51 protein-coding genes and 1 tRNA gene (1 of these 52 running past the window's edge) are annotated in these 56,881 nt (G+C 62.4%); 30 read left to right on the top strand and 22 right to left on the bottom strand.

Annotated elements, in window-relative coordinates; all coding sequences use genetic code 11:
• Together E4T66_RS19185 and E4T66_RS19180 are read left to right on the top strand one after the other, a co-directional pair.
• Positions 1-418 carry the 3' portion of a DEAD/DEAH box helicase gene (locus tag E4T66_RS19185; protein ID WP_136851324.1) on the top strand. It extends 896 nt beyond the left edge of the window, so 418 of the gene's 1,314 nt are visible here — the last part of the coding sequence; its start codon lies beyond the left edge, outside the window; the stop codon is at positions 416-418.
• Positions 419-451: 33 nt separating this feature from the next.
• Positions 452-727 carry an RNA recognition motif domain-containing protein gene (locus E4T66_RS19180; protein WP_136851322.1) on the top strand — a complete coding sequence of 92 codons (276 nt, stop codon included), beginning with the start codon at positions 452-454 and terminating at the stop codon, positions 725-727.
• 64 nt (positions 728-791) lie between these two features.
• On the opposite strand, the gene rpiA is transcribed toward E4T66_RS19180, so the two are convergent.
• Entirely contained in the window at positions 792-1,454 is a 663-nt protein-coding gene (rpiA, locus tag E4T66_RS19175) for a ribose-5-phosphate isomerase RpiA (RefSeq protein WP_136851320.1), read from the bottom strand.
• A 95-nt stretch (positions 1,455-1,549) separates the two neighbouring features.
• The gene (locus E4T66_RS19170; RefSeq protein WP_136851318.1) at positions 1,550-2,245 is read right to left on the bottom strand and encodes a YggS family pyridoxal phosphate-dependent enzyme; all 696 of its coding nucleotides are present in this window, start codon (positions 2,243-2,245) and stop codon (positions 1,550-1,552) included.
• A gap of 76 nt (positions 2,246-2,321) precedes the next feature.
• Between E4T66_RS19170 and E4T66_RS19165 the strand changes: the two genes are divergently transcribed.
• Genes E4T66_RS19165 through E4T66_RS19155 form a run of 3 tightly spaced genes read left to right on the top strand, consistent with a single transcriptional unit; the run spans position 2,322 to position 5,654 of the window.
• Positions 2,322-3,365: a type IV pilus twitching motility protein PilT gene (locus E4T66_RS19165; protein ID WP_136851316.1), complete on the top strand. Its 1,044-nt coding sequence runs from the start codon at positions 2,322-2,324 to the stop codon at positions 3,363-3,365.
• 33 nt (positions 3,366-3,398) lie between these two features.
• Positions 3,399-4,565: a PilT/PilU family type 4a pilus ATPase gene (locus E4T66_RS19160; RefSeq protein ID WP_136851314.1), complete on the top strand. Its 1,167-nt coding sequence runs from the start codon at positions 3,399-3,401 to the stop codon at positions 4,563-4,565.
• Between the two features lie 24 nt (positions 4,566-4,589).
• Entirely contained in the window at positions 4,590-5,654 is a 1,065-nt protein-coding gene (locus tag E4T66_RS19155; protein WP_136851312.1) for a PilT/PilU family type 4a pilus ATPase, read from the top strand.
• Positions 5,655-5,823: 169 nt separating this feature from the next.
• Here the strand turns inward: E4T66_RS19155 and E4T66_RS19150 are convergent, their stop codons facing one another.
• On the bottom strand, positions 5,824-7,293 hold the full coding sequence (locus E4T66_RS19150; RefSeq protein ID WP_136851310.1) for an SLC13 family permease: 1,470 nt from the start codon (positions 7,291-7,293) through the stop codon (positions 5,824-5,826).
• A gap of 143 nt (positions 7,294-7,436) precedes the next feature.
• Here E4T66_RS19150 and rplM point away from each other — a divergent pair, with 143 nt between their 5' ends.
• From rplM to E4T66_RS19110, 8 genes are all read left to right on the top strand, one after another.
• Positions 7,437-7,865: a 50S ribosomal protein L13 gene (gene rplM, locus E4T66_RS19145; protein ID WP_136851308.1), complete on the top strand. Its 429-nt coding sequence runs from the start codon at positions 7,437-7,439 to the stop codon at positions 7,863-7,865.
• 14 nt (positions 7,866-7,879) lie between these two features.
• Positions 7,880-8,278, top strand: coding sequence for a 30S ribosomal protein S9 (rpsI, locus tag E4T66_RS19140; protein WP_136851306.1), 399 nt, complete (start codon positions 7,880-7,882; stop codon positions 8,276-8,278).
• Between the two features lie 81 nt (positions 8,279-8,359).
• Positions 8,360-8,433, top strand: a tRNA-Gln gene (locus E4T66_RS19135).
• 423 nt (positions 8,434-8,856) lie between these two features.
• Positions 8,857-9,228, top strand: coding sequence for a hypothetical protein (locus E4T66_RS19130; RefSeq protein WP_211243035.1), 372 nt, complete (start codon positions 8,857-8,859; stop codon positions 9,226-9,228).
• A 149-nt stretch (positions 9,229-9,377) separates the two neighbouring features.
• Positions 9,378-11,198, top strand: a complete 1,821-nt coding sequence (locus E4T66_RS19125; RefSeq protein WP_136851301.1) for a long-chain-acyl-CoA synthetase — start codon at positions 9,378-9,380, stop codon at positions 11,196-11,198.
• 28 nt (positions 11,199-11,226) lie between these two features.
• Positions 11,227-11,787 (top strand): SRPBCC family protein, encoded by a 561-nt coding sequence (locus E4T66_RS19120; RefSeq protein WP_248679804.1) that lies wholly within the window; start codon positions 11,227-11,229, stop codon positions 11,785-11,787.
• Between the two features lie 65 nt (positions 11,788-11,852).
• Entirely contained in the window at positions 11,853-13,148 is a 1,296-nt protein-coding gene (locus tag E4T66_RS19115; RefSeq protein ID WP_136851535.1) for an acyl-CoA dehydrogenase family protein, read from the top strand.
• An 11-nt stretch (positions 13,149-13,159) separates the two neighbouring features.
• The gene (locus tag E4T66_RS19110; protein ID WP_136851297.1) at positions 13,160-14,368 is read left to right on the top strand and encodes an acyl-CoA dehydrogenase family protein; all 1,209 of its coding nucleotides are present in this window, start codon (positions 13,160-13,162) and stop codon (positions 14,366-14,368) included.
• 60 nt (positions 14,369-14,428) lie between these two features.
• On the opposite strand, the gene E4T66_RS19105 is transcribed toward E4T66_RS19110, so the two are convergent.
• Positions 14,429-15,268: a metal-dependent hydrolase gene (locus E4T66_RS19105; RefSeq protein ID WP_136851295.1), complete on the bottom strand. Its 840-nt coding sequence runs from the start codon at positions 15,266-15,268 to the stop codon at positions 14,429-14,431.
• A gap of 174 nt (positions 15,269-15,442) precedes the next feature.
• On the opposite strand from E4T66_RS19105, the gene E4T66_RS19100 reads away from it, so the two are divergent.
• Complete coding sequence (locus tag E4T66_RS19100; RefSeq protein ID WP_136851293.1) at positions 15,443-16,318, top strand: MerR family transcriptional regulator; 876 nt, start codon at positions 15,443-15,445, stop codon at positions 16,316-16,318.
• Positions 16,319-16,457: 139 nt separating this feature from the next.
• Here the strand turns inward: E4T66_RS19100 and E4T66_RS19095 are convergent, their stop codons facing one another.
• From E4T66_RS19095 to E4T66_RS19060, 7 genes are all read right to left on the bottom strand, one after another.
• Complete coding sequence (locus tag E4T66_RS19095) at positions 16,458-19,037, bottom strand: efflux RND transporter permease subunit (RefSeq protein WP_136851291.1); 2,580 nt, start codon at positions 19,035-19,037, stop codon at positions 16,458-16,460.
• A 25-nt stretch (positions 19,038-19,062) separates the two neighbouring features.
• Positions 19,063-20,172 carry a WD40/YVTN/BNR-like repeat-containing protein gene (locus E4T66_RS19090; RefSeq protein WP_136851289.1) on the bottom strand — a complete coding sequence of 370 codons (1,110 nt, stop codon included), beginning with the start codon at positions 20,170-20,172 and terminating at the stop codon, positions 19,063-19,065.
• A 30-nt stretch (positions 20,173-20,202) separates the two neighbouring features.
• The gene (locus E4T66_RS19085) at positions 20,203-21,753 is read right to left on the bottom strand and encodes a DUF1329 domain-containing protein (RefSeq protein ID WP_248679802.1); all 1,551 of its coding nucleotides are present in this window, start codon (positions 21,751-21,753) and stop codon (positions 20,203-20,205) included.
• A 77-nt stretch (positions 21,754-21,830) separates the two neighbouring features.
• A complete protein-coding gene (locus E4T66_RS19075; RefSeq protein ID WP_169577723.1) occupies positions 21,831-24,017 on the bottom strand; it encodes a DUF1302 domain-containing protein in 2,187 nt (728 codons plus the stop codon).
• A 152-nt stretch (positions 24,018-24,169) separates the two neighbouring features.
• On the bottom strand, positions 24,170-25,198 hold the full coding sequence (locus E4T66_RS19070) for a hypothetical protein (RefSeq protein ID WP_136851285.1): 1,029 nt from the start codon (positions 25,196-25,198) through the stop codon (positions 24,170-24,172).
• Positions 25,199-25,209: 11 nt separating this feature from the next.
• On the bottom strand, positions 25,210-25,422 hold the full coding sequence (locus E4T66_RS19065; RefSeq protein WP_136851283.1) for a hypothetical protein: 213 nt from the start codon (positions 25,420-25,422) through the stop codon (positions 25,210-25,212).
• Positions 25,423-25,567: 145 nt separating this feature from the next.
• Positions 25,568-26,581 carry an AraC family transcriptional regulator gene (locus E4T66_RS19060; protein WP_136851281.1) on the bottom strand — a complete coding sequence of 338 codons (1,014 nt, stop codon included), beginning with the start codon at positions 26,579-26,581 and terminating at the stop codon, positions 25,568-25,570.
• 268 nt (positions 26,582-26,849) lie between these two features.
• Between E4T66_RS19060 and E4T66_RS19055 the strand changes: the two genes are divergently transcribed.
• Together E4T66_RS19055 and E4T66_RS19050 are read left to right on the top strand one after the other, a co-directional pair.
• A complete protein-coding gene (locus tag E4T66_RS19055) occupies positions 26,850-28,085 on the top strand; it encodes a DUF445 domain-containing protein (protein ID WP_136851279.1) in 1,236 nt (411 codons plus the stop codon).
• A 39-nt stretch (positions 28,086-28,124) separates the two neighbouring features.
• The gene (locus E4T66_RS19050) at positions 28,125-28,544 is read left to right on the top strand and encodes a DUF4282 domain-containing protein (protein WP_136851276.1); all 420 of its coding nucleotides are present in this window, start codon (positions 28,125-28,127) and stop codon (positions 28,542-28,544) included.
• A 6-nt stretch (positions 28,545-28,550) separates the two neighbouring features.
• On the opposite strand, the gene E4T66_RS19045 is transcribed toward E4T66_RS19050, so the two are convergent.
• Together E4T66_RS19045 and E4T66_RS19040 are read right to left on the bottom strand one after the other, a co-directional pair.
• Positions 28,551-29,042: a gamma-glutamylcyclotransferase family protein gene (locus E4T66_RS19045; protein WP_136851274.1), complete on the bottom strand. Its 492-nt coding sequence runs from the start codon at positions 29,040-29,042 to the stop codon at positions 28,551-28,553.
• Positions 29,029-29,631, bottom strand: coding sequence for a 2-hydroxychromene-2-carboxylate isomerase (locus tag E4T66_RS19040; protein ID WP_136851273.1), 603 nt, complete (start codon positions 29,629-29,631; stop codon positions 29,029-29,031). The genes E4T66_RS19045 and E4T66_RS19040 overlap by 14 nt, the downstream gene beginning before the upstream one ends.
• Before the next feature lie 190 nt (positions 29,632-29,821).
• Between E4T66_RS19040 and E4T66_RS19035 the strand changes: the two genes are divergently transcribed.
• Positions 29,822-31,639 (top strand): acyl-CoA dehydrogenase C-terminal domain-containing protein, encoded by a 1,818-nt coding sequence (locus E4T66_RS19035; protein ID WP_136851270.1) that lies wholly within the window; start codon positions 29,822-29,824, stop codon positions 31,637-31,639.
• Between the two features lie 81 nt (positions 31,640-31,720).
• Here E4T66_RS19035 and E4T66_RS19030 read toward each other — a convergent pair whose 3' ends face one another.
• The 5 genes from E4T66_RS19030 to E4T66_RS19010 form a co-directional block, all read right to left on the bottom strand.
• Positions 31,721-34,792: a PKD domain-containing protein gene (locus tag E4T66_RS19030; RefSeq protein WP_136851268.1), complete on the bottom strand. Its 3,072-nt coding sequence runs from the start codon at positions 34,790-34,792 to the stop codon at positions 31,721-31,723.
• 196 nt (positions 34,793-34,988) lie between these two features.
• Positions 34,989-35,648: a Slp family lipoprotein gene (locus E4T66_RS19025; RefSeq protein WP_136851266.1), complete on the bottom strand. Its 660-nt coding sequence runs from the start codon at positions 35,646-35,648 to the stop codon at positions 34,989-34,991.
• A gap of 169 nt (positions 35,649-35,817) precedes the next feature.
• Positions 35,818-37,539 (bottom strand): serine hydrolase domain-containing protein, encoded by a 1,722-nt coding sequence (locus tag E4T66_RS19020; protein WP_136851264.1) that lies wholly within the window; start codon positions 37,537-37,539, stop codon positions 35,818-35,820.
• Positions 37,540-37,680: 141 nt separating this feature from the next.
• Positions 37,681-38,313: a glutathione S-transferase family protein gene (locus E4T66_RS19015; RefSeq protein WP_136851262.1), complete on the bottom strand. Its 633-nt coding sequence runs from the start codon at positions 38,311-38,313 to the stop codon at positions 37,681-37,683.
• Between the two features lie 90 nt (positions 38,314-38,403).
• A complete protein-coding gene (locus tag E4T66_RS19010; RefSeq protein WP_136851260.1) occupies positions 38,404-40,449 on the bottom strand; it encodes an NADPH-dependent 2,4-dienoyl-CoA reductase in 2,046 nt (681 codons plus the stop codon).
• A gap of 155 nt (positions 40,450-40,604) precedes the next feature.
• Here E4T66_RS19010 and E4T66_RS19005 point away from each other — a divergent pair, with 155 nt between their 5' ends.
• Positions 40,605-41,408, top strand: a complete 804-nt coding sequence (locus E4T66_RS19005; RefSeq protein ID WP_136851258.1) for a crotonase/enoyl-CoA hydratase family protein — start codon at positions 40,605-40,607, stop codon at positions 41,406-41,408.
• 8 nt (positions 41,409-41,416) lie between these two features.
• Here E4T66_RS19005 and E4T66_RS19000 read toward each other — a convergent pair whose 3' ends face one another.
• On the bottom strand, positions 41,417-41,953 hold the full coding sequence (locus E4T66_RS19000) for a thioesterase family protein (RefSeq protein ID WP_136851256.1): 537 nt from the start codon (positions 41,951-41,953) through the stop codon (positions 41,417-41,419).
• A gap of 167 nt (positions 41,954-42,120) precedes the next feature.
• Here E4T66_RS19000 and E4T66_RS18995 point away from each other — a divergent pair, with 167 nt between their 5' ends.
• Together E4T66_RS18995 and E4T66_RS18990 are read left to right on the top strand one after the other, a co-directional pair.
• Entirely contained in the window at positions 42,121-42,993 is an 873-nt protein-coding gene (locus tag E4T66_RS18995; RefSeq protein ID WP_136851253.1) for an alpha/beta fold hydrolase, read from the top strand.
• A gap of 231 nt (positions 42,994-43,224) precedes the next feature.
• The gene (locus E4T66_RS18990) at positions 43,225-43,473 is read left to right on the top strand and encodes a hypothetical protein (protein WP_136851251.1); all 249 of its coding nucleotides are present in this window, start codon (positions 43,225-43,227) and stop codon (positions 43,471-43,473) included.
• A gap of 103 nt (positions 43,474-43,576) precedes the next feature.
• Here the strand turns inward: E4T66_RS18990 and E4T66_RS18985 are convergent, their stop codons facing one another.
• A complete protein-coding gene (locus E4T66_RS18985; RefSeq protein WP_169577722.1) occupies positions 43,577-44,761 on the bottom strand; it encodes an EAL domain-containing protein in 1,185 nt (394 codons plus the stop codon).
• Between the two features lie 167 nt (positions 44,762-44,928).
• Between E4T66_RS18985 and E4T66_RS18980 the strand changes: the two genes are divergently transcribed.
• From E4T66_RS18980 to E4T66_RS18970, 3 genes are all read left to right on the top strand, one after another.
• Positions 44,929-45,399 carry an SRPBCC family protein gene (locus E4T66_RS18980; RefSeq protein ID WP_136851247.1) on the top strand — a complete coding sequence of 157 codons (471 nt, stop codon included), beginning with the start codon at positions 44,929-44,931 and terminating at the stop codon, positions 45,397-45,399.
• Between the two features lie 40 nt (positions 45,400-45,439).
• Positions 45,440-45,721 carry an acyl-CoA-binding protein gene (locus E4T66_RS18975; RefSeq protein WP_136851244.1) on the top strand — a complete coding sequence of 94 codons (282 nt, stop codon included), beginning with the start codon at positions 45,440-45,442 and terminating at the stop codon, positions 45,719-45,721.
• A gap of 320 nt (positions 45,722-46,041) precedes the next feature.
• Positions 46,042-48,123 carry a S46 family peptidase gene (locus E4T66_RS18970; protein ID WP_136851242.1) on the top strand — a complete coding sequence of 694 codons (2,082 nt, stop codon included), beginning with the start codon at positions 46,042-46,044 and terminating at the stop codon, positions 48,121-48,123.
• Between the two features lie 76 nt (positions 48,124-48,199).
• Here the strand turns inward: E4T66_RS18970 and E4T66_RS18965 are convergent, their stop codons facing one another.
• Both E4T66_RS18965 and E4T66_RS18960 read right to left on the bottom strand, forming a co-directional pair.
• A complete protein-coding gene (locus tag E4T66_RS18965; protein ID WP_136851240.1) occupies positions 48,200-49,177 on the bottom strand; it encodes an SMP-30/gluconolactonase/LRE family protein in 978 nt (325 codons plus the stop codon).
• Positions 49,174-50,367 carry an acetyl-CoA C-acyltransferase gene (locus E4T66_RS18960; protein WP_441347706.1) on the bottom strand — a complete coding sequence of 398 codons (1,194 nt, stop codon included), beginning with the start codon at positions 50,365-50,367 and terminating at the stop codon, positions 49,174-49,176. The genes E4T66_RS18965 and E4T66_RS18960 overlap by 4 nt, the downstream gene beginning before the upstream one ends.
• A gap of 148 nt (positions 50,368-50,515) precedes the next feature.
• Here E4T66_RS18960 and E4T66_RS18955 point away from each other — a divergent pair, with 148 nt between their 5' ends.
• The 7 genes from E4T66_RS18955 (at position 50,516) to thpR (ending at position 56,826) form a co-directional block, all read left to right on the top strand.
• A complete protein-coding gene (locus E4T66_RS18955; protein WP_136851236.1) occupies positions 50,516-52,048 on the top strand; it encodes a DUF4331 domain-containing protein in 1,533 nt (510 codons plus the stop codon).
• A gap of 3 nt (positions 52,049-52,051) precedes the next feature.
• Positions 52,052-52,303, top strand: coding sequence for a hypothetical protein (locus E4T66_RS18950; protein WP_136851234.1), 252 nt, complete (start codon positions 52,052-52,054; stop codon positions 52,301-52,303).
• 51 nt (positions 52,304-52,354) lie between these two features.
• A complete protein-coding gene (locus E4T66_RS18945) occupies positions 52,355-53,473 on the top strand; it encodes a tetratricopeptide repeat protein (protein ID WP_136851232.1) in 1,119 nt (372 codons plus the stop codon).
• Complete coding sequence (locus tag E4T66_RS18940) at positions 53,473-54,606, top strand: HupE/UreJ family protein (RefSeq protein ID WP_136851230.1); 1,134 nt, start codon at positions 53,473-53,475, stop codon at positions 54,604-54,606. Before E4T66_RS18945 ends, E4T66_RS18940 begins: the two co-directional genes overlap by 1 nt.
• Positions 54,607-54,678: 72 nt before the next feature.
• The gene (locus E4T66_RS18935) at positions 54,679-55,731 is read left to right on the top strand and encodes a Glu/Leu/Phe/Val dehydrogenase dimerization domain-containing protein (RefSeq protein WP_136851227.1); all 1,053 of its coding nucleotides are present in this window, start codon (positions 54,679-54,681) and stop codon (positions 55,729-55,731) included.
• Complete coding sequence (locus tag E4T66_RS18930; RefSeq protein WP_136851225.1) at positions 55,728-56,231, top strand: CinA family protein; 504 nt, start codon at positions 55,728-55,730, stop codon at positions 56,229-56,231. Before E4T66_RS18935 ends, E4T66_RS18930 begins: the two co-directional genes overlap by 4 nt.
• Before the next feature lie 10 nt (positions 56,232-56,241).
• A complete protein-coding gene (gene thpR / locus E4T66_RS18925) occupies positions 56,242-56,826 on the top strand; it encodes an RNA 2',3'-cyclic phosphodiesterase (protein ID WP_136851223.1) in 585 nt (194 codons plus the stop codon).
• Positions 56,827-56,881 lie beyond the last annotated feature (55 nt).

The following is a 56,881-nucleotide window of genomic DNA, read 5'->3' as shown; positions in this document are numbered from 1 at the left end:
GCTGGTAGCGACCGATATCGCCGCGCGCGGGCTGGATATCGACCAGCTGCCCCATGTGGTGAATTTTGAATTGCCGTCGGTGCCGGAAGACTATGTTCATCGGATCGGCCGCACCGGACGTGCGGGCGATCAGGGCGAAGCCGTTTCGCTGGTCAGCCCGGATGAGTACGACGAATGGCGCGCGATTGAGAAACTGCTGAAGCGCACCATTCAAGCCTATGAAGTGGAGGGCTTTCGTCCCAGCCCTGCAGGTTCGGCAGCGTCGGAGCACGGTGCGCCGTCGCCGCGAAACAATGCCGAGCGTGCGCCGCAGAAGCGGCGTGGACGGCGGTCCGGCCCCAGCAAGGCTGCGCCGACATCGAACCCGGATCGCAAGCAGACGCGGCCCGGTGGGCGTTCCCAGCGGCCCGCCCGATAACACTATGAAAGACGATCGACCAGGAGCCAGATCATGAAGCGCATATTCGCCGGAAACCTGCCCGAAGACACCACCGAGCGCGAGCTCACCGAGATCTTTACCGGTTTCGGTCGCGTGTTTTCAATCAAGCTGATGCAGGATGTGTTCAGCGGCAAGTGCCGCGGTTTCGGCTTTGTGGAGATGGAGGGACATGAAGCGCGCGCGGCCATTGCCGGACTCAACGGCAAGGAGCTGCGTGGAAAGCCGATGAAGGTCAACGAGGAACAGCCGCGCGACAACAAGCGTGGCGGCGGTAGCCGTCGGCGCTAAGGCGCTCGCATTTGTGATTCAAGGCCCGCCGGGATGTTGATCCCGGCGGGCTTTCTTGTATGGGCTACGCGGCTGTCTGGATGCGAGTTCCGGATGCGGCGCCGACGATCAGCACGTCAGCCGGCCGTTGTGCGAACAGGCCGACGCAGACGACCCCGGCCAGTCCGTTGATGCGGCTTTCCAGCTCGACTGCATTGAGAATTTCCAGGCCGTGGACGTCGAGGATCACATTGCCGTTGTCAGTGGTGAAACCGGCGCGCAGTTCCGGGCGGCCGCCGAGCTTGACCAGTTCACGTGCAACGTACGAGCGCGCCATCGGGATGACCTCGATCGGCAGCGGGAATTTGCCGAGTACCCCAACCAGCTTGGATTCGTCGACGATGCAGACAAACTTGCGACTGGCTGCAGCGACGATTTTTTCGCGCGTCAGCGCGCCGCCACCGCCCTTGATCAGCTGTAGATGCTTGTTGGCTTCGTCGGCGCCGTCGACATAGACCGAGAGTGTGCCGGCGCTATTGAGATCGAGCACGGTGATACCCGCTTTTTTCAGTCGCGCGGTGCTCGCCTCCGATGACGATACGGCTCCGGCGATATCGTTTTTCCGTTCGGCCAGCAGATCGATGAAGTGGTTGACCGTGGAACCGGTACCAACGCCGAGTACTTCGCCCGGTTCAAGATAGGCGAGGGCGGCTTCGGCGGCTTTGCGTTTGGCAGCGTCTTGAGACATGTCGATTCAATCAGAAGAGGCGGTAAGGGGCGTCAGTATGGCGATCTGTGGCCGATGCTGCAGCACCCGGCAGAGCGGGATTGCGGACTTCGGTTCTAGCCGCGGTGGCCAAATATTGCCGTGCCGACGCGGACAATCGTCGAACCCTCGGCAATTGCCGCCTCAAGGTCGTCGGACATGCCGGCTGACAAGGTATCGAGCGCCAGACCGGTGCGCTGAAGTTCGGTTTGAAGCGTTCGCAGCTGGCGGAATGCGAGCCGTGGATCGGTGCCGCCGCTCGCGGGAGCGGGTACCGCCATCAGGCCGCGTAACTTCAGACGCGGCAGGGATGCAACCGCCTGCGCCAGAGCGGGTAACTCCTGCGGAGTGCAGCCGGACTTGCTGGCTTCGCCGGAAATATTGACCTGCAGGCAGATATTCAGCGGCGGCAGGTCTGCTGGACGCTGGTCCGACAGCCGCCGGGCAATTTTCAGGCGGTCGACGCTGTGGACCCAGTCAAAGCTTTCGGCGACTTCCCGCGTCTTGTTCGACTGCAGTGGGCCAATGAAGTGGCAGATGCAAGCCAGATCGGTCAGCTGGTCGCGCTTTTCGTGCCAGTCCTGGACATAGCTTTCTCCAAAGTCGCGCTGTCCGGCGGCGTATGCTGCGCGGATCGCACTGGCGGGAAAGGTCTTGCTGACCGCCAGCAAGGTCACCTCATCCGACGTTCGTCCGGCGGCCAGGCACGCTCGCTGGATTCGCGCACGCACGGTCTCCAGATTCGCGGCAATCTCTGTTGCTGATAACGGCATGTTGCCTCGGTGTGTAAATGCCTTTAACGTCTGTTGGCGCCTCTGATCATTAGACAACAAAGTACGGAAAGACCGCATGGACATTGCGCAGTTACTGACTTTCAGTGTCAAACAGGGGGCATCTGACCTTCACCTGTCGGCCGGGATTGAACCCATGATTCGCGTTGACGGTGACGTCAAGCGCATCAATCTGCCGCCGCTGGACCACAAACAGGTCCACGACATGGTGTATGACATCATGAACGACAAGCAGCGCAAGGCCTGGGATGAGTTTCTGGAGACCGACTTTTCGTTCGAGATTCCCGGACTGGCGCGTTTCCGTGTCAATGCTTTCACGCACTCGCGCGGCTCCGGTGCGGTGTTTCGAACGATTCCGTCCAAGATTCTGTCGCTGGAAGACCTCAAGTGTCCGTCGATCTTCAAGGACATCTGCGAGTATCCGCGCGGCATTGTGCTGGTGACCGGGCCGACCGGCTCGGGCAAGTCGACGACTCTGGCGGCGATGGTGGATCACATCAACGAGCACGAGTTCGCGCATATCCTCACGGTTGAGGATCCGATCGAATTCGTGCATCCCTCGAAGAAATGCCTGATCAACCAGCGCGAGGTGCATCGCGATACCTTGGGTTTCAACGAAGCACTGCGTTCAGCGCTGCGCGAAGATCCCGACGTGATCCTGGTCGGCGAAATGCGCGATCTGGAAACGATTCGTCTGGCACTGACCGCGGCAGAGACCGGTCATCTGGTGTTCGGCACCCTGCATACCTCGTCCGCCGCCAAGACGGTGGATCGCATCGTCGACGTATTCCCAGCGGCAGAGAAGGACATGGTGCGTGCGATGTTGTCCGAGTCGCTTCGCGCAGTCATTGCGCAAACGCTGCTGAAGAAGAAGGGTGGCGGGCGCGTGGCTGCGCACGAAATCATGATCGGCACGCCGGCAATCCGGAACCTGATCCGCGAAAACAAGATCGCGCAGATGTACTCGGCGATTCAGACCGGTCAAAAGGAAGGCATGCAGACCCTGGATCAATGCCTGCGGGATCTGGTGCGCAAAGGCATGACCAGTGTCGAGGAGGCGCGCTACAAGTCGGCAGACCCCCGTAACTTCACTGCCAACTAGCGGCGGCCCCGACCACACAGAGGAACACACAGGATGGAGCGCGAACAGGCAGTCAAGCTGGTGCAACAGCTGCTGACGTTGATGAAGCAGAAAAACGCGTCGGACTTGTTCATCACGGCCGGATTTCCGCCGGCGATCAAGGTGGATGGACAGATGACGCCAGTAATGGATAAGCCTTTGCCGCCTGAAACGTCGTCGATCATCATGCGTTCGCTGATGAACGACCGGCAGATCAAAGAATTCGAATCGACCAACGAGTGCAATTTCGCGATCTCACCCCCCGGTATCGGGCGCTTTCGTGTCAATGCCTTTGTCCAGCAGAACCGCGTTGGCGGCGTCTTGCGTACGATCAACACTGAAATCCCGACCTTCGAGGCGCTGGGGCTGCCGCAGCAGCTTCAGGGCATTGTCATGGAGAAGCGCGGTCTGGTGTTGATGGTTGGTGCCACCGGCTCAGGAAAGTCGACTTCGCTGGCGGCGATGGTGGGTTACCGCAACCGGAATTCCCGCGGGCACATCATCACCATCGAGGATCCGATCGAGTACGTGCATCCGCACATCGGATGCATGATCACCCAGCGCGAGGTTGGAACCGATACGTTCAACTGGGAAAACGCGCTGAAAAACACGCTGCGACAGGCGCCCGATGTCATTCTCATCGGTGAGATCCGTACGCGTGAGGGCATGGAGTACGCCGTCAACTTCGCCGAAACCGGCCATCTGGTGCTGGCGACGCTGCACGCGAACAGTGCCAACCAGGCGCTGGACCGCATCATCAACTTCTTCCCAGAGGAAAAACGCGAACAGTTGCTGATGGATCTGTCGCTGAATCTGAAGGCGATCATTTCTCAACGCCTCATCCGCAAGGAAGGCGGCGGGCGTGTCGCGGCGATGGAAATCCTGATCAATTCACCGCTGATTGCGGATCTGATCGACAAGGGTGAAGTGGCGTCGATCAAGGAAGTCATGGCGCGGTCCAATGAGCAGGGCATGATCACTTTCGATCAGTTCCTCTTCGGCCTCTTCGAGGACGGATTGATCAGCTATGAAGAAGCCGTGCGCAATGCCGACTCCCAGAATGAGCTGCGGCTCAAAGTCAAACTGGAATCGAAGCGTGCGCGTCAGAACATTCTGGAAGACGAAGGTGTACGCAAGATGCAGATGAAGGATGATGATCAGGCCAATCTGCTGCGGCGCTGACGAACGGATCGCGCGGAGACCTGCATGCTGAAGATTCTTCCGTACCTCAAGCTGTGCATCGAGAAGAACGGCTCTGATTTGTTCTTCACCGCCAATGCGCCTGCACAGTTGAAGATCGAAGGCGAGCTGATGCCGATCGGCAAGTCGCTGCTGACGCGCGAGTTCATCAAGGAGCTCGCTTTCAGCATTCTGACGCCGGAGCAGCAGGCGCATCTGCACGAACATCTTGAAATCGATCTGGCGACCGAGGCGGGCGGCCTCGGTCGTTTCCGCGTGAATATTTTCAATCAGCGTGGATCACTGGGCATCGTGATGCGCTACGTCAAGTCGCGTGTGCCGCGACTGGACGAAATCGATGGCATGCCGTCGGTTCTGAAGGAATTGATCCTCAACAAACGCGGCATGGTCCTGATGGTTGGCGCTACCGGTTCCGGTAAGTCGACCACGCTGGCGGCGATGATCAATCATCGCAACGAGACGATGCAGGGCCATATCCTGACGATCGAGGATCCGATTGAGTTCCTGCACCCGAATGTCCGCAGCATCATCAATCAGCGCGAAGTCGGGCAGGACACCGTCAGTTATGAGCGAGCGCTGAAAAGTTCGCTGCGCGAAGCGCCGGACGTGATACTGATTGGTGAAATCCGTACGCGCGAGACCATGGATGCCTGCCTTCAACTGGCCAATACGGGGCATCTGGCAATCTCGACCTTGCATGCCAACAACGCTTACCAAGCGCTGCAGCGTATCGTCAATCTGTATCCAGAAGAGCTGCGCGCCCAGCTGTACATGGATTTGTCGATGACTCTTCGCGCGATCATTTCGCAGCGTCTGGTGCGACGCAAAGATGGCACACGCTGTGCGGCGATGGAGGTCATGATGAATACGCCGTATATCCAGGACCTGATCCTTGCGCGCCGGATCGACGAGATCAAGGAAGCGATGAATCAGTCGTCGGACAAGGGCATGCTGACTTTCGACAACTCGCTATACAAACTCTACAAGTCGGGCACGATCACAATCGACGAGGCGCTGACCAACGCCGATTCGCGAACAAACCTGGAAGCCAAGATCAACTTCGGCGGGTGAACGCCCCGCAATTCGGGAAGTCCAGTGGACTTCCCGGCGGGGTGGGGCCTTGAGTTTCTTGGGGGCGCGGCAGTGCCCCGGGGCAATTCGCGAGCGTGGCGAGCCAACCCTGATCGCTTCGGGACGTCCGGTGGATTCCCTACCTGGGGCGGCGCTCGAAGGCGTCGCGCTATTCGCACACGCCCGGTGCGGCCAACCAGACCAGTGCGGTCACCACGACGATCGCAAACAAATTCAGTACCAGGCCCGTGCGCGCCATTTGTCCGATCGTGACCCGCCCCGAGGCGAAGACGATCGCATTTGGCGGGGTTGCTACCGGCATCATGAAGGCGTAATTGGCGCCAATGCCGATGGCCAGTAGCGCCAGCATCGGCGAGCCGCCCAGGCCCAGCGCCACTGCCGCCAGGATGGGGGCGAATGTGGTGGCCACCGCCGTATTGCTGGTCAGCTCGGTGACGCTGATCACCAGGGCGACAATGGCCAGCAACAACACCAGCGGCGGCAACTCACCGAGGCTGCCGAGTGTTCCTGCGATGAACTGGTCGACGTGATGAGCGGAGATGGCTGCTGCCAGGCTGAGTCCGCCACCAAACAGCAGTAGCACGCCCCACGGCAGGCGCACCGCGGTGTCCCAATCCAGCGTGGCGACGCCGCGACGGACCGGAATCAGAAACAGCAGACTGGCGGCGATGATCGCAATGCCGGTGTCGCTCAGGCCCGGCATGCCGATCCAGCCGGCGAGTTGCGGGCGCAGCATCCATGCGAGGGCGGTCGTCGAAAACACTGCCGCGACAATCTTCTCGCCGCGTTGCATCGGGCCCAGCGCGTGCAGGGCCGAGCGGATCTGTTCACGTCCGACGGGAATGGCGTGAGCGTCGAAGGGAAATGCGATCCGGGTTAGATAGAGCCACGCCAGGGGAAGCATCAGCAGGACCGATGGGATGCCGAAGCGCATCCAGTCCAGCATGCCGATCTCGCAATCCAGCTGTTGCGAGGCGTAGCTCGCCACGACCAGATTCGGCGGGGACCCGATCAGCGTGCCAGCGCCGCCGATCGAGGCGCTGTAGGCAATCGACAGCGTCAGGCAGGTTGCGAAGCGCCGGGCTGAGAGTGGATCGATGTCGTCGCGATTCAGCATCAGCGTGACAACGCTCTGTGCCACGGGCAACAGAATGATCGTGGTCGCGGTATTGGAGATCCACATGCTCAGGAAGGCAGTTGCGATCATGAAGCCCGCGACCAGCCGGCGTGGGGCGGTGCCGACGGCAAGAATGATCGAGAGGGCCAGGCGCCGGTGCAGGCCCCAGCGCTCCATGGCCAGTCCCAGCATGAAGCCGCCCATGAACAGGAAAATCACGCTGTCGGCATAAGGCCGGGCGGTGGTTGCGATCGGCGTCACGCCCAGCAGCGGGAACAGTGCCAGCGGCAACATCGCCGTAATCGGCAGTGGCAGCGCTTCGGTCAGCCACCAGCAGGCCATCAGCACCCCGATCGCCGCGGTCGCGCGGCCGGCCTCGCTCAGTGCGGTGTCACCGGTGGCAGGCAATGCGGCGTACACTGACAAAGCCAGCAACGGTCCCAAGGCCAGGCCCAGGCGGCGTCGCAGCAGTCCCTCGGGTTCGGCAATGGCTTCGTTCAACTTGGTTTCCTGCGCCCGGAACGGTTCTTTTCGGCGCGTCTTGCGCCCGGAGGACGCGACGGATACAATCCGCGACCCTTTTTCGAGGTTGTGCGGCCTGTGCGGTGTACAACTGAACTATAACTAACGATTGGATAGGACCGATGAAGACTGTCTTCGCGAAGTCTGAAACCGTCAAGCGCGATTGGTACGTGATTGACGCAACGGACAAGGCACTCGGCCGGTTGGCCACGGAAGTCGCTCGCCGCCTGCGCGGCAAGCACAAGCCCGAATACACCCCCAACTGCGACACCGGCGATTACATCGTCGTCGTCAACGCTGAGAAGGTGAAAGCCACCGGCAACAAGCTCAAGGGCAAGGTGTACTACCGTCACACCGAGTACCCGGGCGGCATCCGCAGCGAAACGCTGGAAGAGGTGCTGGAGAAGTACCCCGAGCGTGCGATCGAGCGAGCAGTCAAGGGCATGCTGCCGAAGGGCCCGCTGGGCTACGCGCAGTTCCGCAAGCTGAAGGTCTATGCCGGTGCCGAGCATCCGCACACCGCGCAGCAGCCCCAGGTTCTCAACTTCTGATCCGGTCCAGCTCAATGTCCAAGAACGTCGACTACAAGTACGGCACCGGCCGCCGCAAGACTGCAACGGCACGTGTGTTCCTGAAGCCCGGCAAGGGCGACATCACCATCAACAACAAGACCGTCGAAGACTATTTCGGTCGCGAGACCTCGCGCATGCTGGTTCGCCAGCCGCTCGAGATTTCCGAATCGCTTGACCGCTTCGACCTGAAGATCACCGTTGCCGGCGGCGGCCCCAACGGCCAGGCTGGCGCGATCCGCCACGGCATTACCCGTGCGCTGATCGACTACGACGAAAACCTGCGCAAGCCGCTGCGTGATGCTGGCCTGGTCACCCGCGACGCCCGTGAGGTCGAGCGTAAGAAGATCGGTCTGCACAAGGCACGTCGCGGACCTCAGTACTCCAAGCGCTAATCGCGTTACGGTCTCGAATCGGTGTGGGTCTGCAGGTTATAATTGCAGACCCACAGCACAAGTCACCGTGCGCCGCTTCATTGGGGGATCGTCTAATGGTAGGACTGCAGACTCTGACTCTGCCTATCTAGGTTCGAATCCTAGTCCCCCAGCCAACACCGCTTCCGAGGTGTTCCAAGTCAGACCGGAAGCACAAATAACCCTGCAGAAATGCGGGGTTTTTTGTGCCTGACGCTTCCGGAGGTGTCTAATCCGGGACTACAGTTTGCGTATCAAAAATTGGGGGGCGCTTGGGGCGAGGTGAGTCCTTCGTAGTTCGGCGTGCGCGTAGAGAGACTCCTGGCCGTGGCGGCTGTTGTGTGCGGCCACTTGCCGCTGGTCGGTACGGCACTTCCCTTTGTCGTTGCTGGACTGTGACGGCGCGTTGACAGGCCTCAGGATGCAATACGTTTCCCCACACAAAGCGGGTACGGGTTGCCCCGGCGATGTCAGCTTCCGAATTCACAATTCCCCAAGGCCTTGCACCGCGAGCTTTCCTTGAAAGCCTGCGCAATCGCATGCTGCGAGTGACTACAGGAATGCGGCCGGGTGCACAGCGGCTTGAGCTGGCGATCGAGGTGTTCTGGACGGTCGCACTGGAGACGTTGCGGGCCATGCCGGGTTCTTCAATTCCGTGGGAGACTTTTGCGACGCCGGGACATCCGCTGCGCGGTCTGCTGGAGCCGATCCGTCTGATGATTCGCTCGGAGCTGATTCAGTCGGGTATGTCGCAGCCTGATACGCTGACGCATGAGGTGTTGCTGCGCATTCTGGATGTTGCGGAACGCGAAACGTCCAAGCAGAAGCCGGATCACGCGGCACGGGAGCTGCTGTATCGCTGGCTTGAGCGTTGCCTCCATCAAGGTCGCAGTGCTGCCGTGGCGCCCCCGTTGGCCGCTCAGGCAGCCTGAGTTTTTCGGCTGGCGCGCCGTCTCGACAGCTGGGGCTGTCATCGCGGCGATTGCATCACCCCCCGCAAACGCCGACAGTCGACGGATTCAAACGATTCCGTGCGGGGGAGACTTTCAATGACACCGAATCCAAATGCCGGTGTACGCGCATGAGCGACGTTCAAGCGCGTGACGTGGTCCGTTTTCGTGATCTGGTTCGGGGCATTGCCGGCGCATTGCCGGATTCATGGACGATCAACCGTGGCCTTTACCAATTGCTGCGGGCCAAGCCTGATCGAGTCGGTTCAATCGGCCTGCGGCTGCAACACTGGGCTGACGCCACGCCGGATCAGCCGGCGCTCGTTTTCGAAGGCCGCAGCTGGACTTACGCAGAGTTCAACGCCTGGGCCAACCGCGTTGCGGAAGTTTTGAGGCGGTCGGGTGTAGGTGCTGGGGACGCGGTTGCGATTCTGCTGGATAATCGGCCGGAGTCTCTGGTTTGTGCCGCTGCCGTGGTCAAGTTGGGCGCCATTGCGGCGATGATCAACCACAATCAGCGTGGCGAGGTGCTGGCACACAGCCTCCGTCTGACCGGCGCCAAGGTGGTGGTTTCTTCGGCAGAGGGAGCGGAGACATTGGCAGGTACGGGCTTTGCGCCTGGCGAGGCCGATGGTCTCGTGCATCTGTGCTGTGATCCGGATGAGTCGCCCGCAGGCTGGCAGAGTCTTGATGCGTTGACTCAAACCGCTTCGGCCGCCAATCCACCTGAGGCGCAACGGGTGACGATGCGCCAGCCATGCTTCTACATCTTTACCTCCGGGACGACCGGAATGCCGAAAGCCTCGGTGATGACGCACTACCGCTGGTTGCGCGGCATGGCTGGTCTCGGCCAGATGACGTTACGGCTGCACGCAGATGACACGCTGTATTGCTGCCTGCCGCTGTATCACAACAATGCGCTGACGGTGTCGTGGGGCGCGGTACTGGGTGCCGGCGCAACGTTCGCACTGGGGCGCAAGTTCAGTGCGTCCAAATTCTGGGATGAAGTCAGGGTTACGGGCTCGACAGCGTTCTGCTACATCGGCGAGTTGTGCCGCTATCTGTTGAACCGCCCGGCCAGTCCGCGTGACCGCGATCACCGTGTGCGCGTGATCGTCGGCAACGGGCTGCGTCCGGAAATCTGGGACGACTTCAAGTCGCGGTTCGGCATTGACCGGGTCTGCGAGTTCTACGGCGCCAGCGAGAGCAACCTGGCGTTTTCCAACGGCTTCGATGTCGATCGCACCGCGGGCTATTGTCCGATGGCGTTTGCGATCGTCGAGTTCGACGCCGAGGAGGAGAAGCCGAGACGCGGCGCCAAGGGATTCATGCGCAAGGTGGCGCGGGGCGGTGTCGGACTGTTGATGACCGAAGTCAGCGATGCCGCGCCGTTCGACGGGTATACCGATGCGGGCGCCAGCGAGGCCAAACTGGTGCGCAATGTATTCAAGCGTGGCGACTGCTGGTTCAACACGGGCGACCTCGTTCGCGACCAGGGCTATCGGCACATTCAGTTCGTCGACCGGGTTGGCGATACCTTCCGCTGGAAAGGCGAGAACGTTGCGACAACTGAAGTTGAAGCGGCATTGAACCGGTTCTCCGGGGTTGAACATGCCGTGGTTTACGGCGTGCAGATTCCCGGAACCGATGGACGTGCCGGCATGGCCGCTCTGACGCTGGATGGTGAGGTGACACCCCAGCGGATGCAGGCGCTGGCGACGCATCTGGAAACACAGCTGCCTGCTTATGCGGTGCCGGTTTTCCTGCGGATGCGCGAAGAGCATGAGACCACCGCTACGTTCAAGTTCCGCAAGAGCGACCTGAAGCAGCAGGGTTTCGATCCATCGGTTGTGTCGGAGCCGTTGTACGTGCTGGTCGACCGTGCTCGCGGGTACGAGCCGTTGACTGACTCGCTGCTGGCCGGGATACGGGACGGCAGCGTGCGCGTTTAGCGAGCATGACGATCGGTGTGTGCCGTGATTGGCCGCACCGACCGTGACCGTGTTCAGTCGGCCAAGGTTGAACGCCGGTCGAGCTGCCACGCTAGCTTCGAATGGTGCCGAAGGAAGGAGCGGCATGAAAATCGAAATCAGTATTGCACGCAGTGTCGAAGTTCCTGCGCCGATCGATCGCGTCAATTCCCTGCTGGAAAATTACGAGCAGACGATTCGACGCTTCCCCAAGCTGCGCAAACTGACGCCCTTGGGAGAGGATGCATTCCTGTGGGAGATGGCCCCAATCGGTTCGAAGATCGCCAACATTGCACACCAGGTCAGTTACGCTGCCCGCTATCAGGTTGACCCGCGAAATGGGCGCCTGAGCTGGAAGCCCGTGCCCGGGCACGGCAACGCACACATTGAAGGGCAATTCAGTTTGGTCGATGCGGGCGCGGCGACGCGGCTCGACTTTGAAGTGCGCGGGCAGCTTCGAGAAGTGCCGGTGCCGCTGATCTATCGTCTCGTCGCGCCGCCCTTCATCCAGGGCAAATTCACGCGACTTGTGGATGTCTTTCTCGAGCAGACACGCGACGCGATGAGCTGATCGGGACGTCATACACGCGCAGAAAATACACCGAGGAGAGCGACATGAGTCTGACGTCGAACGCGATGGGATTGGGGCTGCGTGCGCTGAACCGGCTCGCCGGCTTGCCGCTGGTCGACAAGCTGGGTCTGCGGCGCACTACCGAGCGCGCCATGTACACCGGCGCACGTGTCGGCTTTCGTGCCGCGGGCGCTGTTGGCCGCAGTTTCAAGGCGACCCAGACCTTATTGAAACCGGCACGCCTGGCAGGTGCGCCATCGCGGAGTCTGTTTGATCTGACTCCGGACGACGATCAGGTCATGTTGCGCGAAGCGGTACTGAGTTATGCGCAAGAGCAGTTGCGCCCGGCTGCCGCAGCTGCCGATGCCGCAACATCGGCGCCGGATGAGCTGCTGACCGCTGCAGCGGAACTGGGTATTGCCCAACTCGGCATCCCCGAATCGCTGGGGGGTGCGGGCGCTCAGCGCAACGCGGTGACCAATGTGCTGATCGCGGAGGCGATGGCGCAGGGCGATCTGTCGCTGGCTGTGGCCTGCCTGGCCCCTTCGGCGGTGTCCAATGCATTGGTGCTGTGGGGCAATCCGGAGCAGCAGGCGACTTATCTGCCCGCCTTCGCCGGTGAACATACGCCGGGCGCTGCACTGGCAATTCTTGAGCCGCAGCCGTTGTTCGATCCTCTGGCGCTGCGCGCGCGTGCACGCGCGGTCGGCGGCGGCTTTGTACTGGACGGCGTCAAGTCGCTGGTGCCGCGAGCTGCAAGCGCCGAGCTATTCATCATTGCGGCTGAACTTGAGGGCCGTGGGCCGGCGCTGTTTCTGGTTGAGTCGTCGAGCGCAGGCCTCAGCATCGAAGCCGAGCCGGCAATGGGGCTGCGTGCAGCGTCCACCGCGCGCGTTCATCTTCAGGGAGTGCAGCTGCCGGCCACGGCGCTGATCGCCGATGCCGACGCTCAGGTTTATCGGGACTGTCTGAATCTTGGCCGCCTTGGCTGGTGTGCGCTGTCAGTGGGTACGGCACAGGCGGCACTGGATTACGTGATTCCCTACGTTAATGAGCGTACCGCGTTCGGTGAGCCGATCAGCCATCGCCAGTCGGTTGCATTTGCAGTGGCCAATATCGGGATCGAGCTTGAGGGAATGCGTCTGACCACCTTGCGTGCCGCGAGCCGTGCCGAGCAGGGCTTGGCGTTTTCGCAGCAGACAGCGGTTGCGCGGCGACTGTGTATCGAGAAAGGCGTGCAGATCGGATCAGACGCAGTGCAGTTGCTTGGAGGGCACGGCTTCGTCAAGGAGCATCCGGTCGAACGCTGGTATCGCGATCTGCGTGCGGCCGGTGTCGTCGAAGGCGTATTGCTGGTCTGACGGAGTCGAACATGATCAATCTCGAAACGCCCAAGAAATTCCGCATGCTGGTTGAACAGGCGCATCAGGTCGCGCGTGAGATCTTCCGTCCCAATTCGCGTCGTTACGATCTGGCGGAACACGAGTATCCGAAGGAACTCGACATGCTCGGCGCGCTGCTCGACGGCATGAATGCGGGTGGCGGCAGTGAAGGAGCCGGCGCCGCGGGCGTGCGGCGTGACAAGCTCGACTCCGACGGCAATCGCAACGGCAGCAATATGTCGACCGCCCTCGGTGCGATGGAACTGTGCTGGGGCGACGTCGGCTTTCTGCTGACGATGCCGCGCCAGGGACTGGGCAATTCGGCGATCGCGTCGGTGGCGAGCGATGAACAGCTCAAGCGTTTCGAAGGGCGCTGGGCCGCGATGGCCATCACCGAGCCGCACTGTGGTTCGGACTCGGCCGCGATTCGCACCACGGCGACGCTCGACGGCGATCACTATGTGCTCAATGGCGACAAGATATTTGTCACGTCCGGCGAGCGCGCTGATCTGGTGGTGGTGTGGGCGACACTGGATCGCCACGCCGGTCGTGCCGCGATCAAGTCCTTTGTCGTCGAGAAGGGCACGCCGGGATTCGAGCTGGTGCGCCTGGAGCACAAGCTGGGCATTCGCGCTTCGGATACCGCGCAGTTTGCGCTGCGTGACTGTCGGGTGCCCAAGGAGAATCTGCTCGGCGAGCCGACAATCAATGTCGAGAAGGGCTTCGCGGGAGTCATGCAAACCTTCGACAACACGCGTCCGCTGGTTGCTGCGATGGGCGTGGGTCTGGCGCGTGCGTGCCTTGATGAGACGCGGCGCATCCTCGGTGAAGCGGGGGTGGAGGTGGACTACGATCGTCCGGCGCTGGTGCAGTCGGCGGCGGTGGCCGAAATGTTGCGAATGGAGGCGGACTATGAGGCGGCGCGCCTGCTGACCTTGCAGGCTGCGTGGATGGCGGACAATCGCAAGCCGAATTCACTGCAGGCCAGCATGGCCAAGGCCAAGGCGGGACGCAGCTGCGTCGACATCGCGCTCAAGTGCGTCGAACTGTGTGGCAGTGTTGGCTATGGTGAAAGTGAGTTGCTGGAGAAATGGGCGCGCGACGCCAAGATTCTGGACATCTTTGAAGGCACGCAGCAGATCCAATTGCTGATTGTGGCTCGACGTCTGCTCGGCAAGACCTCCAGCGAATTACACTGAGGCTGTACTTCACGAGAACGCCCGCGTTAGCGGGCGTTTTCGTTCCCGCAGGCTGAGGTCTCAGGCCACCAAAGCCGGTTCCGAGATCTTGATCGGCGCAACCCATTCGGCCATGCGCTCGAGTTGCGCGCGGTTGTCGTGATCCCATGGGTGAAAGTCGCGGCGGAAATAGTCCAGCCATGGCCGCGCGATGTTCGGAAACAGGCCTTCCCTGGGATGCCAAAGCATCGAGACCACATCGCCCCAGCCACGTATGCGCGGCGCTTTCCGATCGGCCCGGATCAGGCTGAGATGAAAGGCCAGCACCAGCGGCCAGAACAGTGCGGTTGCGCCGATCAAGCCCGTGCATCGCTGCAGATAGGCGGCGGTGCCGCGACCGAATACGCGATCGTAGACGTCGAAGGCGACTGCCTTGTGTTCGGTTTCTTCCAGCGCGTGCCAGCGCCAAAGCGCGCGGTAATTCGGATCCGCGTCGTCTATCCACTGCGGGTGGTTCAACAGTGCATCGGCGATGATCGCGGTCAGGTGCTCGAGGGCGATGGTCGTGGATAACTGCATCTGCGCCGGCAGTTTCCGCTTCAGACGCTCCAGAAGTGCAGTGACGATGGATTCGAGTGCATGAACCGGCAGTCCGGCGGCCTGCATGGCTTCGTTGTACTCGGTGTGTTCGCGGCCGTGCATGGCTTCCTGGCCGATGAAGGCGGTGACCGCCTGCTGCAGTTCAGGGTCGCTGATGCGATCGCGGTAGTGGCGCACGCTGTGAATGAAGAAGCGCTCGCCCTCAGGAAAGAAAATCGACAGCGCATTGTAGAAATGGGTGGTTTTGCGATCGGCATTGCGCCAGGTGCAGATCAGGTTTGGATCGAGCCGAAAATGCAGGTCACGACGGGTCGGAAGCATGTGTGTTTCCGTTGATGGAACAATGTCATTGAACAATGGCAATATGGTCGATCTTTGTCAATTCTTGGAAGTATTGATTTCCCTTGGCTGTCGTCGCGCAACAAATAGGCGTTGCGCTGCACTGCTGACTGACACGTTTCGCCAAGCGGGTGGCGCTCGGGCTATCATCGCGGCATGGCAAGTCCAAGAAAATCAAAAGCCTCCGTCAAGGCTCGTGCAGAGCCGGACGCCGCGGTTGAAGATCCGCGGCGCAGTATCGAGTTCAGCATCGAGGAGCTGGCACGAACAGCACGCACGTCGGTGCGCAATGTGCGCGCGTACCAGGATCGCGGCCTGATTCCGCCGCCGGAGCGCCGCGGTCGCATTGCGGTATACGGTGAGGCGCATCTTTCGCGGCTGCGCATCATTGGCCAGCTGCTGGCGCGCGGATTTACCTTGAGCAGCATCGGTGAACTGCTGGAGGCGTGGGAGCGTGGGTCCGATCTGGCCGGTGTGTTCGGACTCGAGTCGGCGGTATCCAGTCCCTGGACCGACGAGGTCCCGAAGCAGTTTTCGCTGACCGAGCTGGTAAAAATGTTCGGCGGCAGCTTCGATGTGCGCTGGCTGGTCAAGGCCTCCGATCTGAAAATCCTGGTGCCCGAGGGCGCGCGTTTCCGTGCGCCGAGTCCTCGCATGATCCAGGCCGGTGCCGAACTGGTGAAGGCAGGTATTCCGCTGGACGAGATGCTGGATGTCGTCAGCCACCTGCGGGCGAACGTGGAGCTGGCTTCCGAGCGCATGGTGCAGCTGGTCGAGAAGTATTTGTTCGATCGTTACGGCAAAGGCCTGCCGCCGTCTGAAGAAGTCGCGCGCCTCGGCGACATCATCTGGCGGCTGCGGCCGCTGGTAGAGATGGCCGTGCTCTCTGAAGTGGCGCGGGCGATGGAGATCGCTGCCACGGCGCACATGGGCGATCGTTTGGCTGCAGTGCTCGATCAGTTGTCACAACGCTCGACGGTGAAGCCGGAAAAGGTTGACGCCAGCCGCGTCCGCGGACGCAAGAAAGCCTAGTCGCGCGCAGCGCTCGGGCGCTCCCGCTGATGCCTTTGCCTGAATGCACGAGGGTGTCCGGCTTCACGAACATGCAAGCAAGAAAAAATGCGGGGCTTTCGCCCCGCATTGAAAGGGATTCAACCGGCTGAATCGCTGATCAGGGTTCCGGGCGGATATGGGCCAGATGACTTTCGCCGGCTTCCGGGGTCCGATGCAGGAACGCTGCGATGGACGGCAGCACGAAGATCGCGCCCAGCATGTTGGCAGTGAACATGAACAGCAGCAGCTTGCCCATGTCGATCTGGAATTGCAGTTCAGACATCAGCCAGGTCAGGACCGAGGCGCCCAGAGTCAGGCCCGTAAAGATGACCGCCTTGCCGGTCCCGCGCAGCGTTTCGTAATAGGCCTGACGCAGGGGCTTGCCCTCATCGAGCGCGCCGGCCATGACGCCGTAGACGTAGATGCCGTAATCGACGCCGATACCGACCGCCAGTGCCAGCACGGGGAGGGTGGCGACTTTCATTCCGATGTCGAGCGTGGCCATCACGCCGTAACCCAGTTCCGAGACCAGGGCCAGCGGCAGGACGACGCAGACGATGGCGCGCCAGTTGCGGAACGACAGCCACAACAGGACCAGGATCACGGCGTAGACCCAAAGCACGATCTGGCCTTCCTCGGCCTTGACCACTTCGTTGGTTGCCGCCATGACACCGACATTGCCGGTGGCGAGCGCGAAGTTGACCGGGCAATCGTGGCTCATCTCGTCGTACTTGGACTGCAGCGCGTTACGCTGCTCCTGAGCCTGCCGCAGTTTCTCCGGGTCCTGTGCGCTGTCTTCGGCCAACGCAAACACCTCGGCATTGGCGCGTTTGAGTTGCTGGAACGTGTCGTACTTGGTGTCGCAGTATTCCGGCGTCACATCGGTCGCGCGTGCGAAGAAGTCCGCGCGGTTCTCCGCGTTGAATTTCTTCACCTCGTCGACGATGTGGCTGATCGTTTCGGCGCGATGGTCCTTGGTGAACATGTAGACCGCCAGGGCATCACAGTCATCGTTGAGCAGGCCCGTACTGGTAGGGACCAGCGCGGTAGCCTGTGCCAATGCGAAGTGATTGCGCGGCAGCACCAGCGCATTGAGGCGGCCTTCGGACAGACCCTGGTAGACCAGCTTGGCGAAGGTCTGCAGCGACAGCGTCGACTGCACGCCTGCGGTGTTTTCCATCTGCCAGGTGAAACGGTCGATCTGGTTCATCAGCTGGTAGTCGATGCAGCCGTTGGGCTTGCTTTCGGCGATGACCTTGAAGATGTCGACCGCGATCTGGAAATTGTCGGTGATCGCGTTGAAGTCCTGATTGAAGCGCGAATCGGGGCGCAGTTCGGGGACGCCCTTGAGCGCATCGCCGATCTTCAGGTCCTCCTTGGCCCAAAACGCCCAACCGGCAATGACCGCACAGATGATCAGCACGGTCGCGGCAACCGGTGTGCGCGTTACGCCCGACATGCGCCACCAGAGTTTGTCGAGCACGGCGTCGCGTTTGTTCTGGCGCTCGATGAAGGCGTTGACATCCTTGAGCCGGATCATCGTCAGCCAGATCGGCACGAACATCTTGTTGGCGATGATGATCGCAAGGCCGCCGAGCACGGCATTGATCGACATCTCGCGGATGATCTGGATTTCGATCAGGTAGATCGTCGCAAAGCCGGCCACATCGGTGGCCAGAGCGATGGTGCCGGCAATCGCCAGACGGCGGAAGGTTTCCAGCGAGGCGTCGTAGCTGTTGCGACCGGCGTGGACTTCGTCGACCCAGGAATTGACGTACTGAACGCCGTGACTGACCGAGACCGCGAGGATCAGAAACGGCACCAGGATCGCGAACGGATCCAGGCCATAGCCGAACGAGCGCAGCAGACCCATCTCCCAGATCACGGCGACGATGGAGGAGCCCAGCGGAATGATGCCCAGCTTCCATGAGCCGCAGTAGGCCCACAGCAGCAGACCGGTGATGATCAATGTCAGCCCGAAGAAGCCGGCGACTTCGAGCGACGCGTTGGTCATGTCATCGACGATCTTGGCGAAGCCGATGATGTGGACCGTGATGCCGTCCTTCTCGTACTTCGCGCGCAGCTTCTCGAGATAGCCGCCGACTTCGCGGTAGTCGAGCTTCTCGCCGGTACGCGGATCAACTTCCAGCAGCTCGGCCATGATCATCGCGCCGCGCTGATCGTTGGTGACCAGGCGACCGATGACCTGCGCCTTGGCGACATTGGAGCGGACTTTTTCGAGCACCTCAGGTGTCGGTTTGTAGTCCGGTGGAATCACCGTCGCGCCGGCGAGGCCTCCCTCGACGTTCTCGACATAGTTGACGTTGGGCGTGAACAGCGACATCACGCGCGCACGGTCCACGCCGGGGGTGAAGAACACGTCATCGGTTGCCTGCTGCAGCTGGTCCATGAAGTGTTCGTTGTAGATGTCGCCGTCCTTCTGGATCAGCGCGAACAGCACGCTGTTGGCGCCGCCGAAGTCTCGGTAGTACTCGCGAAACTTCTGCATGTAAGGATGATTCAGCGGCACCGACTTGAGCCAGCCGGCATCCGGTTGCAGGCGCGTGGTCTGGAATGCGAAGAACGCGGTTAGCAGAATCAGAATGATGTGCGTGATGTGACGGCGGCCGTAGATGATCGGCTCCACCACACGCAGAATGCGGTCGGTAATCGGCCCGCTGATAGCGGCTCCTGCCATGACGTATCTCCCCCGAAATAGGTGGTCAGTGCGACCAGTGCAGGCGCTGGACGCCGGACGTGCCGACGACGATCAGGCTGTCTCCGGCGACGAGGCCGGCATTCATATTGATGTCGGTATTGGCGTTTGCATCCAGCGGCAGGCGCGACAGCTTGGCCTGCGTCAGATCGGCCTGCATGACGTGTCCGTTCATGCCGAACAGCAGCACGGTGCCGTCCGCTGTGAGCGTGCCGCCGAACAAACTCTCGAATGAATCGCTGGCCAGTTCGGTCCAGCCAGCGACGGTACTGACCGGGTTGGCGGCACCGGTGGCGGCCTCGGGATCAAACGCGGCCTCGCGCATCGCCTCGACGTCCTCCGGCGTCAGGATCGCCGCTTGTGCCAGATCTGCTGCGTAGAACGCGTTGCCGCGCAGACCGAAGATCACGGCCCCCGACGGGTTGATCGGCAGTGCGCCGAAGAACGAGCCGGTGTAAGGCGACTTCAGACGCTGCCAGGTCTCTCCGCGGTCACCTGAAAGTGCAAGGAATCCACGTTCGCCAGCCAGCAGGAGGCTGCCGTCGCCGAGCGTGATCAGGTTGTACAGATTGGGGCCGTCTTCCAGGGCGTCGGTATCGATGTCCTGCCAGGACATGCCGCCGTCGCTGCTGCGCTTGAGCACGCCGTTGGCGCCTGCGAGCAGGCCGGTGCTGGCGTCGAAGAAATGGATGTCGTAGTAGGGCTTGCCCCAGGCGGCGTCGTGCTGCAGCAGGGTCCAGTGCTCGCCGCCGTCAGTGGTGCCGAGTACCGTGCCGTCGTAGCCGATGGCCCAGCCGGTATTCGCGTCGACGAAGCGAACGCGGGTTAGGGTTGCGTCGTTGGGAACAGGAACCTGCTTCCACTGTGTGCCATCGGCGGACAGCAGGATATTTCCGCGCTGACCGACGACCACGTAGTGGTCGCCGGCGCGTGTGATGTCCAGCAGCAGCGATGACTCCGAGCGTGGCGCGATTACCGCCGGGCGCGGCTCCAGTGTCGTGTCGATCCCGACCTCATCGTCCTGAGCCCACACCAGCGTTCCAAACAGAACGCTCACGACCCCTAGCGTAGCCGCGCCAATACGGCAGACGCGGCTGCGTTCGTGCTTCTGAGTCATCGTCTTCTCCCCCGAGATACGGCAGACGCGTTATTTGCTTTGAGCCTTGCGGGCCAGACCATTGGGCGCGAAATCGCGATCGTTGAAGTCGATCTTGAAGTCGCTGATCTTGTCCTCGTTCTGCAGGGCAGTGACGAAATAACGCCCGCTTTGCAGGTCATAGATGATTTCGGGGATCGCAGTCACTGTCGGCACGAACGGCACCGTGATCAACTGGCCTTCCTGGACCTTCCACAGCTGGTCGCGGTTGTCGTAGCAGTCCACCGCGGCGATGGCCCAGCTGTCTTCATCCACATAGAAGCGGCGCTTTTTGAACTGATGGCGCAGGCCCTGGCGCAGCGTAGCCTCGACGATCCAGACGCGATGCATCTCGTAACGCGCGAGGTTCTGGTTGATATGACCCGGACGGATAATGTCCTTGTACTTGATCAACGGCGCGTTGATCAGGAAGGAGTTGTACGGGATGTACATGTCCTTCTTGCCGACCAGCTTCCAGTCGTAGCGATCGAGTGCGCCATTGAACAGGTCGACCTGATCATTGAACTGCTCGCCGTCGGTGCCGATGTACGGGTTGTCGTAGCCGACGTCAGGTGCGCGATTGACGCGACCCAGACCCGGGTTATAGATCCAGGCATCGCGGCCGCTACCTTCGGCTCCCGAAGTCTCATGCACCAGGATCAGCTGTCCGGCAACACGCGGCGGCGAGAGCACTTCCGAGAGGTAATACAGCAGGATCTTGGTGCCCGGATTGGCTTCCTGCAGGTTGGCGTACTTGAACTTCACATCCTCGACCAGCTTGCTGATCTTGTAGCTGCCATCGAGTTTGACAATCGCCTGATTGTTGTAGCGTCGCACGGCGCTGCCGCGAAAGCGCATTTTGTGGTTCCACAACACTTCAGCGCCACTCTTCGGAATCGGGAACGGGAAGCCGAGCACAGCACCTTCGACCTCGTCAGTGCCCTTGAGTGAGGCTGTTGTCGCATTCTTGATCGTGGCCTGCTCAACTTCCGTCGGGAAGTAGGCCGTGCGCAGTGACGGATACACGATCATCCGGTAGTCGGGGTACTTGGCGAACATCGCCTTCTGACCTTCGGTCAGGTGCTCGGCGTACTTCGCCATCGTGTCCTTGGTGATGATGAACTGCGGGGCCTCGTACTTGCCGCCGCCACCGATCTGCTCGCGCTGCTTCTTGGCCAGGGCCTGCTGGTCCGCGGGCAGCTTGGCGATGATCGCGTCGATCTGCTTGGAGATCGCTGGATAGTCTTCGATCTTGAAATTATCGAGATACTTCAGCAACGCGTCGAAGTCCTGCGGGCTCTTGGTGCGCACGTCCTCGAATTGCTGGCGCAGTGCTTCGAGACTGGCCGGAGTCTGCTTGCGGATGGTGTCGTCGAAATATTTGCCGCCGATCCACTCCGGAATGCTGCCATCGGCATTACCGGCGCGGGTCGCACCGACCGGCGTCAGATCCTTGCCGAGGCGTGCGGCTTCGTCAGCCGACGCTTTGGCGAACGCGCCCGAAGTCGAACCCAGTGCCGCAGCCGCAATCAGCGGTATCCACCAATGTCTTTTTTGAATCATGCGCCTCTCTCCTTGCCAAACCCGTTATCGCGCGACCGTGGCCGTTTGATTGTCTTGCTGTTCCCGGTATCGCTTGCTCAGAACGTGTACGACACCGCAAATCCTGCGAAGTCCTTGTCCTTGTAGCCGTTGACGGTTCCGCCGCCGGCCCAGCCCTGGTAGAACACCTGAGCGCCGAGCTTGTTGGTGATTTCGACATCGGTGGCGAGCTGATAAAGCATCGTGCCCTCGATGAAGTTCTGCGACGGACTGATCGCAATGCCGTAGACGTCGTGCGACCAGACGATCTGCGGTTTGTAGGTCCAGCCGAACAACAGGTTGTTGTATTCGGCGCGGACGATGATGCGATAGCCGCCGGCGAAGTCGTCGGCAAAGCCGCTGGTCTGCTGCTTCGGGTTCAGGCGCATGGTTGCCGGCGAGCCATCGGCGGGCAAGCCGCCGCTGCCGTCGGCGCCGGGGCTGGCGTGCGTGTTGTTGTAGTCGCCGCCTTCGAACTGCAACTTGCTGCGATCCGGCATGTCCATGGCCCAGGTAAAGCCGGCCTCGGTGATCAGCGTGACCTGATCTGCGCCGATCGGGTTCTCGCTGTTGCCGAAGATGCGGATGCCGGTCATGTCCATCTGCATCACTTGCAGGCGTTCATAGCCTCGAATCAGCTGGTTGGCTTGCACCGTGTCCCAGCCGCGGTAGTCCTTCAGATAGCTTGGGACTGCATGATCACGAGCGGGCAGCGCAAAATCGCTGCCGGCGTTGGCGGCGATCTGGCCCAGCAGGTTAAGCGTCGACGGCGACGTCAGGACCGCCAATGCAGTGCCCGGTTCCAGTCCCAGCGAGATCAGGCCGTCCAGTGTCAGCTGCGATACCGAACCCAGTCCCAGCACAATGTCATTGGCCGGTAGAGCCGGCTGCAATGCAGTGAAGACAACATCGGTGATCTGGATCTGTACCGGCAGATTAGGGCGATACGACACCTCGCCGGCGAGCGACCACTTGCCGACCGTGGTGTTGAAGCTGATGCCGTACATCTGGATGTCCTCGGGGTAGTCGAGGAAGATCCGGGAGCTGTCGATCGGTGCAGGTTCGAGGCCGTTCGGAGTCAGTTTCATGCCGTCGCAGTCGGCCGTGGCCTTCAGCACATCGGTGGTGCTGTCCTGGATACAGGTGTGGTCTGCGGCATACATGCTCAGATACGGCAGGCGGCTGTGGTAATTCAGCGCATAGAAACTGAATTCAGTGCCGCCGTTGAAGTCGGCCGCGTACCACGTTAGCTTGCCGCCGAACTGGCCGTCATCGCGCGGTTCACCCTCCTTCTGTGATACCGAAACCGCCACCGAAGTGTCGGAGATGTCTGCGCCAATGCCGGGCAGCCGCTGCAGTCCGTCCGGGTCTTCGTGGAACTGGCCCAGGGTCAGCTGCGCGGTGTCGCGGCCGATGACGTCAAACGGTGCAAAGAAACTGCCGCCCTTGGGAACGACAACGCCATCCCAGGCGAGTTGATAGACCAGATCGATCGAGACACTGTCGTTCAGCGCCGTGGTCAACACGGCTGCGGGGGTGGTACGGAATACTGCTGCGATCTGTGTGCCCGGCTGATACAGGTAACGCGCGTCCGGAGCGTTGAGTTCGCTGATGCTGTTGAGCGCAATCAGGGTCGATTCACCCCAGCGGATGTGCTGATAACCGACGGCAGCCGAGAACTCGTGATCGAACAGAGAAAATACGCCGCTGACCAGCAGATTTCCGATCGTGTAGTCGTAGCCGACATTGTGTTCGACGGTGTCGTTTCGCAGCGTGCGGCGCGGTTGATAGGTGGTGTCTGGATGGAATTCGTCGAAGTCGTAGTTGACGGGATCGAAGAACACCGTGCCGCCGGCCTTGAAGGTCCAGTCACCGTAGGAGGTGGTCAGTTCCGAACTCACCTTGGACACTGCTGCGACAATATCGCCCTGGTCATAGTTGAGATTGCCGTCGTCCTTGTTGAGGGCAAAGAACGAACCTGGCGCGTCGACCAACTTCTGATTCAGGCTGGCGTTCTCGTTGAACGAGAGGCAGGCGTCATTGACACCGCTGCCGCAGAGGGTCGGGTCAAGATTGTTCTTGTCGATCAGGCGCGGATCGCGATTCTCGATGCGCCACGATGCGCCCAAGGAAATTCGCGTTTTCAGGCTGCCGCTGATATCGCCGTAATCAAACTCGAATGCTGTCGCTGAGCCGCAGCAAGCCACGCCCGCCATTCCGAATCCGACCAGAATCAATCCGCGCATCGTTCTCCCCCGAGCACTCGATGACCGGTATTTCACCGGCGAAATTCCATTTGCCGGCAACTTTTTCGGCTCCTGTCGGAGCCGTACTATGCCGGATACTTTGCCATTGATTGCTGACATTGTCATCAGTCAATGTTCTGGTTGACCTGTGTTCAAGCGGCCGGTGAGGCGGCGGTGCGGATGGCCTGGGTCAATTGCGTCACCACATCCGGCCCCAGACGTTCGGCGATGCTGGCCGCACGACTTTGGGTCGGTGACGGCATGTTGGCGACCAGGGGCAGCAGTTGCGGCCATAGCATGCCTTGATGCGCAGCGAGGATCAGCGACTCCAGCATGGCGTCATTGTCCAGCGCGGCCAGACGCGCCAGATGTGCATGCTGCGCCGTCGCCATTTCAGCGACGATCGGCAGCAATGCCGGCCACAGCGACTGGCGGTGCGTGCGTTCGAGCATGCGCGTCAGCATGGCATCGCCCAGGTCGGCGGCGAGCGCCGCCATGTGACGGCGTTGCGGGGTGGCGATGCCATTGATCAGATTCATCGCTTCCGGCCACAGCTCGTCGTCGCCCTCGATGGCCGAAGCGATCATGTTGCGCAGCCGGGCGTCCGGCAGCATCGCGATCACTGCGCTGAGCTGGGCCGGGTCCTCGACGAAGAAACCGATCTGCAGCAACGCGACGTCGTCGCGCAGCGCGGCCAGAATCGCGCGCATCGCGGTTTCCGGCAGGCAATCGACGAAGCGGGCCATGGCGATATGTTCGCGGCGGCCGGCTAGCTCCCGTGCGACATCGACCACGCGGTCCAGCGGCATTCCCGCGATCAGCTCGCGGATATGGCGCGGGTCGATCTCCAGGCAGACGTCGGCCAGAAAGGGTGTGTGCAGACGTTTGGCAATATCGACCGCACGATCCGCTGGCAGCAAGCCGGCGATGCGGGCACACAGCAGCGAGCCCAGTGCTTTTTCCGCGATCAGGGCGGTGATCTTTCCAGGCAGCAGACGACTGGAGGCGGCGACGCGGTGGAACAGGTGCTGGTCAGCGTCAAACAGGCTGCCAGTAATGCGTTCGCGCAGCTGCCGAATGGATGCTGCATCCAGCTTTTCGAGATACGCCAGCTGCCCCGGGGTGGTCGCGAGCACTCGCGCCAGCTTCAGAATTTCTGCGTGTTGGGCCAACGTCGCCATTGCGCTCGCCTCTACGGGAAGAGGATCTTGCGCACGGGACCGCGCAGCAGTGCGGGAATGTGTCCGAGTGCGGCCTCGAAGGCGCGGGCCAGCTGTTGTTTCTGGTGCACACGTGCGGCGCGGATACTCTGGCGCAGCAGTTCGATCTCGGCAGTCGTCAGCGCGTCGAGCGCAGGCAACGGCTGTGAGCCCAGCTCATCGGCCAGGGGGTGCGCAGCGGACATTCGTTCTCCTCCAAATGGCCTTCATACTGGATTCGTCGATCCGTCTAGTGCGGTCGATCCCGAACACAGTATGCGCAATCGCGCCGGCTTGCATTGACCCTGCCGCCGCGCCGCGTGTCCGCAAGGTCGCGCGGAAATCGCTGACTCAGGATCCCGCGGGTGGGGCGCGATGTGACTCGCGATACTGTACCGGTGTCATGCCACACCAGCGCTTGAAGGCACGGTAGAAGGTACTGGGTTCGGAAAAGCCGGTCAGATAGACAATGTTGTCAATCGGCTCTTCGGTGCGGGCCAGCAGCTTGCGCGCGAGCGCATAGCGGAAATCGGTGACGATCTGGCTGAAGCTGGTCCCCGCACGCGACAGCTCGAAGCGCAGGCGTCGCGGGGCCAGGCCGACTTCGCGGGCGACATCATCGAGGTCGCAGGTTTCCAGTTCCAGCCGCTGCGAGAGCACCTTGCGGATCTGTTCGACGAGGTCGCGTCGGTGCAGGTCAGACAGGCGTTTCTGCGCGAATTCCTCGTGCAGCTTCAGCAGATCCGGGTCCCAGCGGGGTGAGCGAAATTCCAGTAGCGCCGGGTTGAACCAGATCTCGCTTTCCAGCCCGTCGAATTCGACCGGACAGCCGAAGACCGCGTCGTAATCGCTTTGCGGGCTGCGGCGGCTGCAGCGCAGTTTGACCCGCAGCGGCGCATACCGCAGTTCGGTGACGGACTGCGCAAACTGGATCAGCTCGTAAACGACGCAGATCTCGGTATGGCGCAGCTGCGGTGCGTCCAGAGTGCTGCCGATGACGGCAATGCGTGCGCCCTGTTCGTCATGGACCAGCCGAACGCTGAGTGCGTCGCTGACCAGACGGATGTACTTCAGCGCGCGCAGGATGCCTTCGCCGAAGGTGGGACTGCTGAACATCAGGTATTCGATCACCTCGCCGCGGAACAGCGGCAGGTGGGGGCACAGGTGCAGGCCGACGTCGGGATCGCTGGTTACGCCCTCGACCACCTGCCAGAACAGTGCCTGCTGCTGGTGCGGCGTGCGCAGTTCCCGCAGAGGCAGCTTCTCGGCGTCGTAACCGAGCCGGGTGTAAATCGCGTTGACGTCGATGCCGGCCTTGACCATGGCCTCGTGCACAACCAGCAGAAATTGTCCGGAGTCCCGCATCACCCGTTTGACCCTTCTTGTTATGAGTGCGCGCCGGGGTCGGTACGGGAGCCCGATCCTTCCGGGTTCCGCGGCCGGCCGCATTCACGACACCGGGCTAGTTTGCCGGAATGACAGTCGAAGGTCATTCATCGGTCAGTTGGCGAGGGTGATCCGCAGTGTTAAGTTCACGTCCGAGCGCACTATTAAAAGCTTGAACGAGGCGCTGCGGGGACCATCCATTCACGTTGCCGGGCCGCTGGCGCAGCGCGCCGGCCGCGGAGTTGCCATGTTTGAAATTGCAGCGGAACAGTCGATCTGGAAGACGCTCAGCATTCCGCTGGTTGCCGCCGCAGTCGGCGGCGTGACCAACTGGCTGGCGGTGTGGATGACATTCCACCCGCTGGAATTCGTTGGCGTCAAACCACCGTATCTGGGCTGGCAGGGCATCATCCCGTCCAAGGCGCGGCGCATGGCGGGTCTTGCGGTGCAGTCGATTCTGTCCAAGCTGATCACGCTGCACGAGCTGATCGAGGTGCTGGATCCGAAGAAAATTGCCGATCAGATCGTGGTTGGCGTCGATCCGATGCTGGAGCCGTGGGTCGACGAGCTGATGAATGAGCACTATCCGGTGCTGTGGGCCAATCTTCCGATGTTCGTCCGTCGTCAGATCTACGCGCGAGTACGCTCGCAGATGCCGCAGCAGGTCGACGCATTGATGAAGGATGTGACGCTCAATATCGATCATCTGCTCGACATGAAGCCGATGGTCGAGGATCAGCTGGAGCGCAACAAGGTCCTTTTGAACCGCGTTTTTCTGGAGTGCGGCGAGGTGGAGTTCCGCTTCCTGGTCCGCTCCGGCTGGTACTTTGGCGGCGCGTTCGGCTTGATCCAGGCGGTCCAGTGGTACTTCTATCCGGTCTGGTGGACCTTGCCACTGGCGGGACTGATTGTGGGCTATGCCACCAACTGGATTGCACTGAATCTGATCTTCCGGCCGCTGAATCCGATCAAGCTGGGGCCGTTCTCGATTCAGGGTCTGTTTCTGAAGCGGCAGAAGGCGGTTTCGGAGTCGTTCTGCCGCATTGTCATTGAAGAGATCGTGACCTTGCCGCTGCTGATCGACGCGATGTTGAACGGACCGTACCAGGATCGGTCGCGTGCCTTGTTGCGGCGGCACGTCAAACCGCTGGTGGATCGTGTCGCCGGCGGGCTCGGCGGTATGACCAAACTGGCGGTGCAGACCACGCTGGGCCCTGCCGGTTTCGCCCAGATCAAGGATTCGGTTGCGGCCAAGGCCGAAGCCGAGGCCGGCCTGCCGTTCGAGGATCGTGATTTTCTGCGGGAGCGCGGTCAGCTGATGCAGCAGGTGATCCAGTCGCGCATGGAAAAGCTGCCACCGGAAGAGTTTCAGGATCTGTTACGTCCGTGCTTCCAGGAGGACGAGCTGAAACTGATCCTGGTGGGTGCCGCGTTGGGAGCAGCGGCAGGGATGGCACAGCTGGTGCTGGTCTTTGCGCTCTAGTCTGTCCTTGAAGTTTCTCTAACGCCTGAATCTCCTGCGATGTCCCCTGAAGACCCCACACGGTTGACCGTGTCTGCGCTGCTGGACAGCGCGCGCGATTTTCTGCGCAGCCTGCTCGATCTGCGTTTTGAGCAACTGATCACGCCGCGCATGCTGCCGACGCTGTACATGCTGGCGATTGCTGCCAGCGCATATGGAATGCTGACCTACGCGATTGGAGGATTCACGCAATCGCTGGCGGTAGGCCTGTTTCGTCTGCTGCTGGTTGCCCCTGTGGGCTTCGTGGTGCTGGTGACGCTGTGCCGGATCGGACTTGAATTCCTGATGGTGGTGTTCAGGCTGGCGGTGAATGTCAGCGAGATGGCGGGTCATACCGGAGACATCGCCAGCGGTCTGCCGCGGATCCAGTTCTGGAAGGGGCTGCTCGGCGGGAGCGGCAAGCCGCGCCCGCGCGAGTGATCCGTCTCAGCCACGCGAAACACGAAATCTCCGTGCTTCGATGATCGAGCGCGCCGCATGTCGACGTTCGAAGCGCGACAGCGACCATGCACGGTTACTGGCTGCGCGTCGGCACTGGGGTTTCAGCAGATAGCACCAGGCCCAGCGTGCGTTGTCGGTTTCGTCACGGACGTGTACCCGTCTCCGAACGTATAAATCGTTTTCATAGGCGTCCAGAACGCGCAGTTCGCGTGGGCTGATCCGGATAAGAGCGCCGGGGATTTCTTTCAGCTGCACAGCGGTGCGTGGCAAAGCAGCCGGCATCGCGGGCACCACGGCGGGAAAGGCCTCGCTGCGCAGGGCGATTCGGCGATAACCATAGAGCCACGCCGGACTCGCGGGGACCGGACGTCCGAGCAGGGCGTGTCGAATGTCTGGATGCAGCAGGCTGCCATAAATCAGTAGCGGACAGCGCGCCATCATCGAAGCGGGCCGCGCAATGGCTTCAAATGCGTTCACCGCAGGCCCATGCCAGAGCGTCAGCCTGACGCTCGTTGCCCCAGAACAGCTCACCGTCGACCCAATAGCTGGGTGCGCCAAAAATACCGAGCGTGCGCGCCTGGTCGGTGTTCTGGCGCAGGCGTTCCTTCAAGGGCGACTGCGCGACGGATGCCAGCAGCGTGTCGGCGTCCTGGCCGATCGAGACCAGGCAGGTCTGGATGACGCCGTCATCAGCAATGTCCTGATCGTTGGCAAAGTTTGCGGTATACACCGCGCGCACGAAATCGCCGATCCACGGCGCGTCGCCGTACGCGGCGACGATCCGTGCCGCGCTCACGCTGGTGCGTGGAAACGACGACGGCTGCCGGTACGGCAGATCCATGCGAGCGCACAGGCGCTGAATGTCCCGCCACATATAGCGTCCCTTGGCGGGAAACTGGATGAACGGCGAGCTGTCGTAGCCTTGTTCCCGGAAGACCGGCCCCAGCAGAAAGGCGCGCCACTGCACTGACACACCCGCGGCTGCGGCTGCGGCCTCCAGTGTCATCGCTGCGGGGTAGGAATAGGTGCTGGCAAATTCGAACCAGAACTGCACGACGCGGGGCATGGAGTGCTCCTGTGGCTTGGTCGAATAGCGTAGCCGGAACCCCAGCGCGCCGCCGTTTGCAGCATTTGTGGTGACGTCACCGCGCGGTACTTACCGCACAGCCGCTCGTCGCGTTGTCTACGGCCAATGTCGGAATTCACGGTTACCATCACACTCCCGCGCGTTTTTTGATCCGATCTGAGGTGACGTCATGCCGGCTTACAAGGCCCCGCTGCGCGATATGCGTTTTCTGCTGAACGAAGTGTTCGACTACCCCGGACACTATGCCGAGCTGTCCAACGGCAAGGATGCCGATCCGGATACGGTGAGCGCGATCATCGAGGAATGCGCCAAGCTGTGCGAGGAAGTACTGGCACCGCTGAACCTGCCGGGCGACGAGGAAGGCTGTCACCTGGAAAACGGCGAAGTACGCACGCCCAAGGGCTTCAAGGAAGCCTATGCCCAGTTTGTCGAAGGCGGCTGGCAGGGGCTGTCGCATCCGACCGAATACGGTGGTCAGGGCATGCCGATGTCGCTGGGCCTGCTCAAGGCCGAGATGATGGGGACGGCCAACTGGTCGTTCAGCATGTATCCGGGCCTGTCGCTGGGCGCGATGAACACGGTGATGCAGCACGCCACACCTGAGCAGAAGGCGATCTACATGCCGCCGATGTGCGAAGGGCGCTGGTCCGGCACGATGTGCCTGACCGAGCCGCAGTGCGGCACCGATCTGGGTCAGGTCAAGACCAAGGCTGAACCGCAGCCGGACGGCACCTACAAGATTACGGGCACCAAGATCTTCATCTCGGCAGGCGAACACGACCTGACCGAGAATATCGTGCACATCGTGCTGGCGCGTCTGCCGGACGCACCGCCCGGAACCCGTGGCATCTCGCTGTTCATCGTGCCCAAGATCAGGGTCAACGCCGACGGCAGCCTGGGTGAGCGCAACGAGGTTGTCTGCAGCGCCATCGAACACAAGATGGGCATCAAGGCGTCGGCCACCTGCGTGATCAACTTTGATGGCGCCGAAGGCATCATGATCGCGGAGCCCAACAAGGGCCTCGAAGCGATGTTCACGTTCATGAACACCGCGCGCATTGGCACCGCGATCCAGGGGGTGTGCCACGCCGAAGCCTCGTTCCAGGGCGCCGTGGCGTATGCCAAGGATCGCCGCTCGATGCGCGCCCTGCGTGGCAAGCAGGAGCCGGACAAGGTCGCGGACGCGCTGATCCATCACGCCGACGTGCGTCGCATGCTGCTGACGCAGAAGGCCTTCGCCGAGGGCGGCCGCGCGATGATCTATTTTGCCGCGCAGTACGCCGATCACATGACCAATGGCGTCACTGAAGGCGACGCCAAGAAGTACAAGTACTGGGACGATAAGCTCGGCTTCTTCACCCCGATCCTGAAGGGTTTTCTGACGGAAATGGGTCTGGAGGCGGCAAACCAGGGCATCCAGGTGTTCGGTGGTCACGGCTACATCAAGGAACACGGCATGGAGCAGATCGCGCGTGACGCGCGCATTGCGACCCTGTACGAAGGCACCACCGGCATCCAGGCGCTGGATCTGCTGGGCCGCAAGGTGCTGGTGATGACCCGCGGCAAGGCCGTGCGCGAGTTCACCGGCATGATCGCCAAGTTTGCGATGGAGCACATGTCCGATCCCAAACTGCGCCGCTACGCGGCATCACTGGCCGGTCTGGCTGCAGAGTGGAACGTGCTGACGATGCGCATCATGCTGATCGCGCGCAAGGACCGCGAGCAGGTCAGCGCCGCTAGCCATCACTTCCTGATGTTCTCGGGTTACGTGACGATGGCGTACTTCTGGGCGCTGCAGGCTGCCGTGGCCAGCAAGCGTCTGGCCGAAGGCGGCGCCGAGAGTCCGGAGTTCTACAAAGCCAAGATCGCCACGGCGCGGTTCTACTTCGATCACATCCTGCCGCGGACCAAGGGTCATGCGACTTCAATGCTGAAGCCGAGCAAGTCGTTGACCAAGCTGCCGATCGACAGTTTCATCTTCGAGTAAGCGACGCACTGGCCATTGGCCAAACAACAAGGGCGCCGGTCGGCGCCCTTGTTGTTTGTGTCGCTGAGGAAACTCGGGTCTTCAGCGCCGCTGCCGTCGCAGCAGTGCTACCAGCAGCATCGGCAGCAGCAGCATGGGGGCAGTAGTGCCGCCGAAACGGCTGGAGTCCCTGCCGCCGGAGTTGCCACCACCATTGTCGCCGCCACCGTCATCACCACCGCCCGTGGCCTGACCCACCTGGATCACGCGTTCGGCCCGGTTGATGCTGGTGTTGCCTGCGCTGTCGGTCACGCTCAGTCGTGCCGGATACGCGCCGTCGTCGCTGTAGCTATGACCGATTGTCAGTGCGCCGGCGCCATCGAAGTTGCCTTCGCTGGTTTGGCCGTCGCCGAAGCTGAGGGCGTAGCTCTGCAGGCTCAGCCCCGGTTCGTTGACGCCGCCGGTGACGGTGAAATTGACGCTCAGCGGTGCGCTTCCGCTCTGCTTGTCCGCGCCCAGCAGCGCGGTCGGTGCATTGCCGACAATACAGGCGGAAGTGCCACGGACAACGTAGTCGCCAACTGCAAGGGTGTCGCGACTTGGCACGACATCAGCACCAGAGCGGGTGCGCACGTCAATCGGAGATATCGCATCGCCGGGTTGCAGATCGCCGAACAGGGTCTTGTCTGCAACCAGATAGATATGGCCGTCGGTGTTGTAGGTGCTGGCTTCGTGCAGATCGCCGACATAGGTGAATGTCAGCAGTCCGGCAGTGCCCGCGACATAGGTGCCATAGCTGTAGGCCGGTGTGCCGGTTGACGTGTCCATCGACAGGTACAGGTTCTCGCCGGCATCTGTGCTGGTCAGCACCAACCAGTAATTGCCGGGCAGGGGAACCGGATCGAGGCTGTCGACCTGGACATCGAATACCAGCTGATCTGGAAGTGACGACAGTTCGGCAACGCTGACCTTGATCAGATCGGTCTGTGGGGTGCAGCCATCCGCGCTGCAGTTGCCGGCCTCGCCTTCGCTCACTGTAATGCCGGGCAGAGCGCAGCTGGTTTCCGGCAGCGGCGCCACACCAATCGGCAGATCCAGCACATTGCCTGCTGCGCTGCCGTTGGAGTTCTTCGCGACCACCCGATAGAAGTAATGTTCAACGGCGGGATCGGCGGTCGTATCCTCGAATGCGGCCTTGCCTGCCGTCGAACCGATCAGGGTGCTGACATCGCCGGCTGTGGTCCCGCGGTAGACGTCATAGCCGGTAATCGCGCTGCCGCCGTCGTCCGGCGCTCTCCAGTTCAGCAACACCGACGCGCCGGTGCGTTCGCCGGACAGGCAGGCGCCACCCGGCGCTGCGGGTTCGACGGGGTCGAAGGCGGCAAACAGACTGCGTCCGCCCTGCTGACGGACGATCACGCCGTCATCGGTGAACGAGTTCTTGCTCGGATCCAGGATGCAGGCGCCGATGCATCCGTCGGAAAACCCGAACAGCACGCGGCCGTGGTCATCCTTGATGATGTCGTTGAAGTCGAGCAGGTTGCGGTTGGAACCGCAGGTGGTGCCGGACAGGCAGATGCCACCCGCGCCCTGCACCGGATCGGTGGGCGACACGTTGACCGTGTGCCAGGACTGGCCGCTGTCGTAGGTGGTTGCCACGTAGGGATACCACACGCCTTCGAAGTCGAGCGACTCCGGATTGCCCTCGTCGCGGGTGCCGATGAAGGCGCAGGCGGCGCGGTCGGCGTCCCCTGCGGTGGCGGTCGGGAATACCGCGTGCTTGATGCCGACACGGGCACCGATGTCATAGTCGTTGACCCAGGTCTCGCCCTTGTCGTGCGAAATCGTGACGTGCGGACTTCCGGTGCCATTGATGTAGCAGAAGTATGCGGTGCCGTCGGCGGCGATGCCGACGCCAGGGTCATCGCCGGGTTCGGATTGCGGAATCTGTCGGACGGTCCAGGTGACGCCGCTGTCGCTCGAAACGGTGACGGCCTGCGTGCCGCCGCAGGAGCCGAATGGGACATACACGGTTCCATCCGGGGCGACCTGCACGTGCCCATGCAGCGCGCCGATGGTGCCGCCTTCGCAGTCCAGCGCGGGTTCGAAAATCGGTACGCCGGGGCCGAAGGTCTGGCCGCCATCGTCGCTGCGTGCGCAGAACGCCACCGCGGTGGACTGCGAGCAGTAGTAGACCGCATAGCCGTCCGGATTCCGCAGGCCGACGAACTCTTCGGAGTAGGGCCCCGTGCCGACGGTCTGGTGATCAACGCCGCCATTGGGCGGACCAATCTGGCCAGGTGTCCAGGTTTCGCCGTCGTCATCGGTGTAGGCAAAGAGACTGTTGGCGCCTGTCAGCTGAGACGAGAACGTACGACCGCTGTCCTGGTTGGTTTCCAGGATCGGATCCAGTGTATTGACCGCCAGCGGGTACGACACATCTTCCCAGGTGGCGTCGCAGCTGTCGGGCAGCGGGTTGCCGGCTGCGTCCAGCTCGCCGGAATTCTCGGCAAAGGTCACGCGATCGGTTTCCAGCGCGGCAATGAACATCGCGCGACCGGTAAGCGGGTTGAAGCCGATGGTGGGTTCGCCCGCGCCGTCGGCCAATCCATTGGGAGACTGGTGGTAGGCAAAGCGTGGGGCGATGCCGCTGGCCTCAGGAGGGAGCGCCGAGGCTCCGCCGTCAGCGGCGCCGGCCTCCAGCGTGATCAAGGTGCTGGTGCTGCTGCCGGTCACCGTGTAGGGGACGATGCGGACCGTCAGTGCCCGCGCGCCGGCCCCGGCGCTGATGGTCATGACTTCCGGGTTGGCGCTGCTGGCCGACTGCGCAATGATCGAGTCGCCGTCGTACAAGAAGATGTCGAAGTCGTCTGCCGGTGCATCCCAGCCCACCGCCACACGAATGACGGCTCCTGGGTTGGTCTGATCGTAGTCGTCGGGCAGCGCGACGTTCAGGGCGAAGTCGTCACACGGCAGGGCCGGATCAATGCAGTCGGGCGCCCCGTTGGCGGTGACCCCCACCGGATTGGAAACGATGAACGGCCCGGAGGTGTAGCTCAGTTCCGACGTCGTCGGTGACAGGGTGCCGCTGGACGGGTCGGCCGCGAAGACGACGGCGGGTAATGCCGACAATGCGATGAAAAGTCCCCAGGGGGATACGGTCTTGATGCTCATGGTCAATTCCTCGATTGCGACGGTCCAATGGCACGTCGCTTTAGTCCGGGAATGGTGCAGCCTTGGCTGCCGTGGAGCAATCGGGAAATTTACCTATAAAATCAAAATGTTAATAAATAGTAAACAAAACCGCCAGAATCCAGCGCGGATCCTGACGGCTGTGAACATCCTGCCGCGAGTGGAGTCGAGGTTTCTCTTAACGCCCGCCCAGTCCGCCCAATGGGCGTGCCGGCAGGTTTACTCCGCCACTGGGCATCTGCAGGCGTTTGGTCGGTTGCGAGATCGCCGCACCGGACTGCGCCGCCACCGGGGCTTGCGGATCGGTGCCGGGAGGCGGGCTCACGTAGTAGACGCGGTAGTAGTACGGATAGAACCCATACGGCGGCCAGAACGGATCAACGATGTAGGTTCGCGGCGTGTCGCTTTCCTTCTTCCATAAATGGATGTATTCCGCAGCGAGTTTCGGATAGGTGTACTCGAATTCACCGACCTTGCGTTTCTCGGTGCCGGTCACCGTACCGATCACGGTGACGATGCGGCCCGGCTTGTAAATCTCCGGGTCCTTGAAATCGCTGGCGCAGGTCAGGAAGCGACCCAGTTCCTCGTCGGTCGACTTCGGCTTGCCGCTACTGTCGAGCGGACGGCTGAGGATCTCAAAGCAGCTGCCGTCTGCCGCATTTTCCATCGACAGGATGGTTCCGCCCCAGCGTACCTTGCTGCCAGCATCGGGTGATGTTGCCTGGCTCGAGATCTGAGCCGGTGTGGTGTCCGGAAAGTCCCCGCGCAGCGCTTCGGGAGTGGCGCAGGCTGACAGGATCAGACCTGTCAGCAGGATGGGTAGTCGTCGTGTCAACATGGTATTCCTCAACCTTCGCCGGCCGATTTCAGTTCAGATCCGATCGTCTCAACCGGCGCATTCTGATCGGAGTGGGGCAGCACAGGCTTCATTCATACTGAATTCAACATGAATGGCTTGTTAATGATCCTACAGTCAGTTACGGGGCGCTGGCCGTAGTGGATGCGGTTCAGGGTGATTCGGACGGCAGCCCGCGGGTGTTGATCTGTTCAATGATCTTCGGGCGCGCGGCATTCCAGATCGTGATGCCGCGATCCATGTCCGCATTGATCAGCAGGATGGCGGCATAGCGGCGGTCGAAATCCATCCACGGTACGCTGCCGAATAGCCCCGGATCGCTCAATTCGGGGCCGATGCTGCCAGGGTGGTTTGCCGCATCGGAGATCCACCAGCCGAAGCTGTAGCCATTCAGGCCGCTGCCTGCGGGCGTCGGCGAGTAGTATTTTGGCAGTCCGGCAATCTGGTTGCTGCGTACGCTGCTGGCCAGGTTCGCGCTGAGCACTTGGTGTCCGTTGGCTCGCCCGTCGTCGAGGAATAGCTGCAGCAGCTTGAGGTAGTCGGTCGGGGCAATGGTGTATGCGCCGCCGCCGATGCGGGGATTTTGCGTGGTCCCGTAGCTGAACAGATTCATGCCCAGCGGTGTGGCAATACGTGTCTGGAACAGTGTGTTCCAGTTTTGTCCGCTGACAACTTCAGCGATCAGGCCGAGCACCTGATAGCCAGCACCGCTATAGCCGAAGCGGGTGCCCGGTGTGAAATTCAGACTGAGGTTCGCGATTTCCTGAACGCAGGCGCTGAGCGTGGTTGCGTTGTCGCTCAGGCAGCTCGAATCAAACGGCAGGCCGGACGTATTGTTCAGCAGCATGCGCGTGGTGATCGTCGCCTTGTCCGCTGGCCAGGTCACGCTACTTCCGATGTAGGTGGATACTGGCGTGTCGAGGTCGATCAGACCGGAATTGACCAGACTCAGAATGGCGCTGGCTGAGGCGGCCTTGGTGGCTGAGGCAAGTGCAACCACAGTGTTGTTGTCGAGGTCTCCCGCGGCGCGCTGGAATACTGTGCGGCCGGCTACATTGACGGCGAAGCGATAGCCACTTTCGGGGCCGCCGTTGCTATTGAGAAAGCTGTCCAGCGTGGATTGCAGCGCGGTCCAGTCATAACTGATCACGGCCAGAGAGACAGAGGCGTTAATGCTGCCGCCTGCACCTGTGGCAGTGATCTTGTAGTCGGTTGATACCGCCGGCGATACGGACACCGAACCGTTGAGCGATTGACCGCCGATGCCATTGTCGATGCTGACGCTAGTTGCGTTCTGCGTGGTCCAGCGCAGGTTGGTCGATTCCCCTGCGAGGATCGCTGTGGCATCGATCGTGAACGATACCGATGGGGGTGTCGGCGTTGGCGTCGGTGTCGGTGTAGATGTCGGAGTGGGCGTCGGCGTTGGGGTTGGCGAGGGTGTCGGAGACGGTGTTGGCGTGGGTGTCGGTGTCGGAACCGCCGTCGGCGTCGGTGTTGGGGTCGGACTGGGTGTCGGGCTCGGCGTGGGTGTTGGCGTAACCACGGTGACAGTGGTTTGCGCGGTGCTGTTGCCCCCGCGGCCCGTAGCGATCAGGTGATAGGTCGTGGTCGAAGAAGGTGCAATGACGACACTGCCGTTCGCTTCACGCGCACCGATACCACCATCGATGCTGACGCTGGTGGCGTCGCTCGTGCTCCAGCTCAGCGTGGCACTGGCGCCGGCGCTGATCGACTGCGGTGTCGCGTTGAACGCAAGCACCTGCGGGGCGGGCGGCTCGGTTCCGCCACCGCCGCCGCCGCAGCCGCCCAGTACCAGAGCGGCACCCAATGTCAGCAGGGTGGCGAGTTCACGCAGAGGGTTCTGTCCGGGCACGGGTCCATCCTTGGAGAAAGGCGAGGCTTCTCCGAGTCTACGCCAGCTTTGACGAGCCATTGGCACTGAATTGCCGCCTCGGTGACAGGGTTGTGCGCCGAGCCGATCAGCGGCAGGGGAGCGCTGACACCCTTTTGTGCGTCAGGCTGAAGCGCTTGGACGTGCAGACACTTCGGCGTACCAGCGCAACAGGTCGGTATGGGTATCCGGCACTGTGCGTTTGACCCATTTGGCGAAATCGACCACGCATAGCGCACTGATGTCAGCCGCCGTGTAGCTGTCACCTGCCAGATAGGACGATTCCGCCAAGCGCTGATTCAGACGATTGAAGTAGCGTGTGATGCTGGCGTGGCCGCGATCCACCAGGGCTTCGATGGCGGGCACCGGCTCGTCGGCGCCCGGCAGTCCCGCCTTGGCGAATGCCGGCGTCGAATTGCGAAACGCGTCGGCGACCGCGAGAAAGCCATCGAAATCCGCATGGCGTACCCAGGAGTCAACCATCGCCTTGCTCTTGGCGTCAGTGCCCATCAGGGGCGGTTCCGGCTGGAGTTCCTCGAAGTAGCGGCAGATTGCGATGCTCTCGTCGATGCAGGTGCCATCGTCAAGCTGCAGAACCGGCACAACGCCGCGCGGATTGAGTGCGCGGAACTCGGGTTTCAGATGCTGACCGGTGCGCAGATCCACCTCGATGCGTTCGATCTCCAGTCCCTTTTCGGCGAGAAAGATGCGTACGCGCCGTGGACTGGGTGCGGCGCCGTAGTCATAGAGTTTCATGCGGGTCTCCTCGAGTCATTCATATCGCTAATCTGGATTCTGCGCCGCGCCGTGTCGATGGGGCCGACCCGGTTGGGTAGGCTGCGCCGATTACAACGTCGCCGCCAGTCGTGACGCCTGATTGATGGCGCGCTTGGCGTCGAGCTCGGACGCGACATCGGCGCCACCGATCAGGTGAGTCGACACGCCGGCACTCAGCAGCGGCTCCTGCAGCGTGCGCAAGGGCTCCTGGCCAGCGCAGATGACGATGGTGTCGACTTCCAGCAGCGTCGCGTTCTCGCGCTTGTCGCCATGGCTGATCAGCAAGCCACGCGCGTCGATGGCTTCGTAGTTGACCCCCCCAATCATCTCCACCTTTTTCATCTTCAGTGATGCGCGATGGATCCAGCCAGTGGTCTTGCCCAGACGCTTGCCGAGGCTCTCGGCCTTGCGCTGCAGCAAGGTGACCTGCCGCGCCGGTGGCGTGATTTCGGGCTTTCCGACGCCGCCGCGGCTGACCGACGGGTCGACCACACCCCATTCGCGAGTCCACGCCTTGAGGTCCAGCGTGGGTGAGTGTCCGGAGTGCACCAGGAATTCGGCGATGTCGAAGCCGATGCCGCCGGCGCCGATCACCGCCACGCGCTGGCCGACGGGCTTGTCATGCAACAGGACGTCGATATAGCTCAGTACCTTGCCACTGGCTTCTTGTTCCGCCTGTCCTGGAATCGACAGCTTGCGCGGTGCCACGCCGGTGGCCAGCAATACTTCGTCATAGCCGCCTGCAATCAGCTCGTCGGCGCTGACACGGTGGCCCAGCTTGAGTGCGACGCCGGTCGTTTCAATCTGGTTGCGGAAGTAGCGAAGTGTTTCGTGGAACTCTTCCTTGCCGGGAATGCGCTTGGCCATGTTGAACTGGCCGCCAATTTCCTGCGCTGCGTCGAACAGGTCGACCGTGTGACCGCGGCTGGCCAGGGTCGTCGCTGCAGCAAGGCCGGCAGGACCGGCGCCGACGACCGCAATTTTCTTGGGATGTGTCGTCGGCAGGTAATTTAGTTCGGTTTCGTGACAGGCGCGCGGATTCACCAGGCAGCTCGCGGTCTTGGCCGAGAACGTGTGATCGAGGCAGGCCTGGTTGCAGGCAATGCAGGTATTAATGCTCTGGGGTCTTCCGGAGGCCGCCTTGTTGACGAAATCCGGATCGGCCAGCAGCGGTCGCGCCATCGAGATCATGTCGGCGGCACCCTCGGCCAGTGCCTGTTCGGCAACCGCAGGGTCGTTGAAGCGGTTCGTGGTGCACAGTGGGATGCTCACTTCCTGCTTGAGCTTGTGAGTGACCCAGGCAAACGCTGCGCGCGGCACGGACGTGGCGATGGTCGGAATTCGCGCCTCGTGCCAACCCACACCGGTGTTGATGATGGTGGCGCCGGCCTTCTCGATCGATTTGGCCAGCGTGACGGTTTCATCCCAGGTCTGACCGTCTGGAATCAGATCCAGCATCGACAGTCGATAGACGATGATGAAGTCCTTGCCGACGGCTTCGCGTGCGCGGGTCACGATCTCGACCGGTAGGCGCATGCGATTCTCGAAGCTGCCGCCCCAGCGGTCCGTGCGCTTATTGACGTGCGTGACCAGGAACTGGTTGATGAAGTAACCCTCGGATCCCATGATCTCGACGCCGTCGTAGCCGGCTTCGCGCGCCAGTGCCGCACAACGGACAAACGACTTGATCTGGCGTTCGATGCCGGCGCTGGACAATGCGCGCGGAGAGAACGGCGTGATCGGTGATTTCACCTTCGATGCAGAGACCGAAAGCGGGGTGTAGCCGTAACGCCCTGCATGCAGGATCTGCAGTGCGATCTTGCCGCCCTCCGCATGGACTGCGTCGGTGATCTGGCGGTGCGAGCGCGCTGCCGAGTGACTGGTCAGCTTGGATGCGAACGGGAATAGCCAGCCTTCGATGTTTGGTGCGAAACCTCCGGTGACCATCAGACCCACGCCGCCGCGAGCGCGTTCGGCAAAGTAGCGCGACAGGCGCGGGAAGTTCTTTTCGCGATCTTCGAGGCCGGTGTGCATCGAGCCCATCAGCACGCGGTTCTTCAGCGTGGTGAAACCCAGGTCAAGCGGCTGCAGTAAATGCGGGTAAGGGCTGGCCACATCGGTCTCCATCAGGGCTGGTGTGTGCGGCCAGGATTCTGGCGCGCAGGGATGATAACGGCGCACGCATGGCGTGTCGGGTAAGAGAAATTTCCGGTGCCGCATGCAGCGTGCTGCGCCACAATCGGCGCACGGATCAATGGGAGAAGCAGCGCATGGAATCGCCACGTGTGATCGTGGACGTTCAGGACGGTATTGCCACCGTGACGATGAACCGTCCGGACAAGCTTAACGGTCTGGACTTCGCAATGTTCGACGCGCTGGTTGCTGCGGCGCGCCAGATTCGTCGTGATCGGTCGGTCCGAGCGGTGATCCTTCAGGGGGCCGGTCGCGGTTTCTGTGCGGGTCTGGATTTCGCGTCGGTAATGACCCAGCGCGGGCGCATGATGCGCAGCTTCTTCAAATGGGGCGTCAAGAAGACCAACCTGTACCAGGAAGCGTGCTGGTGCTGGCGTGAACTGCCGGTGCCCGTGATCGCCGTCGTGCACGGCATCTGCTACGGCGGTGGCATGCAGATCGCACTGGCGGCCGACATGCGCATCGTCGCTCCCGATGCCGACTGCTCCATCATGGAGGCGAAGTGGGGCCTGGTTCCGGATATGTCCGGCTCCGTGACGCTGCGTGAACTGATTCCGATGGATCTGGCGATGCGTCTGACCATGACTGGCGAGCGATTCAGTGGCGTTCAGGCGCAAGCCTGGGGGCTGATGAGTGAAGTCAGCGAGACACCGCTGCAACGCGCCGAAGCGCTGGCGCGAGAAATCGCCACGCGTTCGCCGGATTCTGTGGCCTACACCAAGGCGCTGTTCCAGCGCAGCTGGACCGCAGGGGTGCGTCGCGCCTTCCGCATCGAAAGCGCCTTGCAATTGCGTTTGATGATGGGGCGCAATCATCGCGAGGCGGTGGCGGCTAACCGGCAGAAGCGCGCACCGAAGTTCAGTGCCCGTACAGTCGGCTGATTCAGCCATCAGCTGCCGGCCTTGAGTTCGGCAGACAGCAGATCCTGCGCCTGATGCCAGCGTTCTAGATACTCAGGCAACGCGGGTGATGCGTAGTCGTGGCCCGCGAGTTCCAGTACTTTGCGGGTGGGTACCTTGCCGCGCTTGCTGACGAATAAGTAGCGCACCAGGACAGTGGCGCAGACACGGCCGCGGCTTTCATAGCGGTGCTCGCAAAAGAACCATTTGTCATCCCAGCCCAGCAAGGTCGAATTCAGGGTGTAGCGTTCGAACGGCTGCAGCGAGCGGCTGTAGCGCGCGTTGGAGTCGCCGGCCATCGGGCGCCAGCCACGTCGAAGGGCGCTGCGCCAGACGTTGCTGCGCAGACCCCAGTCGAGACGGCCAAGGTCGGCGATCGTGAAGTAGCGGCCGTTGTTCATGTGGAAGTTGAGGTCCAGATCGCCCGGCCACACCCGCAGACGCAGGCGGCTGTGCTCGAACAGATCCAGCCGACCGCGACGGCGATAGGTCAGCCAGATCCATGCGCTACGCCAGAACGCGATCATTCAATGCATCTCCCCAGAGCAAGTGGAGAGCAGCCTAGGCGTCACGCCGTGTGCAGACATTGGCTGCGCGGACAGCAAGGCCTGACGCCTGTCAAGCTTCGCTTGGAGTGCGGAGATGCGTGACCTGCGGCGCTATGCTGGGCCATCGATCCTGACAGGAGGCGCTCGTGACGACACCGGTTTCCGTTCGCAGCGGCAGTTTCAAGGTCGCCGGCCACAAGCTGGCGTATGAGGTTTACGGTGATTCGGGTGTTCCCTGCGTGCTGATGCACGGTGTGTTGTTCGATTCGCTGCTGAACCGGGATCTGGCCGCGCGCTTCGCCGCCGCCGGCTATCAGGTGGCACTGCTGGATCTGCTCGGCCATGGCCGCAGCGACAAATGCACGGATCCCAAGGAGCATCGGGTTGATTTCTATGCACAGCAGATGCTGGCGCTGATGGATCATCTGGGGTGGGAGCGTGCGCTGGTGGGCGGTGTCTCGCTCGGCTGTATCACGGCGCTGACTGCGGCGACGCAGGCGCCGGATCGCATCCTTGGTCTGTATCTGGAGATGCCGGTGATGGAGTGGTCCGCGCCGTGGGCGGCGGTGATTCTGGGGCCGATCCTGCTGATGACCCGCTACGGCCGCGTGGCGTACACGCCGTTCGCGCGCTGGCTGTCGCGGCGCCCGCGTCCGGCGTTGGCTCCACTGGCGAGTCTGATGAACGCTCTGTCGAACAATCCAAAGACCATCACCGCGATTCTGCATGGCGTACTGGTCGGGCCCATCGCACCGCCCGTGGCGGCGCGCCGTGCCTTGCAGATGCCTGCTCTGATCATCGGTCACGCACGCGACAAGCTGCACCACAATCGCGACGCCGCAGCGCTGGCACAGCAGATGCCGAATGCGCGCTTGCTCAATGCCCGTTCGATTGTCGAACTGCGTCTGCGTCCGGAGCGTCTGTGGCCTCGGATCGAAAGCTTCCTTGATGAAGTGCGCGGTGCCTCAGGACCGACGGCCGCTGCGACGACGACGTCCCGGTCACGGCGCAAGCCGTGAGCCGAGCGCGCACGCACCGGTGAGTGTGCGGAGCGCAGAGGCAGGGTCAAGGGGGAAGCGCGAGGCGCGCGGTGACCGCTGATCGGTCGATTCCTACCGCTGTCGGGAGTGCCCCGACAGACGGCGTTTTCCGCTGCTTCGGCGGACACCATCTCTAGCCTGTTTTGCCGTCAACTTGAGTAACGGACAAACGATACGTCCGTTGCACAGTGGGCAGCGAGGAGATGGGTCATGGCACAGCAGACAGACACTCGGCATTCACGGCATTTGTCGATTGGCGAGCGAATCCGCCAACTGCCGATGCAGTCGGTTTATGCATTGCTGGGTCTGGTCGGCGTGCTGATGTGGATGCTGATGCATTTGCCACTCGGCAGCCGGGTGCGTGAGGCGGCGGTTACAGCAATGGCGGCCAGCGTCGGATTGTTCACGCTGGGCTGGCGCATGTTGGGCGCGCAGCGTGCCGGAACCTCGCGCTCCTGATTGCTGCACGGCCGGTTTCGTATCGGCGGTTGCGAAAGCTCCGGATCTGATAACCACGACCAGCGCAGCATTGATCCTCGTGCACGGCGCGTAGGAGACACACTCAGGTTCTCAGTTTGTCCAGCGCCTGATCCAGCGGCATCGGCCGCGCGAAGTGATATCCCTGTGCGTAGCGGATGCCCTGGGCGCCACAGATCTGCGCCTGCTCCTCCGATTCGATGCCTTCGACCACGGTATACATGCCCAGGTCGGTTGCAAGAAGTGCGAGCGCTCGCACGATCACCGTAGCGCGCGCGTTTTCCGTGATTTCGGTAATGAAGCTGCGGTCAAGCTTGATCGCATCGACCGGCAGCTGGTGCAAGTAGGACAGCGAGCTGTAGCCGGTGCCGAAGTCGTCCACCAACAGTGGGCATCCCAGAGCGCGGCACTGATGCAGCAGCGCCTGCGTTGCGGCCATATCCCCCAGTACCATCGACTCGGTGATTTCCAGGCGCAGTTGCGATGGAACCAGCTGGTAGCGCTGCAGCGCGTCGCGGATGGCCGGAAACAGCAGTGGATCGCTGAATTGTCGCGGCGACAGGTTGATCGAGCAGAACGGTCGCTCCGGCAGCGGCAGCTGATTCATGCGCTGCAAAGCCGCAGCGGCCGTGTCGATGATCCAGTGTCCGATTTCGACGATCAGGTCGGAATCCTCCGCGACATCGACGAATTCCGATGGCGGAATCAGCTGGCCGTCGTTGCTACGCCAGCGGATCAGGCTTTCGAAGCCGGCAATGCGCGTGCTGTTGATCTCGACAATGGGCTGGTAATGCAATTCGAGCGCCTGGTCACGCAGCGCGTCACGCAGATTGTGTTCGGTGCGCAGCCGACGGACCGCCAGATCGCGATCGATGTGCTCGAACTCAGGCGTCGGCGTCTCGGTGCGAGTCGGGCCGCCGTCGAGCTGGCGTAGCGAGTCACGGCTGCGTGCCATTGTGACCCGCAGCAGATGGCGCAGCACCGGTGGGGCACGGCGCATCTGATCGCTGAGCAGTTCATGGGTGATGACCAGCAGTTCGGTGGGTATGTCGGCGCGCGCGCTGGCTGTACGCGTGTGGTCGCCGACCAATGCCATCTCGCCAAAGAGGTCGTCACGACCGAGGCGAGCGATCGAGATTTCGCTACCGTCGCGCTGCTGAAAGATTTCGATGGCGCCAGACTCAATGAGATAGGCCTCCTGGCCGCTGTCCCCGGTCTGAAACAGCACCTCGCCCGCGGTGAGACGACGTCGATTCAACCCGGCGGTCATGCGCATCTCCCGATCCATAAGCTTCGGTCAACAGCGTGGCGTGTCAGTTCAGCCAATGCGCGCCGGAATGCGAACACGCAATTCTTCGCCTGCCAGTACGCAGGCCTTGAGTGTAGCGCGGCCATGGCGAAGCAGGCGAAGTCAATCCAGGTGAGGAGATCCAATCGATGGCCGAGATTGCAATCGAGCTGAGACGGAAATTTCAGGTGGGCGTGCCCGCCGAGCACGCTTTCGACTTGTTGGCGGATGTCCCGCGGTCGGTCGGGCATTTCCCCAAGCTGAAGCAGCTGGTCGAGCTCGGAGACAACGCGTACCGTTGGGAAATGGAGCCGATGGGTACTGCGGGCATTTCGCACCAGGTGGTGTATGCCTGCCGCTATCAACCGGATGCTCAGCAACGCAGCGTGGTCTGGACGCCAGTGCCCAAGGTCGGCAACGGTCGCATTCAGGGGCAGTGGACGCTGACGCCGATTGCGGCGGGTACCGCCATCGCGTTTCACACCCATGGGGCTCTGGACGTGCCGGTTCCGCGCTTGCTGCGTTCCGTGGCTGAACCGTTCGTCACGGCGGAGTTCACCCGTAGCGTGGACACCTATATCAGCCGTTTGTGCGAGACCCTGGGCGGGCGCACCGGCTGAATGCAGCGCTACGACATTCACGCTAAAGAGTATCGAAGTCATGACTGATTCACTGCAAACGCGGTTCCAGGCCGCGGTCGAGAAAGTCCGTACCGCACCGGCAGACGGTGCATTCAAGCCGGATACCGACTACAAGCTGCGGATGTACGCGCTGTTCCGGCAGGCGACCGACGGCGATGTCAGCGGCAAGCGGCCGGGCATGCTGGATGTGATCGGTCGATTCAAGTACGACGCCTGGGCCAAGCTCAAGGGCACCTCGCGGGACGCGGCAATGCAGCGCTACATCGCGGAGGTTGAGTCGGTGGAACAGCGCTACGGCTGAATGCCGGGCAAGCGGGATAGGGCAGCGTCTCAGTGGGCGCACACAGCCCGCTTGACGATATATTTTTCGGCGTAACGGTCACTTCGACGCCGATCCGGGCTTTCAGTCCATCAGTACGGGAATTGCCCGCAGCAGTCGCCGGACCTGCAGGCGCAACTGCTGGATGCTGTAAAAGCTTGCTTCACTTCCGACGCATGCGAACACTGGTGAGTCTGCGGTGGCGCGTGTGACGCACGGTGCAGCGATGGTGTTCGGGCTGGCCGCGGTATGCTGTCCGTTACTGGGGCACGGTTCCGGACCTCAGGATGCAGGGGGTGATCATGCAGATTCATCAACAGCCCGCGGGCTGGTACGCACCGCTGGTGTTGGGCACGCTCGTATGGATCTGCGGGTTTGGCACCACTGCGCGGGCCGCGGAAGGGCTATGGACCCTGGACAATCTGCCAGTTGCGCAGATCAAAGCGAAGTACGGATTTGAGCCGGACGCGGGGTGGACCGAACGCGTGATGCAGTCCACGGTGCGGCTGGCCAGCGGCTGCTCTGGCGCGTTTGTGTCCGCCGATGGCCTGGTGTTGACCAACGCGCACTGCGTACTCGACTGCGCGCGGGAGCTTTCAGGAGGCAAGCGCGATGTCGTCAATAACGGCTTTGTCGCGCACAAGCGGGATCAGGAACTGGCCTGTCCATCGGCAGAGGTCAATCGGCTGGATGCCATCACCGACGTCACTGCGAGCATCAATGCCGCCACTGAGGGACTGGAAGGGCGGGCGTTTGTCGAAGCGCGCAATACGCAAATTGCCGATCTTGAATCGACTTGCGTCGGAGCGGAGTCTGCGACGGTCCATTGCGACGTGGTCGAGTTGTATAACGGCGGACGCTATGCCCTGTACCGCTATTACCGGCTCCGGGACGTGCGTCTGGTGTTTTCGCCCGAATACCGCGCCGGCTTCTTTGGTGGCGACCCCGATCATTTCAATTTCCCGCGCTACACCTTCGACATAGGGCTTCTGCGCGCCTATGAGAACGGAAAACCAGCGTCGGTTGCTCACCACCTCAAGCTGAATCCGGCCGGCGCGCAGCCGGGCGAGCTGACGATGATCACGGGTCACCCCGGAGATGGCGAGCGCCAGCTGACGGTGGCCCAGCTGCTGCGCATGCGCGACGTCGATCTGACCGAGTATCTCGCGTATTACTCCGAGCAGCGCGGGCTGTTGTGGCAGTACAGCCGCGGCAGTGCCGAGGCAGCACGGCAGGCGCAGGCCGATCTGGCCCATGCCGAAAGTCATCTGAAGGAGTTTCGCGGCGAGCTGGATGCCTTGCTCGATCCGGCGCTGCTGGAACAGAAACGCGCGCAGGAAGAGGCGCTCCGCTCAGCCTACAAAGGAACCGCGGACAACGATCCCTGGATTGCGATTGCGAACGCGCAGCGGCGTTACCGTGAGATTGAGGCGCCGTACCGGCTGCTGGAAGGCCGGCGCGGGCTGTATTCCCGCTATTTCACGATCGCGCGTCATCTGGTTCGCGCGGCCGAGGAGCGCGCGAAGCCGAACGCAGAGCGGTTGCCGGAATATCAGGACGCGTCGCTGCCGCGCTTGCAGCAGATCCTGTTCAGCACTACGCCGATCTATCCGGACTACGAGAAAACCAAGCTGGCGTGGTCGCTGGACACCATGCGCACGCAACTCGGCGCTGACGATCCGGTGGTCAAGCTGGTGCTGGCGCGTGAGTCGCCCGAAGTGGTGTCGGAGCATCTGGTCGACGGCACGCAGCTGGGCGAGGTCGCCGTGCGACAGCGCCTCTGGGCCGAAGGCGTTGAAGCCATAGCGAAGTCGAAGGATCCATTCATCCAGCTGGCGCGCGCGGTCGATACGATCTCGCGTGATCTGCGTTCACGCTACGAGTCGGAGGTCGAGGCAGTTGAAGCCCACAACGCGGCAACCATCGAGCAACTGCGTCTCGCGCAGTTCGGGACCTCGGCATATCCGGATGCGACGTCTACATTGCGCCTGTCCTACGGAGAGGTGCGCGGCTGGATCGAGAAGGGGCAGGCGGTGGAGCCTTTCACCACGTTGAAAGAGATTTTCGACCGCGCGACCGGGTTCGACCCGTTTCGTTTGCCGGATGGCTGGCTGGCAGCCAGAACCACGCTCGACCTGGATACGCGATTCAATTTCGTCACGACCAACGATGTCTTCGGAGACAACACCAGTGGTCCGGTGATCAATCGCGAAGCCGAAGTGGTTGGTCTGGCATTCGACGGCAACATCCATTCGCTGAGTGGAAAGTTCTGGTTCGATGAGGCGCGGAGTCGCAGCGTCGCCGTGCACAGTGCGGCCATCGCCGAAGTGCTGACGAAGGTGTATCACGCCGAAAGTCTCGTCCAGGAAATGACGCACGACTGATCCCGGAGGCATTGGGAAGCGCTGGGCGATGGGAGCGCGCGGCCCGCGATTGCCTGCACGCTAACCCGTAGTTGACTCAACCGTTGCGGCGGAACACCGACAGGACGTTGCCGATCGACGATCCGGTATCTCCGATCAGGCCTTTTTCGGTGATCAGCAGATCCTCGGGCGGGAAAAGCGGTGGCCGGCCCACGCGCACCTGGGATGGAAAGCTGAAGCTGCCGATGTCGGTATTGGCGATGACTGAACCCTGTGGATCGATCAAGGCGATCTGGCCGCTCAGATACCAGCTGCTGAGGATGTAGTTGTCGATCAGACTGAAGTCGTCGGGCACGCTGAGGAAGCTCGCGAGCTGGGTCGAGGCACCGGCAGTATTGTCGGCGTTGATCGTGACGGTCCGAATTTCGCCGAGGCCACCCAGGCCGGTATTGCTCACATACAGGGTACGTCCGCTCCGCTGCAGTCCGTTGGGGCCAAGCAGGCCGGCACTGAACCAGTCTGTCTGCTCCTGTACGGTGAACGGATCGGCCGGGTCGAGCGTGAGCCGTACGATTTTCGGATCGGGCAACGCCGTTGTCGCGAGCGGGCCGTTGACCAGATACAGGTCATGGTCCGGCCCGGCGACCAGACCGTTGGGTGCGGCCAGCCCCAGTGCATGGATCGGCTGCAATGCCGGAGCGGCAGTCAGGCGTGCCGCGTACAAGCGGCCGTCGAAACAATTGGCGTAGAGCACGTCGCCGATGATGGCCAGGCCGGTGAAATTGCAGCTGCCCTGATACAGCGCATTCGCGACAAGGCCGCCGTCATCGCGGGTGATCTCGTAAACGTTCAGGCCGCCCGAGACGAACAGGCGACCATCGTCACTGAACAGGATGTTTTCGGCGTCCGGAATGGTCAGCTGTTCGACCACGCTGCCGCAGTCGCTGCTGACACACAGCGTGGCGGGATCAACCGCTGCGGCGCCCGCATGGTCGTGCTGCTCCGGGCCGCACGCCGCGGTCAGCAGCGCAAGCGCTGCCAGCGCGGCGAGTTTCGGCCCCCTGGGATGGATCACAGCATCTCGAATGCGACTGCGACGGCTTCGCCGCCGCCGATGCACAGGCTCGCAATGCCGCGTTTGCCGCCGGTTTTCTTCAGCGCGCCCAGCAGCGTCGCAGCGATGCGTGCGCCGCTGGCGCCGATCGGGTGGCCCAGCGCGCAGGCGCCGCCATGGATGTTGACGGTGTCATGCGCCAGGCCGTGTTCTTTCATCGCCGCCATCGTGACAACGGCGAAGGCTTCGTTGATCTCCCACAGATCCACATCGCCGACGCTCCAGCCGGCTTTGGCGAGGACGTCGCTGATCGCGTAGACCGGCGCGATGGAAAACTCTGCGGGCAGGCGCGCGTGGGTCGCATGCGCGACGATGCGTGCGAGCGGCCGCGCGCCCAGCTTGTCAGCGCGCGACGCCGACATGACCGTCAGTGCAGCGCCACCGTCAGAGATCGAGCTGGCATTCGCCGCAGTAATGGTGCCGTCCTTTTTGAACGCGGGCTTGAGCGTGGGAATCTTGTCCGGCCGGCCCTTGAACGGCTGTTCGTCGCGTTCGATGCGCTCGACGCCATCGCGACCGGCGATCTCCACCGGCGCCATCTCGAACGCGAAACTGCCGTCCTCATTGGCCCGCTTTGCGCGCGCCAGCGATGCGATCGCAAATTCGTCCTGCTGCTCTCGGCTGAAGCCGAACTGCTCGGCGGTGCGTTCGGCGAATACCCCCATCGGGGTGCGCTTCTCGTAGGCGTCCTCCAACCCGTCCAGCGCCAGGTGGTCGAGCAGCTCACTGTGGCCGTACCGATATCCCGAGCGGCCCTTGAGCATCAGATACGGCGCATTGGTCATGCTCTCCATGCCGCCGGCGACGACAATGCCAGCACTGCCGGCCTTGATCAGATCGTGTGCCAGCATCACCGCCTTGAGGCCGGAGCCGCACATTTTGTTGATCGTGGTGGCGCCCGTGGCGTCAGCGAGTCCGGCGCCGCGTACCGCCTGCCGCGCCGGAGCCTGACCCTGTCCAGCCGGAAGGCAGCAGCCCATGATCGCTTCGTCGACGGCATCAGCTGCCAGGCCACTGCGCTCGATCGCAGCCTTGATCGCGAATGCGCCCAGCTGTGCGCCGGAAAGAGGCGACAGCATTCCGAGCATGCCGCCCATCGGCGTGCGGGTGGCGGCGGTAACGACGATCGGATCGTTTGTGGACATGGGCATTCCTGAGGATGAACGGGAATTTCGATTCTAACTGGGTTCGAATTGCCTTGGCCCAGCCATTGGACTGGTTTGCTGAATCCAATGAGCGAATTCGTCCGTATACCCCGACTCAGCCAGTGAAAAGCGGCGTGGCCGCGGGGAGAGATTCATGCAACAACTCAGTTTGAGTGTGTCAACCGCGTTGGTCCTTGCGCTTAGCGCCGGCCTTGCGCACGCGTCGAGTCATCGTGAAGCCCCATTCATCACCACGGCGCCGAAAGTCGATGGCACCGATTTCTACATGTTTCGCAGTTACGAAAGCGGCAAGTCCGATACGGTGACCCTGATCGCCAACTATCTGCCGCTGCAGGATGCCTACGGTGGTCCGAATTACTTCTCGCTGGATCCGAACGCGCTGTACGAGATTCTGATCGACAACAGCGGCGATGGTGTCGAGGACGTCACCTTCCAGTTTCGCTTCAACACGGTCACACGCGGGCTCGCCGTGATGGCGGGTGACAAGCTGGTCCCGGTGCCGCTGGCCAATATCGGCGTCATCAGCGCAGCGGACAATTCGGCGCAGAACGTGCTCGAGAGCTACACCGTCGATGTGGTCTACGGCGACCGCCGTACCGGCATGCGAATGCCGGTCAGCGACAAGATGGACGGTACGCGCAGTCTGTCCAAGCCCATCGACAACATCGGCAACAAGTCGATTGCCGACTATCCCGCCTACGCATCCAGCTTTGTGCACACCGTCTCGATTCCGAACTGCGGTGATGCGCGCGTGTTCGTCGGTCAGCGGCGCGAAGGTTTTGTCGTGAACCTGGGGGAGACCTTCGATCTGGTCAACATCGCAGCCCCGGTCGAGGAACTGGGGGGCGGTGAAGTGGCGCGCAGTGCCGAGCAGAACACCATTGCCGACAAGAACGTCACCTCGCTGGCGCTGGAGGTGCCGATCAGCTGTCTGACGCGGGATGATAACAGTCCGATTATCGGTGGGTGGACTACGGCCAGTCTGCGTCAGGCGCGTGTCGTCAATCCGATGCCGCAGCGTCGAACGCAGGATGCCCCTGCCACCAATACTGGCGCAGTGCTCGAGGGCGGCGCCTGGACCCAGGTGTCGCGTCTGGGCTCGCCGCTGGTCAACGAAGTGGTGATCGGTCTGCCCGACAAGGATCTGTTCAATGCGACCGAACCCAAGGATGACGCTGCACGCTTTGCAGACTACGTGTTCAATCCGACACTGCCGGAGCTGCTCGAAATCCTGTTCGGCGGCGCGGGAGTGAAGGCGCCGGACGTTTTTCCGCGTACGGACCTGATCGCGGTGTTTCTGACCGGCGTCGACGGCTTGACCAAGACTGATGATTCCAACTCAGTGCCCTCGGAGATGCTGCGTCTGAATACCTCGATCGCACCGACGACGGTGGAGAATCAGCAGGATCTCGGTGTGCTCGCCGGGGACCTGGCCGGGTTCCCCAATGGACGTCGACCGATCGACGATGTCGTGGACATTGCGCTGCGCGCAGCGATGGGTGTGCTGATTCCTGCGGACGTCGATCCGGATTCCGCGGCCTCACGCCAGCTCAAGTACACCGACGGCGCGCGGCCGAATCCGGACGACTATCTGACGGCATTTCCGTACTTGAACAATCCGCTGCCCGGCTCGCCGAGCACGCAGCCTGTCGCCAGCCGGAGCTAGGTCATGCCGGAACCAAAGAGCTGGATCAGCGCTGCGGCGGTATCGGTTTGCGTGTTGCTGCTGTCGGCCTGCGGCAATGACGACAACGGTTCCGGAGGCGGCAATACGCCGCCTCCGTCATCCTCGACGACTGCGGCTGTTGCGGGACTGGCGCAGTCGAGTCCTGAGGACGCCGAGCCGTTTCCGATCAACGACGGGGCATTTGCGTTCAACGACACCGACGACACCACCGATCCGCTGCCGGTGTCGCGCTAAAGCATGCCGAGTAACCGTTCCAGGTACCCCCGCCGTGCGCGGGGGTTTTTGTTGCTCGGCGTCGCGTCGATACTGAATGCGGCGGTGGTCGCCGCGGCACCGTACCGACCGCAGGACGACGCCATGATTCTGGCGTCACTTCCGGCGTCGGTTCCCCGCGTGCCGGGCGGAACCGACCGGGCCCTGCCGCCGGCGACGGCGGCGGAGGTTGCCCGCATTCTGATCGAACGATTCCGCGCCAGCGGAGATCCCCGCGAGCTGGGGCATGCGCAGGCAGTGTTGGGGCCGTGGTGGCGCATCGAGGATGCGCCGGACGACATTCTGCTGATACGTGCGACGCTGCAGCAGTCGCAACACGCGTTCGACGCGGCGCTGGCCGATCTCGATCGATTGCTGCGCCGCCGCCCGGATCATGCCCAGGCGTGGCTGACCCGGGCCACCGTCCTGCGCGTGCGGGGCGAGTTCGAACCCGCGGCGGACGCCTGCGCGAAGCTGGAAGGCCTGGGCACGCCGTTTGTCGCGGAGTTGTGTTCGGCATCGGTGCAGGCGCTGTCAGGCGGCTTGAGTGCGGCGCGGGTGCGGATGGACCGGCTCGCGCAGCAGCGTGTGCGGCAGCCCCAGGCCATCGACGCCTGGTTCGCTGCCGAGCAGCTGGAGATGAGTGTGCGCGCCGGCGATGTCGAGTCGGCGATCGCGCAGGCGGCGGATGCATTGTCCCGGCATCCGAACGATCTCGGCCTGCAGGCCGCACAGGCTGATCGGTTGCTGGATCGGGGAGATCCGCAGGCGGTGATCGAGATGATTCCTGCGGAGACCCCGGTGGATGCATTGCGGCTGCGCCTGGCTCTGGCGTTCCATCAGGCCGGCGATGCGCGCTTTGCCCAGCTGGATGCCTTGATCATGGACGGCTTTGCCGCTGCGCATCGGCGTGGTGATGTTCCGCATCTGCGCGAGGAGGCGCGCTACCGTCTCGACACCGGGCGCGATCCGCAGGCCGCGTTGGCTCTTGCGCAGCGCAACTGGGAGATCCAGCGTGAGCCCTGGGATCTGCGCATCCTGCTGGAGGCCGCGATCGCCGCGGCGCGCGCGGATGTTGAAACGGCCGCGTGGCAGTGGGCAGATCGCAACGGCGTGGTGGACGCCCGCCTGCCTGCGCGCAGGCCAGGCTGATGCTGTTCCGGAGATTCAGCTGGATTAAGTCGCTGGCCGCGCTGATTCTGGCCTGCATCGCAGGCCCCGCCGATGCGCACCGGCCGAGCGATGCATTTCTGGACCTGTCAGTCCAGGCGGACCATGTTGAAGGGCATTGGGAAATCGCCCTGCGTGATCTGGCGTCACTGGTCGTGCTGGACCGCGATGGTGACCACGCGCTGAGCTGGGGCGAACTTCGCGCGGCGCAGCCGGCGCTGGCCAGGCGACTGCTTGCTGCACTCAGCGTGACCGCTGGCGGGCAGGTCTGTGACCTCGAGGTGACCGATCTGCAGATCAACGACCGACTGGATGGACGCTACGCCTGGTTTGGTCTCCGCGCGCAGTGTTCGGTCACGGTGACTGCATTGCGTCTCGACTATGCGTTGCTGTTCGATCCGGATCCGACGCACCGTGGCATCGTCGTGCTGCATGCAGGCGACGCGGTCCATGCCGCAGTGCTGTCGCCGCAGCATCCGAGTCTGGACGTCATGCTGGAAACACCGTCGCGGTGGCGCAGCTTCGTTGATTTTCTGTACGAAGGTGTGTGGCACATCTGGATCGGCTACGACCACATCCTGTTCCTGATCGCACTGTTGCTGCCCGCGGTCTGGCGCCGGCAGCAGGGGCACTGGATTGCGGTCGAGCGTCTGGCCCCCGCGTTGCGAGAGGTGGCGATGGTGGTATCGGCCTTTACCGTGGCGCATTCGATCACCTTGTCGCTGGCGGCGCTGGAATGGGTGAATCTTCCGGGGCGGTGGGTTGAGCTGGCGATCGCTGCGTCGGTGCTGCTGGCCGCGCTGAACAATCTCACCGCACTGATCGGCAACGGCCGCTGGATGCTGGCCTTCGCCTTCGGGCTGATTCACGGTTTCGGTTTTGCCGGTGTGCTGGGCGAACTCGGCCTGCCACAGTCCGGGCGCGTGCTGGCATTGCTGGCCTTCAATCTCGGGGTCGAGCTGGGGCAGCTGAGCATTGTCGTGTCGCTGGTCCCGATCATGTTCCGTCTGCGTGCGACGCGGTTCTATCGGGACGGGATATTTACCCTCGGATCAATTGCGGTGGCAGCCGTCGCCTGTGTATGGATGGTGCAGCGGGCAACCGGAGCGGCGTAGCGGTCGAGCCGTGGCGGTCCGCAGCGGGAGCGTGCTCGCTACAATGGCCGCTCAGCCCAGCGGACCGCGTTCATGCCTTTGTTCGAGCATCCGGAATTCGACCACCACGAGACCGTGAGCTATTGCCATGACGCAGCCAGCGGTCTGCGTGGAATCATTGCCGTGCACAGCACGCATCTCGGCGCCGGGCTCGGTGGCTGCCGCATGTGGCCGTACCGGAGTGAGGATGAAGCGCTGACGGATGTGCTGCGACTGTCGCGCGGCATGACCTACAAGGCGGCGCTGGCCGGGTTGCCGCAGGGGGGCGGCAAGAGCGTCATCATCGGTGATCCGCGCAAGGACAAGACGCCCGAGTTGATCCGGGCGATGGCGCGCGCGATCGAGCGGCTCAACGGCGCCTATGTGGTCGCCGAGGATTCCGGAACCAGCGTCGCCGACATGCGCGTCATGGCCGAAGTCACCCGGCATGTGGGCGGGCTGGCCGATGCGGCGGCGCAGGCGGCCGGACGCACCGGCGATCCATCGCCGGCAACGGCGCTGGGCGTTTTCATCGGAATCCAGGCGGCGGTACGCCACCAGTTCGGGCGTGACGACCTGAAGGGTCTGCGCGTTGCGGTGCAGGGGCTGGGCAATGTCGGTTATCGGCTGTGCCGGCATCTGCACGAGGCGGGCGCGCAGCTGTGGGTGACCGACCTGTACCTGCCGGCCGTCGAGCGGTGTGTGAACGAGTTCGGTGCCACCGCCGTGGCGATGGACCAGATCGCACTTCTGGATGTCGACGTTTACGCGCCGTGCGCGCTCGGCGCCGTGCTCGACGATGCGACGATCCCAGCGATCAGGGCGCGCGTCGTCGCCGGCGCGGCGAACAATCAGCTCGCGTTGCCGCGACACGATCACGCGCTGCGCGAGCGCGGCATTCTCTATGCGCCGGATTACTGCATCAATGCCGGCGGCATCATCGATATCTACTACGAAGGGCCGGATTACGATCCTGCTGCGGTCGATGCGCATCTGCGACGTATCGGCACCACCTTGAGCGAGATCTTCTCGACCGCTGACGCTGAGAACCGGCCAACCGGAGAGATCGCAGATCGCATGGCCGAAGCGCGGTTTCGTCCGCAATGAGTGCCCTTACCGACGCGCTGGTGGAACCGATCGCGCTTCAGCTGGAGCAACACGGGCAGACTCTGGCGGTCGCTGAATCCTGCACTGGTGGAATGATCGCCGCGGCATTGACCGATCGTGCAGGTTCATCGATGTGGTTCGACCGCGGCTATGTGACGTATTCGAATGCGGCCAAGCAGGATCTGCTGGGCGTGCCGGAGGCAGTCATCGCCATCCATGGCGCGGTCAGTCAGGCCACTGCGCTGGCGATGGCCGGGGGGGTCCTGGTCCGCGCACCGGTGCACTGGGCAATCGCGGTGACCGGCATCGCCGGCCCGGGTGGTGGTTCGGAGGACAAGCCAGTCGGGACGGTCTGGATTGCCTGGGCTGAGCGTGGCGGCCGCACTGTCGCGCAGCAGTTTGCGTTTGACGGGGATCGAGCGGCGATCCGCGCACAGAGTGTCGCTGCGGCGCTGGGTGGATTGCTGCAGCGTCTGAACGGAGACGGCGAATCATCCTGAGCTGGTCGACATGCATCTGAATCGCCTGTTCTTCGCATTGTGGCCTGACGATGCGGTACGTTCCGCAGCCGCCGACGTGGCGCGTGGCGTGCGCATTCGGATGTCGCCGGGCGGGCATCCGACTCCGGTGGAGCAGTATCACGTGACGGTGCTGTTTCTGGGCAGCGCCCTGAGCGACGCGCAGGAAGCCGCCGCGCGGCAGGCGGCAAGCCGGATCAAGGTGCCGCCGTTCGAGTGGGTGCTGGACCACGCAGGCAGTTTTCGCGCCGGTCGCCGGGTGCCTTGGTGGCTCGGTGCGCATGCAGAACCTCCGGAGCTGCGACTGCTGCATGAGCGCTTGCGGCAGGCGATGCAGGCTGTTGGCATCAGCCTTGAGCGGGGCCGTTTCGTGCCGCATCTGACGATCCAGCGCGGCGCAGAGCAATTGCTGCCCAAGACCGCCATCGCGCCGATCCGCTGGAAAGCCGACGAGTTCGTGCTGGTGCGCAGCCACCTTGATCGCGAGCCCGGCGGCTACGAGATCATCGCGCGCTGGGCTCTGGACGGAGCGCCCGACGCCGAGCGCGAGCCGCCGGATCAGCTGTCGCTGTGGTGAGCCGCAGGTCAGGCCGGCAGGCCGTTACGGTAACGTCCTGCCGGCTTGCTTGTGG

This window comes from Sinimarinibacterium arenosum (assembly GCF_005047655.1).
Taxonomy (GTDB): Bacteria; Pseudomonadota; Gammaproteobacteria; order Nevskiales; family Nevskiaceae; genus Solimonas.
This window is presented reverse-complemented; position numbering and strand designations above follow the sequence as displayed.

What these genes read in the sequence shown, in the direction of transcription:
- E4T66_RS19180 (WP_136851322.1), top strand. Translation starts at nt 452, where the DNA reads ATGAAGCGCATATTCGCCGGAAACCTGCCCGAAGACACCACCGAGCGC.
- rpiA (WP_136851320.1), bottom strand. Translation starts at nt 1,454, where the DNA reads ATGTCTCAAGACGCTGCCAAACGCAAAGCCGCCGAAGCCGCCCTCGCC.
- E4T66_RS19170 (WP_136851318.1), bottom strand. Translation starts at nt 2,245, where the DNA reads ATGCCGTTATCAGCAACAGAGATTGCCGCGAATCTGGAGACCGTGCGT.
- E4T66_RS19165 (WP_136851316.1), top strand. Translation starts at nt 2,322, where the DNA reads ATGGACATTGCGCAGTTACTGACTTTCAGTGTCAAACAGGGGGCATCT.
- E4T66_RS19160 (WP_136851314.1), top strand. Translation starts at nt 3,399, where the DNA reads ATGGAGCGCGAACAGGCAGTCAAGCTGGTGCAACAGCTGCTGACGTTG.
- E4T66_RS19155 (WP_136851312.1), top strand. Translation starts at nt 4,590, where the DNA reads ATGCTGAAGATTCTTCCGTACCTCAAGCTGTGCATCGAGAAGAACGGC.
- rplM (WP_136851308.1), top strand. Translation starts at nt 7,437, where the DNA reads ATGAAGACTGTCTTCGCGAAGTCTGAAACCGTCAAGCGCGATTGGTAC.
- rpsI (WP_136851306.1), top strand. Translation starts at nt 7,880, where the DNA reads ATGTCCAAGAACGTCGACTACAAGTACGGCACCGGCCGCCGCAAGACT.
- E4T66_RS19130 (WP_211243035.1), top strand. Translation starts at nt 8,857, where the DNA reads ATGCGGCCGGGTGCACAGCGGCTTGAGCTGGCGATCGAGGTGTTCTGG.
- E4T66_RS19125 (WP_136851301.1), top strand. Translation starts at nt 9,378, where the DNA reads ATGAGCGACGTTCAAGCGCGTGACGTGGTCCGTTTTCGTGATCTGGTT.
- E4T66_RS19115 (WP_136851535.1), top strand. Translation starts at nt 11,853, where the DNA reads ATGGGATTGGGGCTGCGTGCGCTGAACCGGCTCGCCGGCTTGCCGCTG.
- E4T66_RS19110 (WP_136851297.1), top strand. Translation starts at nt 13,160, where the DNA reads ATGATCAATCTCGAAACGCCCAAGAAATTCCGCATGCTGGTTGAACAG.
- E4T66_RS19105 (WP_136851295.1), bottom strand. Translation starts at nt 15,268, where the DNA reads ATGCTTCCGACCCGTCGTGACCTGCATTTTCGGCTCGATCCAAACCTG.
- E4T66_RS19100 (WP_136851293.1), top strand. Translation starts at nt 15,443, where the DNA reads ATGGCAAGTCCAAGAAAATCAAAAGCCTCCGTCAAGGCTCGTGCAGAG.
- E4T66_RS19095 (WP_136851291.1), bottom strand. Translation starts at nt 19,037, where the DNA reads ATGGCAGGAGCCGCTATCAGCGGGCCGATTACCGACCGCATTCTGCGT.
- E4T66_RS19090 (WP_136851289.1), bottom strand. Translation starts at nt 20,172, where the DNA reads ATGACTCAGAAGCACGAACGCAGCCGCGTCTGCCGTATTGGCGCGGCT.
- E4T66_RS19085 (WP_248679802.1), bottom strand. Translation starts at nt 21,753, where the DNA reads ATGATTCAAAAAAGACATTGGTGGATACCGCTGATTGCGGCTGCGGCA.
- E4T66_RS19075 (WP_169577723.1), bottom strand. Translation starts at nt 24,017, where the DNA reads ATGCGCGGATTGATTCTGGTCGGATTCGGAATGGCGGGCGTGGCTTGC.
- E4T66_RS19070 (WP_136851285.1), bottom strand. Translation starts at nt 25,198, where the DNA reads ATGGCGACGTTGGCCCAACACGCAGAAATTCTGAAGCTGGCGCGAGTG.
- E4T66_RS19065 (WP_136851283.1), bottom strand. Translation starts at nt 25,422, where the DNA reads ATGTCCGCTGCGCACCCCCTGGCCGATGAGCTGGGCTCACAGCCGTTG.
- E4T66_RS19060 (WP_136851281.1), bottom strand. Translation starts at nt 26,581, where the DNA reads ATGCGGGACTCCGGACAATTTCTGCTGGTTGTGCACGAGGCCATGGTC.
- E4T66_RS19055 (WP_136851279.1), top strand. Translation starts at nt 26,850, where the DNA reads ATGTTTGAAATTGCAGCGGAACAGTCGATCTGGAAGACGCTCAGCATT.
- E4T66_RS19050 (WP_136851276.1), top strand. Translation starts at nt 28,125, where the DNA reads ATGTCCCCTGAAGACCCCACACGGTTGACCGTGTCTGCGCTGCTGGAC.
- E4T66_RS19040 (WP_136851273.1), bottom strand. Translation starts at nt 29,631, where the DNA reads ATGCCCCGCGTCGTGCAGTTCTGGTTCGAATTTGCCAGCACCTATTCC.
- E4T66_RS19035 (WP_136851270.1), top strand. Translation starts at nt 29,822, where the DNA reads ATGCCGGCTTACAAGGCCCCGCTGCGCGATATGCGTTTTCTGCTGAAC.
- E4T66_RS19030 (WP_136851268.1), bottom strand. Translation starts at nt 34,792, where the DNA reads ATGAGCATCAAGACCGTATCCCCCTGGGGACTTTTCATCGCATTGTCG.
- E4T66_RS19025 (WP_136851266.1), bottom strand. Translation starts at nt 35,648, where the DNA reads ATGTTGACACGACGACTACCCATCCTGCTGACAGGTCTGATCCTGTCA.
- E4T66_RS19015 (WP_136851262.1), bottom strand. Translation starts at nt 38,313, where the DNA reads ATGAAACTCTATGACTACGGCGCCGCACCCAGTCCACGGCGCGTACGC.
- E4T66_RS19005 (WP_136851258.1), top strand. Translation starts at nt 40,605, where the DNA reads ATGGAATCGCCACGTGTGATCGTGGACGTTCAGGACGGTATTGCCACC.
- E4T66_RS19000 (WP_136851256.1), bottom strand. Translation starts at nt 41,953, where the DNA reads ATGATCGCGTTCTGGCGTAGCGCATGGATCTGGCTGACCTATCGCCGT.
- E4T66_RS18990 (WP_136851251.1), top strand. Translation starts at nt 43,225, where the DNA reads ATGGCACAGCAGACAGACACTCGGCATTCACGGCATTTGTCGATTGGC.
- E4T66_RS18985 (WP_169577722.1), bottom strand. Translation starts at nt 44,761, where the DNA reads ATGACCGCCGGGTTGAATCGACGTCGTCTCACCGCGGGCGAGGTGCTG.
- E4T66_RS18980 (WP_136851247.1), top strand. Translation starts at nt 44,929, where the DNA reads ATGGCCGAGATTGCAATCGAGCTGAGACGGAAATTTCAGGTGGGCGTG.
- E4T66_RS18975 (WP_136851244.1), top strand. Translation starts at nt 45,440, where the DNA reads ATGACTGATTCACTGCAAACGCGGTTCCAGGCCGCGGTCGAGAAAGTC.
- E4T66_RS18970 (WP_136851242.1), top strand. Translation starts at nt 46,042, where the DNA reads ATGCAGATTCATCAACAGCCCGCGGGCTGGTACGCACCGCTGGTGTTG.
- E4T66_RS18960 (WP_441347706.1), bottom strand. Translation starts at nt 50,367, where the DNA reads ATGCCCATGTCCACAAACGATCCGATCGTCGTTACCGCCGCCACCCGC.
- E4T66_RS18955 (WP_136851236.1), top strand. Translation starts at nt 50,516, where the DNA reads ATGCAACAACTCAGTTTGAGTGTGTCAACCGCGTTGGTCCTTGCGCTT.
- E4T66_RS18950 (WP_136851234.1), top strand. Translation starts at nt 52,052, where the DNA reads ATGCCGGAACCAAAGAGCTGGATCAGCGCTGCGGCGGTATCGGTTTGC.
- E4T66_RS18940 (WP_136851230.1), top strand. Translation starts at nt 53,473, where the DNA reads ATGCTGTTCCGGAGATTCAGCTGGATTAAGTCGCTGGCCGCGCTGATT.
- E4T66_RS18935 (WP_136851227.1), top strand. Translation starts at nt 54,679, where the DNA reads ATGCCTTTGTTCGAGCATCCGGAATTCGACCACCACGAGACCGTGAGC.
- E4T66_RS18930 (WP_136851225.1), top strand. Translation starts at nt 55,728, where the DNA reads ATGAGTGCCCTTACCGACGCGCTGGTGGAACCGATCGCGCTTCAGCTG.
- thpR (WP_136851223.1), top strand. Translation starts at nt 56,242, where the DNA reads ATGCATCTGAATCGCCTGTTCTTCGCATTGTGGCCTGACGATGCGGTA.